The organism is Paucibacter hankyongi (genome assembly GCF_037482915.1).
Lineage (GTDB): Bacteria > Pseudomonadota > Gammaproteobacteria > Burkholderiales > Burkholderiaceae_C > Paucibacter_A > Paucibacter_A hankyongi.
The window spans coordinates 1-57,671 of record NZ_JBBHJX010000010.1; the positions used below are offsets into that span (position 1 = coordinate 1).

General features: G+C 63.6%; 44 protein-coding genes, 1 tRNA gene and 1 pseudogene (1 of these 46 running past the window's edge). 26 read left to right on the forward strand and 20 right to left on the reverse strand.

What is annotated here, in order from left to right; genetic code table 11:
* Both WG899_RS15050 and WG899_RS15055 read right to left on the reverse strand, forming a co-directional pair.
* Nucleotides 1-211: pseudogene (locus tag WG899_RS15050) on the reverse strand (helix-turn-helix domain-containing protein); the annotation flags it as partial.
* 153 nt (nucleotides 212-364) lie between these two features.
* On the reverse strand, nucleotides 365-3,064 hold the full coding sequence (locus WG899_RS15055) for an ATP-binding protein (RefSeq protein WP_339596470.1): 2,700 nt from the start codon (nucleotides 3,062-3,064) through the stop codon (nucleotides 365-367).
* Between the two features lie 130 nt (nucleotides 3,065-3,194).
* On the opposite strand from WG899_RS15055, the gene nudB reads away from it, so the two are divergent.
* Genes nudB through clsB form a run of 3 tightly spaced genes read left to right on the forward strand, consistent with a single transcriptional unit; the run spans nucleotide 3,195 to nucleotide 5,811 of the window.
* Nucleotides 3,195-3,680 carry a dihydroneopterin triphosphate diphosphatase gene (gene nudB / locus WG899_RS15060; RefSeq protein WP_339596471.1) on the forward strand — a complete coding sequence of 162 codons (486 nt, stop codon included), beginning with the start codon at nucleotides 3,195-3,197 and terminating at the stop codon, nucleotides 3,678-3,680.
* 2 nt (nucleotides 3,681-3,682) lie between these two features.
* Nucleotides 3,683-4,495: an endonuclease/exonuclease/phosphatase family protein gene (locus WG899_RS15065; RefSeq protein ID WP_339596472.1), complete on the forward strand. Its 813-nt coding sequence runs from the start codon at nucleotides 3,683-3,685 to the stop codon at nucleotides 4,493-4,495.
* A gap of 11 nt (nucleotides 4,496-4,506) precedes the next feature.
* Nucleotides 4,507-5,811, forward strand: coding sequence for a cardiolipin synthase ClsB (gene clsB, locus WG899_RS15070; protein ID WP_339596473.1), 1,305 nt, complete (start codon nucleotides 4,507-4,509; stop codon nucleotides 5,809-5,811).
* Nucleotides 5,812-5,827: 16 nt separating this feature from the next.
* On the opposite strand, the gene WG899_RS15075 is transcribed toward clsB, so the two are convergent.
* The 4 genes from WG899_RS15075 to hutU all read right to left on the reverse strand — a co-directional run bounded on the left by WG899_RS15075 (nucleotide 5,828) and on the right by hutU (nucleotide 11,072).
* A complete protein-coding gene (locus tag WG899_RS15075; protein ID WP_339596474.1) occupies nucleotides 5,828-6,934 on the reverse strand; it encodes an ABC transporter substrate-binding protein in 1,107 nt (368 codons plus the stop codon).
* A gap of 89 nt (nucleotides 6,935-7,023) precedes the next feature.
* Nucleotides 7,024-8,586, reverse strand: a complete 1,563-nt coding sequence (gene hutH, locus WG899_RS15080; RefSeq protein ID WP_339596475.1) for a histidine ammonia-lyase — start codon at nucleotides 8,584-8,586, stop codon at nucleotides 7,024-7,026.
* A complete protein-coding gene (locus WG899_RS15085; protein WP_339596476.1) occupies nucleotides 8,583-9,338 on the reverse strand; it encodes a substrate-binding periplasmic protein in 756 nt (251 codons plus the stop codon). Before WG899_RS15085 ends, hutH begins: the two co-directional genes overlap by 4 nt.
* Before the next feature lie 36 nt (nucleotides 9,339-9,374).
* The gene (hutU, locus tag WG899_RS15090) at nucleotides 9,375-11,072 is read right to left on the reverse strand and encodes a urocanate hydratase (protein WP_339596477.1); all 1,698 of its coding nucleotides are present in this window, start codon (nucleotides 11,070-11,072) and stop codon (nucleotides 9,375-9,377) included.
* 121 nt (nucleotides 11,073-11,193) lie between these two features.
* On the opposite strand from hutU, the gene hutC reads away from it, so the two are divergent.
* From hutC to WG899_RS15130, 8 genes are all read left to right on the forward strand, one after another.
* Entirely contained in the window at nucleotides 11,194-11,916 is a 723-nt protein-coding gene (gene hutC, locus WG899_RS15095; protein ID WP_339596478.1) for a histidine utilization transcriptional repressor HutC, read from the forward strand.
* Nucleotides 11,917-11,989: 73 nt separating this feature from the next.
* On the forward strand, nucleotides 11,990-12,553 hold the full coding sequence (locus WG899_RS15100; RefSeq protein WP_339596479.1) for a HutD/Ves family protein: 564 nt from the start codon (nucleotides 11,990-11,992) through the stop codon (nucleotides 12,551-12,553).
* Between the two features lie 4 nt (nucleotides 12,554-12,557).
* Nucleotides 12,558-13,769 carry an imidazolonepropionase gene (hutI, locus tag WG899_RS15105; RefSeq protein ID WP_444718858.1) on the forward strand — a complete coding sequence of 404 codons (1,212 nt, stop codon included), beginning with the start codon at nucleotides 12,558-12,560 and terminating at the stop codon, nucleotides 13,767-13,769.
* Nucleotides 13,770-13,809: 40 nt separating this feature from the next.
* On the forward strand, nucleotides 13,810-14,616 hold the full coding sequence (gene hutG, locus WG899_RS15110) for an N-formylglutamate deformylase (protein ID WP_339596480.1): 807 nt from the start codon (nucleotides 13,810-13,812) through the stop codon (nucleotides 14,614-14,616).
* Nucleotides 14,613-15,992, forward strand: coding sequence for a formimidoylglutamate deiminase (hutF, locus tag WG899_RS15115; protein WP_339596481.1), 1,380 nt, complete (start codon nucleotides 14,613-14,615; stop codon nucleotides 15,990-15,992). The genes hutG and hutF overlap by 4 nt, the downstream gene beginning before the upstream one ends.
* Nucleotides 15,993-16,134: 142 nt before the next feature.
* Nucleotides 16,135-17,688 carry a methyl-accepting chemotaxis protein gene (locus WG899_RS15120; protein WP_339596482.1) on the forward strand — a complete coding sequence of 518 codons (1,554 nt, stop codon included), beginning with the start codon at nucleotides 16,135-16,137 and terminating at the stop codon, nucleotides 17,686-17,688.
* A 55-nt stretch (nucleotides 17,689-17,743) separates the two neighbouring features.
* Entirely contained in the window at nucleotides 17,744-19,207 is a 1,464-nt protein-coding gene (locus WG899_RS15125; protein WP_339596483.1) for a sensor histidine kinase, read from the forward strand.
* Between the two features lie 28 nt (nucleotides 19,208-19,235).
* Nucleotides 19,236-20,399, forward strand: coding sequence for a DUF3369 domain-containing protein (locus WG899_RS15130; protein ID WP_339596484.1), 1,164 nt, complete (start codon nucleotides 19,236-19,238; stop codon nucleotides 20,397-20,399).
* Between the two features lie 14 nt (nucleotides 20,400-20,413).
* Here WG899_RS15130 and WG899_RS15135 read toward each other — a convergent pair whose 3' ends face one another.
* Entirely contained in the window at nucleotides 20,414-21,913 is a 1,500-nt protein-coding gene (locus WG899_RS15135; RefSeq protein ID WP_339596485.1) for a S10 family peptidase, read from the reverse strand.
* 38 nt (nucleotides 21,914-21,951) lie between these two features.
* On the opposite strand from WG899_RS15135, the gene WG899_RS15140 reads away from it, so the two are divergent.
* On the forward strand, nucleotides 21,952-22,782 hold the full coding sequence (locus tag WG899_RS15140) for a DUF429 domain-containing protein (RefSeq protein ID WP_339596486.1): 831 nt from the start codon (nucleotides 21,952-21,954) through the stop codon (nucleotides 22,780-22,782).
* A gap of 227 nt (nucleotides 22,783-23,009) precedes the next feature.
* On the opposite strand, the gene rocF is transcribed toward WG899_RS15140, so the two are convergent.
* From rocF to WG899_RS15165, 5 genes are all read right to left on the reverse strand, one after another.
* The gene (gene rocF / locus WG899_RS15145; RefSeq protein ID WP_339596487.1) at nucleotides 23,010-23,930 is read right to left on the reverse strand and encodes an arginase; all 921 of its coding nucleotides are present in this window, start codon (nucleotides 23,928-23,930) and stop codon (nucleotides 23,010-23,012) included.
* A gap of 20 nt (nucleotides 23,931-23,950) precedes the next feature.
* Nucleotides 23,951-24,838 carry an LOG family protein gene (locus WG899_RS15150; RefSeq protein WP_339596488.1) on the reverse strand — a complete coding sequence of 296 codons (888 nt, stop codon included), beginning with the start codon at nucleotides 24,836-24,838 and terminating at the stop codon, nucleotides 23,951-23,953.
* Nucleotides 24,839-24,956: 118 nt separating this feature from the next.
* On the reverse strand, nucleotides 24,957-25,721 hold the full coding sequence (locus tag WG899_RS15155; protein WP_339596489.1) for a HesA/MoeB/ThiF family protein: 765 nt from the start codon (nucleotides 25,719-25,721) through the stop codon (nucleotides 24,957-24,959).
* A gap of 98 nt (nucleotides 25,722-25,819) precedes the next feature.
* Complete coding sequence (locus WG899_RS15160) at nucleotides 25,820-27,265, reverse strand: S41 family peptidase (protein WP_339596490.1); 1,446 nt, start codon at nucleotides 27,263-27,265, stop codon at nucleotides 25,820-25,822.
* A gap of 205 nt (nucleotides 27,266-27,470) precedes the next feature.
* On the reverse strand, nucleotides 27,471-28,610 hold the full coding sequence (locus WG899_RS15165) for an ABC transporter ATP-binding protein (protein WP_339596491.1): 1,140 nt from the start codon (nucleotides 28,608-28,610) through the stop codon (nucleotides 27,471-27,473).
* A 127-nt stretch (nucleotides 28,611-28,737) separates the two neighbouring features.
* Here WG899_RS15165 and WG899_RS15170 point away from each other — a divergent pair, with 127 nt between their 5' ends.
* Entirely contained in the window at nucleotides 28,738-30,345 is a 1,608-nt protein-coding gene (locus WG899_RS15170; RefSeq protein WP_339596492.1) for an ABC transporter permease, read from the forward strand.
* Between the two features lie 77 nt (nucleotides 30,346-30,422).
* On the opposite strand, the gene WG899_RS15175 is transcribed toward WG899_RS15170, so the two are convergent.
* The 5 genes from WG899_RS15175 to WG899_RS15195 form a co-directional block, all read right to left on the reverse strand.
* Nucleotides 30,423-30,497: transfer RNA gene (locus WG899_RS15175), tRNA-Arg, on the reverse strand.
* An 82-nt stretch (nucleotides 30,498-30,579) separates the two neighbouring features.
* Nucleotides 30,580-35,127, reverse strand: a complete 4,548-nt coding sequence (locus WG899_RS15180) for a translocation/assembly module TamB domain-containing protein (RefSeq protein WP_339596493.1) — start codon at nucleotides 35,125-35,127, stop codon at nucleotides 30,580-30,582.
* Nucleotides 35,127-37,088, reverse strand: coding sequence for an autotransporter assembly complex protein TamA (locus WG899_RS15185; protein ID WP_339596494.1), 1,962 nt, complete (start codon nucleotides 37,086-37,088; stop codon nucleotides 35,127-35,129). Before WG899_RS15185 ends, WG899_RS15180 begins: the two co-directional genes overlap by 1 nt.
* Entirely contained in the window at nucleotides 37,085-38,266 is a 1,182-nt protein-coding gene (locus tag WG899_RS15190; RefSeq protein WP_339596495.1) for a vWA domain-containing protein, read from the reverse strand. Before WG899_RS15190 ends, WG899_RS15185 begins: the two co-directional genes overlap by 4 nt.
* A gap of 100 nt (nucleotides 38,267-38,366) precedes the next feature.
* Nucleotides 38,367-39,362 carry a YDG domain-containing protein gene (locus WG899_RS15195; protein WP_339596496.1) on the reverse strand — a complete coding sequence of 332 codons (996 nt, stop codon included), beginning with the start codon at nucleotides 39,360-39,362 and terminating at the stop codon, nucleotides 38,367-38,369.
* Nucleotides 39,363-39,519: 157 nt separating this feature from the next.
* On the opposite strand from WG899_RS15195, the gene WG899_RS15200 reads away from it, so the two are divergent.
* A complete protein-coding gene (locus WG899_RS15200; RefSeq protein ID WP_339596497.1) occupies nucleotides 39,520-40,800 on the forward strand; it encodes an EAL domain-containing protein in 1,281 nt (426 codons plus the stop codon).
* A 12-nt stretch (nucleotides 40,801-40,812) separates the two neighbouring features.
* Here the strand turns inward: WG899_RS15200 and WG899_RS15205 are convergent, their stop codons facing one another.
* Genes WG899_RS15205 through WG899_RS15215 form a run of 3 tightly spaced genes read right to left on the reverse strand, consistent with a single transcriptional unit; the run spans nucleotide 40,813 to nucleotide 43,971 of the window.
* Nucleotides 40,813-42,846 (reverse strand): S9 family peptidase, encoded by a 2,034-nt coding sequence (locus WG899_RS15205; RefSeq protein WP_339596498.1) that lies wholly within the window; start codon nucleotides 42,844-42,846, stop codon nucleotides 40,813-40,815.
* 46 nt (nucleotides 42,847-42,892) lie between these two features.
* Nucleotides 42,893-43,105, reverse strand: a complete 213-nt coding sequence (locus WG899_RS15210) for a hypothetical protein (RefSeq protein ID WP_339596499.1) — start codon at nucleotides 43,103-43,105, stop codon at nucleotides 42,893-42,895.
* Between the two features lie 11 nt (nucleotides 43,106-43,116).
* Entirely contained in the window at nucleotides 43,117-43,971 is an 855-nt protein-coding gene (locus WG899_RS15215; protein ID WP_339596500.1) for an AAA family ATPase, read from the reverse strand.
* An 88-nt stretch (nucleotides 43,972-44,059) separates the two neighbouring features.
* Between WG899_RS15215 and WG899_RS15220 the strand changes: the two genes are divergently transcribed.
* The 12 genes from WG899_RS15220 to WG899_RS15275 all read left to right on the forward strand — a co-directional run.
* The gene (locus WG899_RS15220) at nucleotides 44,060-44,719 is read left to right on the forward strand and encodes a c-type cytochrome (protein ID WP_339596501.1); all 660 of its coding nucleotides are present in this window, start codon (nucleotides 44,060-44,062) and stop codon (nucleotides 44,717-44,719) included.
* A 145-nt stretch (nucleotides 44,720-44,864) separates the two neighbouring features.
* Nucleotides 44,865-46,145, forward strand: coding sequence for a cyclic di-GMP phosphodiesterase (locus WG899_RS15225; RefSeq protein WP_339596502.1), 1,281 nt, complete (start codon nucleotides 44,865-44,867; stop codon nucleotides 46,143-46,145).
* Nucleotides 46,146-46,282: 137 nt separating this feature from the next.
* Nucleotides 46,283-47,518, forward strand: a complete 1,236-nt coding sequence (locus WG899_RS15230; protein WP_339596503.1) for a cyclic di-GMP phosphodiesterase — start codon at nucleotides 46,283-46,285, stop codon at nucleotides 47,516-47,518.
* Nucleotides 47,519-47,629: 111 nt separating this feature from the next.
* Nucleotides 47,630-49,225: an ABC transporter substrate-binding protein gene (locus WG899_RS15235; RefSeq protein ID WP_444718859.1), complete on the forward strand. Its 1,596-nt coding sequence runs from the start codon at nucleotides 47,630-47,632 to the stop codon at nucleotides 49,223-49,225.
* 110 nt (nucleotides 49,226-49,335) lie between these two features.
* Entirely contained in the window at nucleotides 49,336-51,297 is a 1,962-nt protein-coding gene (locus tag WG899_RS15240) for a hypothetical protein (RefSeq protein WP_339596504.1), read from the forward strand.
* Between the two features lie 155 nt (nucleotides 51,298-51,452).
* Nucleotides 51,453-52,259, forward strand: a complete 807-nt coding sequence (locus tag WG899_RS15245; protein ID WP_444718860.1) for a lectin — start codon at nucleotides 51,453-51,455, stop codon at nucleotides 52,257-52,259.
* 18 nt (nucleotides 52,260-52,277) lie between these two features.
* Nucleotides 52,278-52,895, forward strand: coding sequence for an EF-hand domain-containing protein (locus tag WG899_RS15250; RefSeq protein ID WP_339596506.1), 618 nt, complete (start codon nucleotides 52,278-52,280; stop codon nucleotides 52,893-52,895).
* An 82-nt stretch (nucleotides 52,896-52,977) separates the two neighbouring features.
* Nucleotides 52,978-53,691 (forward strand): class I SAM-dependent methyltransferase, encoded by a 714-nt coding sequence (locus WG899_RS15255; protein WP_339596507.1) that lies wholly within the window; start codon nucleotides 52,978-52,980, stop codon nucleotides 53,689-53,691.
* A gap of 118 nt (nucleotides 53,692-53,809) precedes the next feature.
* Entirely contained in the window at nucleotides 53,810-54,274 is a 465-nt protein-coding gene (locus WG899_RS15260) for a GNAT family N-acetyltransferase (RefSeq protein WP_339596508.1), read from the forward strand.
* Between the two features lie 124 nt (nucleotides 54,275-54,398).
* Nucleotides 54,399-55,793 carry an aminomethyl-transferring glycine dehydrogenase subunit GcvPA gene (gene gcvPA, locus WG899_RS15265; protein WP_339596509.1) on the forward strand — a complete coding sequence of 465 codons (1,395 nt, stop codon included), beginning with the start codon at nucleotides 54,399-54,401 and terminating at the stop codon, nucleotides 55,791-55,793.
* Nucleotides 55,794-55,831: 38 nt separating this feature from the next.
* Nucleotides 55,832-57,424 carry an aminomethyl-transferring glycine dehydrogenase subunit GcvPB gene (gene gcvPB / locus WG899_RS15270; protein WP_339596510.1) on the forward strand — a complete coding sequence of 531 codons (1,593 nt, stop codon included), beginning with the start codon at nucleotides 55,832-55,834 and terminating at the stop codon, nucleotides 57,422-57,424.
* A 1-nt stretch (nucleotide 57,425) separates the two neighbouring features.
* Nucleotides 57,426-57,671 carry the 5' portion of an ATP-NAD kinase family protein gene (locus WG899_RS15275; RefSeq protein ID WP_339596511.1) on the forward strand. The gene runs 870 nt beyond the window's last position, so 246 of the gene's 1,116 nt are visible here — the first part of the coding sequence; its start codon is at nucleotides 57,426-57,428; the stop codon falls past the right edge of the window.

Consider the following 57,671-nt stretch of genomic DNA (forward strand, 5'->3'; position numbering starts at 1 on the left):
GGTCTATCGGCATCGCCGCCAATGATGCCGCACGACCCCAACCCTGGCGACCGTGTTTGCGCATCCACGTCAACACCGTCGTGCGGCCCTGGATACCGTACTTCGCTTGCGCCTGTTTGTAGGTCAGCTCGCCCTTTTCGACCTGCTCGACGACCGACAGCTTAAAAGCCATCGTGTAGTCGCGCTGCGTTCGTTTAATGTCTATATCCATCACACACGCCCTTTCTTGAAGGCAAATGTGTCAACGCAGATCAGGACGGGTCAGGCTCAAGATGAAGGGCAGCCTAGGCTGCCCTTTTTTGCGTCTAACGTCTCTGCATTCAGGCTTGCTCAATTCGCCCATACGTCGAGTGCCTGGCCCAACTTAGGCGCTCGTGTTGTCAGGCAGCGTCTCCATCAACGGTGCTTGCAGCGGCAGCTCGATCGAAACCCGCGTGCCCTGTCCGGGCGAGCTGATGATGCTGATCTGGCCTCCCAACAAACCGGTGACCAGGTTGTAGACGATGTGCAGGCCCAGGCCAGAACCGCCTTGACCCAGCTTGGTAGTGAAGAAGGGGTCAAAGGCTCGCGTCAGGTGTTCGCTCGGCATGCCTTGCCCGTCGTCGCTCAACTCAATCAGCACGCGCTCGTGATTCAGAGCTTGCGCTTTGATCTCGATCAGCCCAGGCTTGCCGGGCTCGAAGGCATGCAGCATCGCGTTGTTGACGATGTTCATGAACACCTGGATCAATGGGCCGGGGTAGCTGTTCATCCGCTGCCCCTCCGGAACGTCCTCACGCAAGCTCACGCCGCTGCGGCGCAGGCTGGGCCCTAGGCTCAGCGCCGTCTCATGCAAAACCTCTTTCAGATCAAACTCGCGCAGCTGATAACTGGATTGATCGACGGCCACCTGCTTGAAGCTGCTGATCAGCTCGGCGGCCCTGCCGAGGCTGGCCTCCAGCACGCGGCTGGCCTCATGCAGAGCCGCCAGAAAATCCTGCAGGGATGAGCGCCGCAGGCCCTGGACCATGGCGGCCTCGAAGTCTTTTTGGCGCGCCGCCAGAGTGGTGGCCATCAGCATGGCATTGCCGATGGGGGTGTTCAATTCGTGCGCAATGCCGGCCACCAAACTGCCCAAGGAGGCCAGTTTTTCGGACCGAACCAACTCGGTTTGGGCGTGCTGCAGTATTTGCAGCGCCTCGTCCAACTCCTGGTTGCGGCGTTCCAGCTGCGCGGTGCGCTCGGTCACGCGCGCCTCCAGTTGGCTGTTCATCTCGTTCAGCTGCGCGGCGACACGCTTGCGGTCGGTCACGTCGAGATAACTGGTCAGCACCACGCGTTCACCGTGGATGTTGAGGTAGCGGCCCGACACCTCACACAGGCGCACACTGCCGTCGGCGCGGCGCAGCAAGGCCTCGCGGCTGATGGCCATGTCGTGTGCAATCAATTCGCCGACAAAGAGGCGCCGGGCTTCGTTGTCGACCCAAAAGTCAAAGGCCTTGCCGGGTTTGCCGTCGCAGCTGCCCGGCTCGTAGCCAAAAGCCTGATACCAGGCTTGGTTCCAGTAGGTGGGTGAGTCGCCGCCGGTGTGCATGGGGGTGCGCGCCATGGGCAGCGGCGCCGACTCAAACAAGGCCATCAGGCTTTGCTCACTCTGGCGCAACTGGATTTCCACCTGCTTCAAGGCCGTGATGTCGGTGGCCACGGCCAAGACCAGTTGCTCCTTGTCGAGCGTGAGCAAGCGGCTGGTGTAGATCATCCAGACCGGCTGGCCGCTGGCGTCATGGGCTTGCACCTGCACCGGCGGCAGCTTGCCGGTTTCCAGCAACTCGCGCCCCATGGCCCGCATTTCCGCCAAACTGGGCACCAAGCCGAAGTCCAGCGGCGTGCGGCCGACGGCCTCGTGGCGAGGTACGCCCAGCACCGCCGAAAAGGCCGGATTGACATCGACATAGGCCCCGTCACTGAGCCGGGCCAGGGTGATTGGATAGGGGAAGGCCTCCACGGTCAGGCGGAAGCGCTGGTCGGTGGCGGCCAAGGTCTCGGCCATTTGGTTGAAAGACTGGGCCAGCGCGCTGATTTCATCATTGCCCAGCACCGCCGCGCGGGCTTGGTGATCGCCGCTTTGCAAACGGGCATGCGCTTGGCCCAGTTCCTCGAGTGGGCGCAGCACGATGCGCCGCAACAGCGCCGCACCGAGCAGGGCCAACAGGGCGCAGGCAGCGAGGGCCAGCATGCCGCGTTCGCGCAGCCGCTCGGCACGGGCGAACAGGCTGAGTTCGGGCACGGCATAGACGATGCGCCAGTCCAGTTCCGTGGCCGCTCCCGCCTCGGCGTACCAAGCTTGGTGGGTGGTTTGAATATGAAGCAGCCCGCTTTGGCCGGTGGTCTTGGGTGCTTGGCGCAAGGCCGACAGGATCGCCAAGGTTTGCGGCTGGCTGGCGGCGGACGGGGCACTCAGGGCCTCACTGTCTTCGCCCAGTCCACCGGCGATCAGGCGGCCTTGGCCGTCCAGCACCATCAACTTGGCTTCTTCCTGGGTGGCATTGCCGACGGCAAATGACAGCAGCTGCTCCAGTTTCAAATTGCCAATCAGGACACCGACCTGACGGCCGCGCAGATCAAACACCGGGCTGGCCAGACTCAAGACCAATTCGCCCGAGTCTTCGTTGACGAAGGGGGCAGAAGAACCTTCGCGCCCATGCGCCACTTCGTCCCATAAGGCCTCGGTCTGGGCCGGCATGGCCGGGCGACCGACCGCCAGCAGCCGCTGTTCGGTATCGAGGTAGTAGAAGGCCTCGAAGCGCTTGGACATGCCGTTCCAGCGTTGCAAGGCCGCCCGCCTTTGTTCGCTGCTGCCGGTGACCAAGGGTTCGCTGCTGGCCAAGACGCGCAAGGTGTCGCGTGCATCATCCAAGCCTTGTCGCAGGTGCTCGGCATTTTGGGCCAGCACCGCCTGGGCCCTGCCGTTTTGCTCGAGCAGCAAGGAGTCTCGCATCAGGTGGCCGCCAAGGACTAGCGTGACGCTGGCCAAGGCCAGCATCGGCAAGATCACACTGACAGCGATGCGGGGCAGCAATTTCATGAGGCAATGGCGAGCGGTGTCTTTGGCGGCACTGAGCGAGCTTCCTGGGTAATTCTTTCTTGTTGTTCTTGACTATAGATGCCCCGCCGGCGTCATCACCAGAGAGCCGAGTCTCCGCTATGCTTTGTTCATGAGTGACCAAGTTCTTGCCGCCCCGATGAGCCGCCCCTACAAAATCCCCGAGTCCGTGTTGGTGGTGATCCATACGCCGGAGTTGCAGGTTTTGATGCTGGAGCGCGCCGATCAGCCGGGCTTTTGGCAGAGCGTGACCGGCTCCAAGGATGTCGAGGGTGAGGACCTGCGTGAAACCGCCCGCCGCGAGGTGCTGGAGGAAACCGGCATCGTGGCGCAAGAGGGCTGTCTGCGCGATTGGGGTTTGGCCAATCGCTACGAAATCTACCCCGTCTGGCGGCATCGCTATGCCCCGGGGGTAACGCACAACACCGAGCATGTGTTTGGCCTGCAGGTGCCGGCCGGCAGCGCCGTGCGGTTGGCGCCGCGCGAGCATCTGCAATACCGCTGGCTGCCCTGGCGTGAGGCCGCAGACCTGTGTTTTTCGCCCTCTAATGCCGAGGCCGTCTTGCATCTGCCGACGCAGTTGATGGGAGGCGCATGACGATGAATGCGGGGAATGCCTTCAGCCATTCGGTGCTGCCCACGAACAGCCAATTCAGCCGTCCGCATCTGCGTGTGGCGACCTACAACATCCACAAGGGCGTGCGCGGCATGGGGCCGCAAAAGCGCCTGGAAATTCACAACCTCGGCATGGGGGTGCAGGCCTTGAAGGCCGATCTGGTGTTCCTGCAGGAGGTTCGCCACTTTCATCACCGTGAGGCGCAGGAGTTTCAGCGCACTTGGTTCGGCTGGCCCGATCAAGGCCAGGCCGAATTCCTGGCGCCCGAGGGCTACGAGGTGGCCTATCGCACCAACGCTGTCACCAAGCATGGCGAGCATGGCAACGCCTTGTTGTCGCGCTTTCCGCTTGGCGATGTGGGCCATCATGATGTGTCAGACCATCGCTTCGAACAACGCGGGCTCTTGCATGTGCCTGTGCGCTGGCAGGGCCTAGAGGTGCACACCGTGGTGGCGCATCTGGGCCTGATGCACAGCGGTCGGGTGCGCCAGGTGCAGCGCTTGGCCGAGTTCATCGCCAAGCATGTGCCGGCCGATGCCCTGTTGCTGGTGGCCGGTGATTTCAATGACTGGGGCGAGCGGCTGGATGCGCCGATGCGGGACTGCGGCCTGTTGCGTGCGACGGCGCCGAAGGGCCCTAGCCGACATGCCACTTTTCCTTCCAGATTGCCGTTTTTCTCGCTCGACCGCATCTATATGCGCGGCCTGCGCTGCGTGTCCATGCAGGTGCCCAAGGGGCCTGCCTGGGCGCGCATGTCCGACCATTTGCCGCTGCTGGCCGAGCTGGAGCTGGCCTAGGCCTCGCGCAATTGAACTCGCAGACCGAAACCGACTCCTTATTGTCCTGGCACGCCGTGCCGCTGGCCGAGTTCGTCGGTTCGAACGAGTTGCTTTTGCTGCGCGGAGGTGATGAGTTATTTCCCGCCCAAGCGCGGGCCATTGCTGCCGCGACTCACGAGGTTTGGCTGGCCACCTATATCTTTCATTTCGACGCGGCCGGCGCGGCGCTGGCGGCGCAATTGGTGGCCGCCGCTCAGCGCGGCGTACGTGTTCGAGTGGTGGTGGACGGCTTTGGCTCCCGCGCCAGCCTGCCTTGGTTGCAGAAGCAGTTCGAGGGCACAGGGGTGGCGATGGCGGTGTTCCGGCCGATCGACCGCTGGTACAGCTGGCTGCAGCCGGGGCAATTGCGGCGCCTGCATCAGAAGCTCTGTGTCGTCGACGGCGACCACGCCTTTGTCGGCGGCATCAACATCATTGGCGACCGGGTCGACTTGAACCACGGCGACACCGAACAAGCGCGGCTTGACTTTGCCGTCGGCCTGCGCGGGCCTTTGGTGCAGTCGGTGGCGCAGGCGGCGCGGGCCGTCTGGACGCGCGCGTGGCTGGGGCGCGACTTTGGCGAAGAATTGCTGGCCTTGGTGCGCAGCAGCGAGCCCGGCGCACGCTTGCGTCGCCTGGTGCAGGGCCTGCGTCTGCCGCGACTCAGCCGTCGCTCTCGCAGGCGCCAGGACGCCGAGAGTGCGCCGGCCTTGGAACCGGTTTGCGCCGCCTTTGTGTTGCGCGACAACCTGCGCCGGCGCCGCACCATCGAGCGTGCCTACATCGAAGCGATCCGTTCGGCGCAGCAGCGCGTTGATCTGATCACGCCGTATTTCTACCCCGGACATGCCTTCCGCAAGGCCTTGCGTGACGCCTCCCGGCGCGGCGTGCAGGTGCGGCTGTTGCTGCAGGGTAAGGTGGACTACCGCATCGCCGGCATGGCCGCGCAGGCGCTCTATGCCGAGTTACTGGGCCACGGGGTGGAGATCTTTGAATACACGCCGGCCTATCTGCACGCCAAGGTTTGCGTGGTCGATGAAAGCTGGGCCACGGTCGGTAGCTCCAATATCGACCCGCTCTCGCTGCTGCTCAATCTGGAAGCGAATGTGATCGTGCAAGACGCCGAATTCGCGCGCCATGTGGCGGCCGAATTCGATGCCGCGGCACAGGTCTCTCGGCGGGTGGACATGGCCTCGCTGGGCGGCGTTGGCCTGCGCGGCGTGTTGCGCCGCGCATTGGTGGCCTGGGCTGCCTATGTCTATCTGCGTGTGGCCGGGGCCACCGGGCGTTACTGACGATTGATAGGCGACGCTACTTCAGCCAGGCATCGATGCCGAAGCTATAGCGTTTCAGCTGTGGATTCAAGTGCTTGCTGTAGGGGCGGAAGTCGAGCTTGCTCAGGTCTGGGCTCTGGCCTTGGCCGAAGCGCGACAGAAACTGGGCCGCCTGTGCCGGGCTGAACAACATGAACATCGGCCGCACTTGTTCCAGCCCTTCATCGCTGAAGTCGCGTCCGTGGGCATGGTCGTAAATCATCACCAAGGCCCAGGCCCCGGTCATGAAATGGCCGCCGGCCAGCGCGCTGAAACGGCCGTCCATGCGCGCCTGGAGCGCCTCCGTCGAAGTGTTGATCGACGACAGCAGCAAGTCCCGACCCGGCTTACGGCCTTGGGCCTCCATGGCGTCGATGGCGCCGAAAGCCATTTGGTCGCTGGCGGTCCACAGCAGTTGGGCATTGGGATGGCGCTGCGACAGCGCGTGCATCTTGTCCCTGGCCTGGTCGCGGCGCCAGTCGGCAAAGGCGGCTTGCTTCAACTCGACCTGCGGGAATTCGGCCACCGCTTGGCGCAGACCCTCGTTGCGTTGGATTGAGCCCGGTGTCGATCGGTCACCAGCAATCGCCAGCATTTGCAGGCGGCCGCCGCTCGGCAGGCGCTTTTCGGCCAGCGCCTGCTGGATCAGCGCACGCGCCGTCAGGTAACCGGCGTCGCGGCCGCGCGGCTCTAGGCTACCTATCAGCAAGGGCAGTCCCTTGCGCGGCGCCCATTGCGCGCGCTCCTGTGGCAGCAGGGCGCTATAGGCCGCAAAGGTCTTGATACCGGCCGCTCCCAGCGTCTGAGCGCTCTCAACCAAGGTGCCTTTCTCGTTCACCAAGATCACATAGTCAGGCCGTTGCCCGCTAGGCCGCTGGGCAATTTGCTGCGCGATGAGGAGAGCCCGTGCCGGCTCGCGTTCGGCGTACAAAACTTCCAGCTTGACGCCCAGGCTATCGGCGGCGGCTTGCGTGGCTTGGCTGGCGGAGACCCAAAACGCTTCATTCGAGCGCCCCGGGTTGATCAGCGCCACGTTCAAGGCGTTTGCCCACGGTGCCATGCAGGGCAGCAGCAAGAGCAGCAGGGCGGCGCGAAGCATGCGCATAGGGGAGACTCCTGAACGGCGTCGGCGGGCTGTCATTGTCAGCCCAATGTGCTGATGCCGCGCCCTTGCCACGGCATCCCCCCAAACTCTCAGGCAAGTACCACCAAGCCGCCCACGTCTTGCGTCAACTGGGTCAGCTTGCCGCTGCTGACCAAATCAAACGCATGCTCGATATCGGGCGCCAGATAGTGGTCGGTCGGCATCGCCGGGCACTGTTCGCGCACCAGGGCGTAGACCTGCTCCAGTGCAGCCGAGCTTTGCAGCGGACGCAGGAACTCGAAGCCCTGGGCGGCCGCCAGCAGCTCGATGCCGATGATGTGGGCGGTGTTGTCCAGCATATTGCCCAGTCGGCGCGCGCCGAAGGTGGCCATGGACACATGGTCCTCCTGGTTGGCGCTGGTGGGCAGGCTGTCGACGCTGGCCGGGTGGGCCAGGCTCTTGTTCTCGCTGGCCAGGGCCGCTGCGGTCACATGCGCAATCATGAAGCCCGAGTTTAGGCCGGCGTTGGCGGTCAAGAAGGCCGGCAGGCGCGACACACCGGCGTCGATCAACATGGCGATACGGCGCTCAGCAATCGCGCCCACTTCGGCAATCGCGCAGGCCAGCGCGTCGGCAGCCAGGGCCACCGGTTCGGCATGGAAGTTACCGCCGCTGACCATGGTGCTGGAGCCATCTTCATTGGCAAACACCAGCGGGTTGTCGGTGACGGCATTGGCTTCGCGCAAGAGCACGTCGCGCACATAACGCGCTTGGTCCAGGCATGCGCCCATCACCTGCGGTTGGCAGCGCAGGCAGTAGGGGTCTTGCACGCGCTCGTCGCCTTCTTGGTGGGAGGCACGGATGGCGCTGCCGGCCAGGATCTGGCGATAGGCGGCGGCAGCCTCGATCTGGCCGGGCTGGCCGCGCACCTCGTGGATGCGGGCATCGAAGGGGCCGTCGCTGCCGCGCGCCGCGTCTAGGCTGAGGGCGCCGCTGACGATGGCGGCGGCATAGACCACTTCAAAGCGCAACAGGCCTTCCAGTGCCAGGGCGGTGCTGGTCTGGGTGCCGTTGATCAAGGCCAGGCCTTCCTTGGCCTGCAGCACCAGCGGCGCAATGCCGTGCTTTTGCAACTCGGGCAGGGCGGGCACGCGCTGGCCGTCGACCAACATCTCGCCTTCGCCCAGCAGGGCCAGGGTCATGTGCGAAAGCGGGGCCAGGTCGCCCGAGGCGCCCACCGAGCCTTGCGCCGGCACATAGGGGATCAGGCCGGCGTTGAAGACCGCCAGCAGGCTGTTCACCACTTCTTCGCGCACGCCGGAGTGGCCGCGCGCCAGCGAAGCCGCCTTGGTGGCCAGCATCAGACGCACCACCGAGGGTTGCAGGGGCGCGCCGACGCCGACGCAGTGCGAGCGGATCAGGTTGAACTGCAGCGTGGCCAGGTCGGCCTTGCTGATGCGGGTGGAGGCCAGTTTGCCAAAGCCGGTGTTGACGCCGTAGACGGGGGCGTCGCCGGCAGCCGCGGCCTGCACCACGGCGGCGCTGCGGCGGATGATGTCGGTGCTGCTGGCGTGCAGGCTCAGCTGAACATTGCCGTTACGGATTTGGCGCAGTTGGTCGAGTGTGATTTGTCCTGGGGTCAGGGTCAGGGATTGTGCGGTCGATGGGGTCATTTGCTTGCGCCTGTAAAGGTTTCTAGGTCGATGTTCTGTAAGCCTGCTTCGGCCTTGGCGATGAGCTTGTCCATCTCGCCGCTGGCCTTCATCTGGGTGATGACGGCGCCGATGCGACTGGCCAAGGCCTGGTGTTTGGGGTGCAGGTAGTGGAAGAGTTCGTAACGGGCCAAGTCGGCGGAGACCTGGATGTCCGTCAAGCCCTGGCGCTTGATGACGTAGCGGCCATTGATGCCGGTGTCCAGCGCCGCGTCGAAACGGCGAGAGCTCAGCATTTTGAAGAGTAGGTCCGCGCGCTGAGTCAAGGTGGTGGCCGGGTGGCCGTCGGTCAAGTCGGAAGAGTGGGCGACGCCGCGGATGGCGCCCAAGCTGTAGTGGACCAAATCTTCGCGGCGGTGAATCTCCGCCGCACGGCTGCGCAGGCTGAAGGCGTTGCTGGTGAGTACATAAATGGCTGGCTCAACCCGATCGAGTGTTGGGTTGCTTTCACCATAGGCGCGAATGCGAGCCACCTCACCATCCTTCAGCCCTGATAGCGTTGCCTTGGTCGCCCGCGCCGGCGGCAGCGGCTCAATGATCATGGCCAGCCCGGCGCGACGATAGACTTCTTGCAGCAGTTGTGCTGCCACCCATTGTTCCGCCAGGCGCTCGTTCGCCGCCAACTGCAGCGGCGCGCTCTGGCCGAACGCACTGCCCATGCACAAAGCGAGCAAGCCGCAGCAGAGCAGCGATCTCGAGACCTGGGTGAACATGGCAACTCCTCAGTCGTGCCAGTGGACTCTATGTGCTCAGCCTTGTCGCTGCAACATCGGCATGTTCAAGCCGCGTTCGCGGGCCGTGGTCTTGGCGATCTCGTAGCCGGCATCGGCATGGCGCATCACGCCGGTGCCGGGGTCGTTGTAGAGCACGCGTGAGAGGCGCTGGGCAGCGGCGTCGGTGCCATCGGCCACGATGACCACGCCGCTGTGCTGGCTGAAGCCCATGCCCACGCCGCCGCCGTGGTGCAAGCTCACCCAGGTGGCGCCGCCGGCGGTGTTCAGCAAGGCGTTCAGCAGCGGCCAGTCGGACACTGCGTCCGAGCCGTCTTGCATGCTCTCGGTTTCGCGATTCGGGCTGGCGACGGAGCCGCTGTCCAGGTGGTCGCGGCCGATGACGATGGGGGCCTTCAGCTCACCGTTCTTCACCATCTCATTGAAGGCCAGGCCGGCGATGTGGCGCTCGCCCAGGCCCAGCCAGCAGATGCGTGCAGGCAGGCCTTGGAAGGCGATGCGTTCCTTGGCCATGTCCAGCCAGCGGTGCACATGGGCGTGGTGCGGGAACAGCTCTTTGATCTTGGCGTCGGTCTTGTAGATGTCTTCCGGGTCGCCGCTCAGCGCCACCCAGCGGAAGGGGCCGCGGCCTTCGCAGAACTGCGGGCGCACATAGGCGGGCACGAAGCCGGGGAAGTCAAAAGCGTTCTTCACGCCTTGCTCCAACGCGACCTGGCGGATGTTGTTGCCATAGTCCACGGTCGGGATGCCCATGGCTTGGAACAGCAGCATGGCCTTCACATGCTCGGCACAGCTGGCGGCGGCGGCGGCCTTCAGCTCGGCATGCTGGGTCGGGTCGGCGGCGGCCGCCTTCCATTGCTCCACGCTCCAGCCGGCCGGCAGATAGCCGTTGATCAGGTCATGGGCGCTGGTTTGGTCGGTCACCAGATCGGGCTTGACGCTGGGGTCGGTCTTGCAGCGTTCGGCCAGCGCGGGCAGGATGCGGGCCGCATTGCCCAGCAGCGCGATCGAGATGGCCTTGCCTTCAGCGGTGTACTTTTTGATGCGAGCCAGCGCGTCGTCCAAGTCGGTGGCTTGCTCATCGACATAGCGGGTCTTCAGGCGGAAGTCGATGCGCGATTGCTGGCATTCGATGTTCAGCGAGCAGGCGCCGGCAAAGGTGGCGGCCAAGGGCTGAGCGCCGCCCATGCCGCCGAGACCCGCCGTCAGCACCCACTTGCCTTGCAGCGAACCACCGTAGTGTTGGCGGCCGGCTTCGGCGAATGTCTCGTAGGTGCCCTGCACGATGCCTTGCGTGCCGATGTAGATCCAGCTGCCGGCGGTCATCTGGCCGTACATCATCAGGCCCTTGCGGTCCAACTCGTTGAAGTGCTCCCAGTTGGCCCAGTGCGGCACCAGGTTGGAGTTGGCGATCAACACGCGCGGCGCGTCGGCGTGGGTCTTGAACACGCCCACCGGCTTGCCCGACTGCACCAAGAGCGTCTCGTCGGCTTCGAGCTTCTTGAGCGATTCAAGAATGGCCTCGAAGCAGTCCCAGTTGCGCGCCGCCTTGCCGATGCCGCCGTAGACCACCAAGTCGTTCGGGTTCTCGGCGACCACCGGGTCCAGATTGTTTTGGATCATGCGGTAAGCGGCTTCGGTCAGCCAGCTCTTGCAGCTGAGTTGGGTGCCGGTGGGGGCGCGAACGACGCGAGCCTGGGCGGGAGTCTTGGACATGGGCTTCTCCAAAAACATGTGAAATGGATGTCGCAACCGGCGTTGAAAGGACCGGGGCGATGCTTTGAAAGTGCGCGAACTCTACTTGTCTATACAAGTACAGTCAAGTACGATCCGGCCCATGGTCAGAAAATCTCCCGCCGGCCCCGAGCCGCAGTACCAGAAGGTGCAAAACCATTTGCGCGAGCGCATCGCCAGCGGTCATTGGGTGGCCGGCGACCTTCTTCCCTCGGAGGCCGAACTGGTGCAGACCTTTGGCGTCAGCCGCATGACGGTGAACCGGGCGCTGCGCGAGTTGCATCAAGAGGGGCTGATCGAGCGGGTGCAGGGCGTGGGGACTTTTGTGGCGCAGCTGCACCGCATCTCCTCCACATTGACGGTGCGCGATGTGCACGACGAAATTGCCGAGCGAGGCCATCGGCATGAGGCTCAGGTGCATGAGTTGAAGCAGGTGTCGGCGAACGCCGAGCAGGCCCGGCTATTTGAAGTGGCTGAAGGCGCGCCGCTTTTCCACAGCCTGATCGTGCACCTGGAGAACGGCGTGGCCATCCAGTGCGAAGACAGACTGGTCAATCCGGCCAGCGCCCCGGACTATCTGAGCCTCGATTTCACCCACACCACGCCCACCCATTACCTGCTTGAGCTTGCGCCCTTGAGCGAAGCGCGTTACACCATCGAGTCCAAATTACCCAGCGCCCAGGAAGCCAAGCTCTTGGGCATTGACCGCCGCGACCCCTGCCTGGTGCTTTTGCGCACCACCTACAGCCGGGGCCGCACGGTGACCACGGTGCGATTGACCCACCCGGGCTCGCGCTATTTGTTGCAGGGGAGTTTTCAGGCATGAGCCCAATGCATGGCCGCCCAAAATTGGGCTCACACCCGCTTGGCGGGTCGGAACGAAGTGACGGGGTGCCCCAATGAGTTGGAGCTTGATCAGCGCGGACGATGTGGCCGCGCAGGCTTGGAAGAATGGCGGCGGCCAGACCCGCGAGTTGCTGGCTTGGCCGCATCTCAGCGATTGGATTGTTCGCATCAGCGTGGCGGACATTGAACGCGATGGCCCGTTCTCTGCCTTTGACGGTATCGAGCGCTGGTTCGCCGTGCTGCAAGGCGAGGGCGTGCGGCTTGGTGATCTGGACTTGCGCGCGGACGACGGTCTGCATCGGTTCGACGGCGCGCTGGCGCCGGCCTGCAGCCTGCTTGGCGGCCTGACCCGCGACTTCAATCTGATGCACCGGCGCAGCCGCGGCCAGATGCGGGTGACCCCCGCCACGCAAGACCTGACCCCAAGGACCGGCCAAGCCCAGTGGGTGGGTCTGTTCAGCGCCGAGGGCGGCCGCCTGATTCACGGCGGTCGGGCCATGGCGCTCAAACCGCTGAGCTTGGCTTGGTGTGAGAGCCCGGTTGCGCAGGTCTGCCATTTCGATGGCACTGGCGCGGCCTGGTGGATGGTCTGGAGCGAATCCTCTTCAGGAGCTTGAAGCGATGAGACGTACCAAACTCTGGCGTAACGCCAAACTGGTGACCCTGGCCGGCGATCAGCCCTGGGGCATGTTGGAGCAGGGCGCTTTTGCCTCGCAGGGCGAGCATCTGCAATGGGTCGGGCCTTTGGCGGACCTTCCCGAGGACTTGCGCGCCTCGGTCGTCAGCGAGGTGGACTTGGGCGGCGCGGTGGTGACGCCCGGTTTGATCGACTGCCACACCCATCTGGTCTATGGCGGCCAGCGCGCCCATGAGTTCGAGATGCGTTTGAACGGCGCCAGCTACGAGGAGATTGCGCGCGCCGGCGGCGGCATTCGCTCCACCGTGGCCGCCACCCGCAATGCCACCGAGCACCAGCTCTACGCGCAAGCGGCGCACCGGGTCTTGAAACTGCTGGCCGAGGGGGTGACGACGCTGGAAGTGAAGTCTGGCTACGGCCTGAGCCAAGCGGCCGAGACCAAGATGCTGCGCGTGGCACGGCGCCTTTCGGGTCTGGGCGTTGATGTGCGCACCACCTACCTGGGTGCACATGCCGTGCCGGCCGAGTTTGAAGGCCGGCAAGACGAGTATGTGCAGGCGGTGTGCGACTGGCTGCCGGCCTTGCGCCGCGACGGCCTGGTCGACGCAGTGGATGCTTTTTGCGAAGGCATCGGCTTCAGCCCGGCGCAGACCCGCAAGGTCTTTGAGGCGGCTCGCGCCTTGGGCCTGCCGGTCAAGCTTCATGCCGAGCAATTGAGCGACCAGGGCGGCGCGCAGTTGGCGGCCGAATTCCAGGCCCTGTCTTGCGACCATTTGGAATACCTGAGCGCTGCCGGCATCCAAGCCATGGCCGCCAGCGGTACGGTGGCGACCCTGCTACCCGGCGCCTACTACTTCCTGCGCGAAACCAAGCTGCCGCCGGTGCAGGCGCTGCGCGATGCCGGCGTGCCGATTGCGATTTCCACCGATCACAACCCGGGCACCTCGCCGACGCTGTCTTTGTTGCTGATGCTGAACATGGCCTGCACCCTGTTCCGCTTGACGCCGGAAGAAGCGCTGCGCGGCGTGACCGTCCATGCCGCCAAGGCCTTGGGTCTGGCCGACCGGGGCCAACTGCTGGCGGGCCAACGCGCCGACTTCTGCGTTTGGGACATCGAGCACCCGAACGAGCTGTCTTACTACTTTGGCCGCAATCCGCTGCGCCAGGTGGTGCGCGGCGGGGCCGAGAGAAAGTAAGTATGTTTGTCCGTCTGTCAGTAGCGATAAGCCAAGAACCATGAGCGACCATCCCGTCTTTCAACTCAGCCAGGGCCGCACGCCCTTGCTGATCAGCATGCCCCATGTGGGCACCGCCATTCCCGCCGATCAGGTTCCGCGTTATCAGCCGCGCGCCTTGGCCACCGAAGACACCGACTGGCATTTGGAGCGGCTCTACCGCCCAATCGCTGAGAGCTTGGGCGCCAGCCTGATCGTCCCGCATTACTCGCGCTTTTTGATCGACCTGAATCGCCCGCCCGAAGACACGCCGATGTATCCGGGCGCCAGCAATACCGAGCTGTGCCCCACGCGCTTCTTCAGCGGCGAGCCGCTCTACCTGCCGGGCCAGGAGCCCGACGAGGCCGAGAAACTGCGCCGTCGCCAGCTCTATTGGCTGCCCTATCACCGCGCCTTGAATGCGGAGCTGCAGCGACTGAAGAGCCTGTTTGGCTATGCGCTGCTGTTTGACGCGCACAGCATCCGCTCCGAGTTGCCCTGGTTGTTCGAGGGGCGCCTGCCCGATCTGAACCTGGGCACGGTGGAAGGGCGCTCCTGCGACCCCGCCATCACGCAAGCTTTGGGCGCGGTGCTGGCCGGGCAGAGCGACTACACGCAGGTGGTCAACGGCCGCTTCAAGGGCGGCTACATCACCCGCCATTACGGCCAACCCGAGCAGCAGCAACACGCGGTGCAGCTGGAAATGTGCTGGCGCTGCTATATGGAGGAGGCGCCACCTTACGTCTATGAAGAAGCCCATGCCGCCCAGGTGCGGCCCTTGCTGCAAACCTTGTTGACCGAGTATTTGAAGTGGAAGCCCCAGGCATGAGTGAGCGTTTTTTTTGGGCCGAACAAGCCTGGGTCGAGGGCCGTTGGCAGCGTGATGTGGCGCTCACCGTTGGGGCTAACGGTCATTGGCAGCAGATCCAAGCCGGCCGGCCATTTGCCGAGGGCATGCAGCGTTTGGCTGGCCCGGTGATCCCCAGCCTGGTCGACACCCACAGCCACGCTTTTCAACGCGCCTTTGCCGGCCTGGCCGAGCGGCGCGAGGCCGGGGACGATGATTTCTGGTCCTGGCGCGACCGCATGTACGGGCTGGCGCTGAAGCTCAGCCCCGAGCAGTTGCGCGATGTGGCGGCGCAGCTCTACCAGGAGTTGCTGGCCGGTGGCTACACCCAGGTCTGCGAGTTCCATTACCTGCAGCACGCCCCGGACGGCCAAGCCTATGCCGATGAACTGGCCATGAGCTGGGCCCTGGCCGAAGCGGCCGCCGAAGTGGGCATCGGCTTGACGATGTTGCCGGTGCTCTACGCCCGCTCAGGTTTTGGTCAGCCGGGCTTGCGTGAAGACCAGCGCCGCTTCAAGACCGACGCGGCCTGGGTCTGGGCTGCCAGCCAGCGCATCAATGCGGCCCAGCGGCCCTTGTTGAATGCCGGCGTGGCCCTGCATTCGCTGCGCGCGGCCAATAGCGACGATATTGAGGCCCTGCAGGCCTTGGTGGGCGAGGCCGACATTCCCATCCACATTCACATCAGCGAGCAGCAGCAAGAGGTGCGCGACTGCCTGGCTGCCACCGGCCAGCGGCCGATGCAATGGCTGTGCAATCAGTTCAAGCCCGACGCGCGCTGGCATCTGGTGCACGCCACCCACAGCACCCGAGACGAAATCGCCCAAGTGGCGGGCTCGGGCGCCAGCGTGGTGATCTGCCCCGGCACCGAGGGCAATTTGGGCGATGGCCTGATCGACCTGCCGGGTTGGCTGGCGGCCGGGGTGCCCATCAGCATCGGTTCGGACAGCCATGTCACCCGCAACTGGGTGGAAGAGCTGCGTTGGCTGGAGTACGGCCAGCGCCTGGGCCTGCAGCAGCGCAATGTGGCGGCCGCGCCGGGGCGCGAGCCCAGCACGGCGGCGCGTCTGTTTGAGGCGGCGCGGCAAGGCAGTGCGGCACCGGCTGGGTTCAAACAATGGGGCCTGGAGACGGGTGCGCGGGCGGACTTCTTGGTCCTGGACCCGCTGGCCAGCGGTGTGGCCGGCCTGCCGGCCGAGTCGGCGCTGGATGGCCTGGTTTTTGCGTCCCAGGGTCAGGTCTTGCGTGAAGTCTATGTGGCGGGCTGCCTGCGTTGGCAGCCGATGCAGCATTTGGCGCCAACAGCCCAGAGCGCCGTGACTGAGCGATTTATCCGCACCATGCAGGCGCTCGTCTAAGCCGGAGCAGAGCCGCGCCTCGGCTCCTGCTCCTGCTCCTGTTGCAATTTGGCAGATTTCTCCGCTGTTTATCTCTTTTGTGCGAACAGCGTATCGAATATATTGGGCGAATCATGAGGGCTTGTCGCCCTAGGAGCCGACGATGCTGAATCTGCAGGATTTCACGGTACGCGCCCGCTTGTATGCCTTGGCCGGCCTTTCGATGCTGATGTTGATATTTGTTGGCGGCATGGGCTTGTACAGCCTGAACGAGTCCGCGAATGCATTCAAGCACTTTGTCGACAACGACAATCAGTCCTTGGTCTTTGTTTCGGTGCTGCGTGCCGAAGCCGGCAATTTGCGCCGTTACGAGAAGGACATGGTCATCAATCTCGAAGACCCGGCGGCTGTTGATAAATATCGCGCCGACTGGGGCAAGGCTTTTGAGCGATTCTCCAAGGCCGAGCATGATTTTGCGAAGCTGGACATCCCGCCGGTCGAGAAGCAGCTGAACCAGGCCATCGAAGAGGGTTTGAAAAACTACAAGTCCGAGATGGACCTTTTCATGGGCAAATTGGGCGAAAAGGCCTTTGCTGACTCAGCTTCCGCGAACAAGGCCTTGGGCGCAGCGAAGAAAGCGATTCGGCCAATGGAAGAGAAACTGGCCGAGTTGGTGGCAGCCATCGACAAGGATGCCGATGAAGGCGTGCTCGAAATTGCCGCCCATGAGAAACGCATTCGGATGAGCCTGATCCTCATTTCGCTGGGCAGCTTGGCCTTGATCGGCTTCTACACGGTGTTCAATATCCGCTCCATTCTTCAGCCCTTGAGCGAGGTGCAGCAGTCGGCCGAGCGAATTGCGGGCCAAGACTTGAGCGAGGATATTCGCCCACACGGCCAGTGTGAAACCGGTGACTTGATGCGTGGCGTCAAGGCCATGCAGGATTCGCTGCGCGAGGTGGTGGGCAATGTGCGCGGGGCCACCGACAGCATCGCCACCGCAGCGGCCGAGGTGTCGGCCGGTGGGCATGACCTGAGCCACCGCACCGAGCAGGCCGCTTCCAATCTGGAAGAAACCGCTTCGGCCATGGAAGAGTTGACGGCGAGTGTCAAACATAACGCCGACTCGGCGCGGCAGGCGAATCAGCTCGCCACCGAGGCCGCCGGGGTGGCTCAGCGGGGTGGCGAAGTGGTGGGCGAGGTGGTCAGCACCATGAGCCGCATCAGCGCTTCGTCCAACAAGATCAGCGACATCATCTCCACCATCGACGGCATTGCTTTCCAGACCAATATCCTGGCGCTGAATGCCGCGGTGGAAGCCGCGCGCGCCGGTGAACAAGGCCGAGGTTTTGCGGTGGTGGCCAGCGAGGTGCGTTCCTTGGCGCAGCGCTCGGCCGAGGCCGCCAAAGAGATCAAGGGCTTGATCACCGCCAGCAGCGAAAGCGTCGAGGCCGGGGCGGCTCTGGTCGAGCGGGCCGGTGGCACCATGCAGGAGGTGATCGCCTCGATCGGCCGGGTTAGCAATATCGTGGCCGAGATCAGCCATTCGACGGCCGAGCAAAGCACCGGCATCGGGCAGATAGGCCAGGCCATCAGCCAACTCGACACCATGACGCAACAAAACGCCGCCCTGGTGGAACAGTCGGCGGCGGCCGCGCAAAGTCTGCAAACCCAGGCCGATGAACTGGCCAAATCGGTCGCCGTGTTCAAACTTTGAGGCCTGGCCTTCGGGGTCATATTCCCCGGCGGCCTGAGCCGAATGAGGCCCGGCGATGAGCCAAGCCGCTAAACAGATCTTTCGGAACCTGTTGCTGATCGCCGCGCTGGCCTTCGGCCTGATTGCGGGCGCCACCTTGTATGGTGGCCTCGGGCTGTGGACGGCGCTGGAGCGCTTCAGCCTGGAGGCCTTGCCGGATCATGACCGTGCCGAGCGGGCCTTGGATGTGGCCATTGAGTTCAAGTGGCAGGTGCAGGAGTGGAAGAACCTGCTCTTGCGCAGCGGCGATGCCGCCAGTTCGGCCGAACATTGGCAGGCCGTGTTGGCGCGTGAGCAAGCGGTGCAGTCTGGCTTGCGGGCGCTGCGCGCGGCCGCCGCGGAAGAGGATCGCAGTACCATCGATGCGGCGATCCAATCGCATCTGGCCTTGAGCCAGGTGTACGCCCAAGCCCGCGCGCGCTTTGAGGCCGATGGCTTTCGCCCACAGAGGACTGACGCCTCGATTCGCGGCGCCGACCGACCCTTGTTGGCGGCGTTGGATGTCATTTCCGACCGTGCCGCCGAGCGCGCCAAACGCACCGACGCCGAAGCCGAGGCCAGCGCGAAGCGCGCCATCACGCTGGCCTTGCTCGGTCTGGCCGCGGGTTTGCTGGGCGGCATGACGACGTTTTTTGTGATGATTCGTCGCGCCGTGCTGCGCCCCACCGAAAAGGTCTTCACACAGTTGGCGGCAACGTCTGAACTGCTGGTGCAGTCCGAGCGCATGGCCAGCCTGGGCGGCATGGTGGCCGGCGTGGCGCATGAGATCAACACACCGGTAGGCATCAGCCTGACCTGTGCGACCACGCTGCAGCAAGCCACCCAAGACGTCAGCAACCAGATGGCGGCGGGGACGATCAAAAAACAGGCCTTGCAGGACTATCTGAAGTTGGCGGGTGAATGCACCGACTTGCTGGCCTCGAATGCAAACCGGGTGGCCAAGCTGGTGCGCAGCTTCAAGCAGGTGGCGGTGGACCAGAGCAGCGAAGCGCGCCGCAAGTTCCGTTTGCGGGCCTATGTTCTTGAGGTGATTCAAAGCCTGCAAGGCGAGCTCAAGCGCAGCGCCATGCACATCGAGGTGCGCTGCCCAGATGGCATTGAAATGGACAGTTATCCCGGCGCCTTGGCCCAGGTTTTGACCAATCTATTGCTGAACGCACAGCGCCATGCCTTTGAGGAAGGCGCGGCGGGCTCGGTTTCGATCGAAATCTCGCAGGTCGGCGAGCAACTGGAGTTGGTGTTTGCCGACACCGGCCGGGGCATTGCGCCCGAGCATCTGGACAAGGTCTTCGACCCCTTCTTCACCACCCAGCGTCATGCCGGGGGCAGCGGCCTGGGGCTGAATATCGTCTACAACCTGGTGAGCAACACGCTGGCGGGTCAGGTGCGCTTGCGTAGCCAACTCGGCCAGGGCACGCAGTTTTTGATCAGCCTGCCGCGCGTGACGCCCCAGGCACCCAAGCGCACCCCAGGCGAGTGACTCGTCGTCTTTTTGAACTCACACCACCATGACCACAACGCCTACCGCCACATCCGCCGACGAGGCCTGGTTGCTGGATGACGATCCGTCTCCGGCGGGAGGGCAGGCGCTGGATCTGGCGCCGTGGCGGGTGCTGATTGTTGATGATGAGCCCGATATCCACGCGGCGACCCGGCTGGCCCTGAGCCAGGTGATGTACAAGGGCCGCGGCCTGCAGATGCTTTCGGCTTACTCGGCGCGTGAGGGCGTGATGACCATGCGGCGCGAAGCGGATATCGCGCTGGTGCTGCTGGATGTGGTGATGGAAACCGATGACGCCGGCCTGCGCATGGCGCGCCAGATCCGCGATGAGTTGGGCAACGCCTTGTCGCGCATCGTGCTGCGCACCGGCCAGCCGGGTCAGGCACCCGAGGCCGATGTGATCGTGCAATACGACATCAATGACTACAAGTGCAAGACCGATCTGAGCCAGCAAAAGCTCTTCACTACCGTCATCGCTTCACTGCGTACTTATGAGAGCTTGGTGATGATCGAGCGCAACCGGCGCGGCTTGGAGCGCATTCTGGATGCCTCCACCGATCTGTATCACGTGCGCTCTTTGCGCGAGTTCGCCTCCGGCGTGTTGAACCAGGTCAGCGCGATTTTGGATGTGGGGGCGGACGGGGTGCTCTGCCTGCGACGCGGCAGCACGGCGGACGAACCCGCCATTGTGGTGATGGCCTCGACCGGCAGCTACGCGGCCCTGGGCAGCATGGACGAGGTGGCGGTGAACGTGCCCTTGGATGCGGCCATCCAGCGAGCCTTCAAGGAGCGCAGCAGCCGCTTTGAGCACCCGCTGGACGTGCTCTATGTGGGCACGCCCGAGGGCCATGACTTTGTGGTCTTGGTGTCGCCGCCCTGGCCCTTGGCCGAGCCACAGCGCCGCTTGCTGGAATTGTTTTGCAGCAAGATCGCCTGGGCCTTTGACAATCTGCAGCACTTTGAGTCGGTGCAGCAGGCGCAACTCGCATTCACCCGCGCCGTCTTGGAACTGTTCGACGCCCTGCAGGCGCGCAACAGTTCCGCAGTGGCCGCGCCCTTGAGCCGGGTGCTGCCGCATCTGTCGGCGCAAAGCGGCCGCTCCTTTGACACGGCCGCCTTGACCCAGGCCTTGCAGCAAGGCGCGGATCGGGGCGGCACCAAGCCAGTCTGAGAACCTCGCGTCCCTTAGAGCGGGCTGGCGCGCACAAAGTCGCGCAGCTCGGCTGCCATGCGGACCAGCGAAGGCGGGTGGATGTACATCATGTGGCCGGCCTCGAAGTAGCTGACGCTGATATTGCCGGCCAGGCTGTCGCGCAGGCCCAGGTGGCTGAGCGTGTAGTCGCCGGCCGCATGCGGTGTGGCCAGGTCGTAATAGCCGCTGGCCACATAGATGCGCATGCTGGGGTTGGCGTGCATGGCACGGCGCAGGCTGTCGCCGACGTTCACATACTTGTTCTCAAAGCCCTTCCAGCTCCAGGTGTTCCAGAGCGGCGCCATCACCAGATAGGGCGCGTCGCTGTCGAACTTCAGGGTCTCGTGCAGCAGGCGATTGATGCCGACCGCATAGGCGCCCACCAAATTGTTCATGCCGGCGTCTTCCTCTGGGTGCTCGCCGGCGTCATCGCGGTCCAGGCCGAGGAAGCGGCTGTCCAGTCGGCCCACCGTCTGGCCGCGCTCTCGCAGCAATTCCTTGAAGAAGCGGAACTCGGTCGGGCGCAGATCGCTGCGCAGCAGGTAGGCCGTGCTCAGGCCGCTGTACAGCGAGAGCTTTTCGGCGATTTTTTGACGCTGCTCGGCGCTCAGGCGCGAGCCCTGCATCAGCGCCACCCAGTAGTCGCCATTGGCAAAGGCCTCGGCCTCAGCCACCACTTCGGCGACAGGCTTCTTCTGCAGCGCCGGCTTCAAGGCCTTGTGATACCAGGCGGTGGCAGCATAGGTGGGCAGGTAGAGCGGGTAGGGCAATTCGTTGCCATGGTCGAAGCTCAGGGTCTGGAAGTCCACCGCCATCGACACCAGCATCAGGCCGTTCAGATGGATGTTGTGCTTCTCTTGCAGATGGCGCGATAGGCCGGCCGCGCGGGTGGTGCCGTAGCTTTCGCCGATCAGGTATTTGGGCGATGACCAGCGGCCATGGCGGCTCAGGTAGAGGCGTATGAACTCACCCACGGCGTCGAGGTCGCGCTGGTACTCGTGGTACTCGGCCACTTTCTCGCCCTCGGCCACGCGCGAATGGCCTGTGCCCACCGGGTCGATGAAGACCAGATCCGACTCGGTCAGCAGCGTGAACTCGTTGTCGGTCAGGGCATAGGGGGGCTGACCGCACTGGCCCATCTCATCGGTGGGCACGCGCTGCGGACCCAACAGGCCCAGATGCAGCCAGACGCTGCTGGAGCCCGGGCCACCGTTGAAGCTGAAGGTCAGCGGCCGGCGTTCGTTCTTCTTGCTTGACTTCAAGGTGTAGGCGATGAAGAACACCGAGGCGCGCGTCTTCTTGCCCTTGTGTTCGCCGTCCTTGGCATCAACCTCGCGCAACAACAGCGTGCCGCAGGTGGCGGTGTAGGCCAGCGTCTTCTTGCCGATCTGGATCTTGTGCTCGGTGCTGACCAGGCGCTCGACGGGGATGGCGGGGCTTGGCGCTTCGCTGCGGCCCTTGTCCGGTTCGCTGGGGCTGGTTTCGTCTGCCATGGTCTGTCTCCGGTTTGATCAACGCTACATTGGCGAGCATGCACTCTAGCGCGACAAAACACAGCACGCCCCTATTGGGGGTAGATTTCAGCAGCGCCCCGACGCGGCACAAACCCATCACCCTGGCCGAAGGCATTCGCCAGGGTCAAGTCTTGCGCCTGGAGGGCCTGAAGGTCTTTGACAGTTTGGACGGCCTGGCGACTTTCTTGGCCCAGCCGGCCGATTGGCTGGGCGGCTTTGACTTTCCTTTCGGCCTGCCACGCGAACTGGTGCTGGCGCTGGACTGGCCTCAAAACTGGCCGGACTTGATCGCGCATTACAGCCGCCTGAGTCGCGCCGAGATCCGCAGTCTCTTTGCCGGCTTTTGCGCGGCCCGCCCGGTGGGGGCCAAGTTCGCCCACCGGGCTTGTGATGGTCCGGCAGGCTCGTCTCCGAGCATGAAATGGGTCAACCCGCCGGTGGCTTGGATGCTGCACGCGGGCGTGCCGCTGCTGCTGCAAGCCGGGGTCCATCTGCCGGGCTTGCATGCGGGCGATAGCCGACGCATTGCCCTGGAGGCCTACCCCGGCCTATTGGCCCGCGAAATCCTCGGGCGACGCAGCTACAAGAGTGACGACAAGGCCAAGCAGACGCCTGAGCGCCTGATCGCCCGCAAGGATCTGATCGATGCGCTGGAGCAGGGGCGCACCCGACTCGCGTTGCGCCTGAAGCTCAGCCATGCGCAGCGCGATGCCTTGATTGATGATGGGCGTGGCGACCGCTTGGATGCGGTGTTATGCCTGATACAGGCCGCTTGGGCCAGCAGTCGGCCGAATTACGGCCTACCTGCTGAAATTGATCCACTGGAGGGGTGGATCGTCAGTGCTTGAGTTGCTGTCTGCTGAAGGCAGGGCTTGAACAGTTGGGGACAGAACTCGACAAGTATGGCTCGGTCTGTCCCGCAAAGTCATAAGCTTCTCATCAATGTGCTCTTGCCGTCTGTCGCAGGCAGGGCAAGCTTACTTTCTCATCAAGGTGCTCTTGCCCTCTGCCATAGGCAGGGCAAGCTCATTTCCTCATCAAGGTTGATTTGCCCTCTGCCTTAGGCAGGGCAAACTTACTTTCTCATCAAGGTTGATTTGCCAAACAAGGACTCAATCAAATCCACCGCCACCTTGGCCGTCTTGTTCTGCAAGTCCAGCGCCGGGTTCAGTTCCATCACGTCGAGGGACGCCAGATAGCCGGTGTCGGCAATCATCTCCATGCACAGCTGGGCTTCGCGGTAGGTGGGGCCGCCGGGCACGGTGGTGCCCACGCCGGGGGCGATGTCGGGGTCGAGGAAGTCGACGTCGAAGCTGACGTGAAGATGGGTGTTGGCGTCCAGCGTCGCCAGAGCTAACTCCATGGTGTGACGCATGCCCATCTCGTCGATGTAGCGCATGTCAAAGACTTCCAGCTCCTGCTCATTGACGAAGCGCTTTTCGCCCGCGTCAACGCTGCGGATGCCAATCTGGCGCACCCACTTGGGGCTGATGGCGGGTACCTTGCCGCCGATCTCAATCAGTTGCTGCGGGCCAAAGCCGCACAGGCAGGCGACCGGCATGCCGTGGATATTGCCGCTGGGGGTGAGGGCGCTGGTGTTGAAGTCGGCATGGGCATCCAGCCAGAGCACGCGCAGCTTTTTGCCGGTGTCCCGGCAATGACGGGCCACGGCGCTGATCGATCCCAGGCCCAGGCAATGGTCGCCACCCAACAAGATGGGCATGCGGCCGGTCTTCAGCTCGGCGTAAACCGCGTCATGCACCGACTGATTCCAGGCGGTGACCTCGTTCAGATGGCGGTAGCCATCGACCGGCGGCAGCCAGGGGTTGGAGGGGCCGCTCAGATTGCCTCGGTCCAGCACATCCACGCCATGGCCTTGCAGGGCGGCCGCCAGGTCGGCGACCCGCAGCGCTTCGGGGCCCATGCTGGCGCCGCGCGCGCCGGCGCCAATGTCGGTGGGCGCGCCGATCAGGGAAACTTGTCTCAATGCGGTCATGGTGGTTTTCCTTTTGCTTCTTATTCGGCGTTGTTGGCGCCGGGGTTCATGTCGTATTCGGATTCGAGCAGGGCCCAGGCTTCTTCGGCCGTGTCGACGAAATGGAACAACTTCTCATCGCCGGGGCTGATCATGCCGGTCTCGACCAGCAGCTCGAAATTGACCAGACGGGTCCAGAAGTCGCGGCCGAACATCAGGATCGGCCGACGCCGGCATTTGCCGGTCTGAATCAGCGTCATGGTTTCAAACAGTTCATCCAGGGTGCCGAAGCCGCCCGGGAAGCACACCAGTGCCACCGAGCGCATCAGGAAATGCATCTTGCGCAGCGCAAAGTAGTGGAAGCGGAAGCACAGCTCCGGTGTGATGTAGGGGTTGGGGTGCTGCTCAAAGGGCAGCACGATGTTCAGGCCTATGCTCTTGCCGCCGACCTCATAAGCGCCGCGGTTGCCGGCTTCCATGATGCCGGGGCCGCCGCCGGTGACCACATAGATCGGGTTTTTGCGCTCGCTGGAGACGCGCGTGACGATGGCGGCAAAGCGCCGTGCCTCTTCGTAGAAGTGACTCATCGTCAATTGCATCTCGGCGCGCTTGAGTGCCTCGGCATCCCCGCCTAGCCGGGCCTGCTCGACCAGGGCCTGGGCCTGCTCCTGCGCGAGGATGCGGGCGCTGCCAAACATCACGATGGTGGAGGTGATGCCTTGTTCCTGCTGCATCAACTCGGGCTTGAGCAGTTCCAGCTGCATGCGCACCGGGCGTAGCTCCTCGCGCAGCAGGAACTCGCTGTCATCAAAGGCCAGCCGGTAGGCGCTGCCGGGCTGGTCATAGTTCGGTTGCGGGGCCAGCGCCTTGGTTTCTTCCTTGGCACTGGGGAAGTTGCGTGCGGTCAGCTGTTTGCGCTTGTGGCTCATGGTGTGTCGTCAGTGCTTGAATCCCTGCGGATGGCAGCTGTGCAAAAAAGGTCGGCGGGGCGCAGCTTACGGGAGCCTGCGAAGGATTCTGTTCGGTTTTTAGCGGCAATACAAAATTTCATTCGGGGCTGGGTCCCGGTGTTTGGCAGACGCAGCAATGCGGATCGCGCTGTACGCCGATCTCGCTCCATTCCATCCGGCGGGCATCCAGCATTTGCAGGCGACCGGCCAAGCTCGTCGGCAAGCCCATCAGCAGCTTCAGCGCCTCGGCCGCCTGCATGCAGCCAATGATGCCGACCAGCGGCGCGAACACGCCCATCGTGGCGCAGCGCACCTCTTCCATCTGGCTGTCGGGCGGAAACAAGCAGGCATAGCAGGGGGCTTCGGCCCGGCGGCTGTCGTAGACGCTGATCTGCCCGTCGAAGCCGATCGCCGCCCCCGCCACCAGCGGCTTGGCGTGCGCCACGCAGGCGCGGTTGATGGCGTGCCGGGTGCTGAAGTTGTCGCTGCAGTCCAGCACTACATCGGCCTCGCCGACCAGCCGGTCCAGCAGCGCAGCGTCGGCCCGGGCCTGCACACAGCGCAGGGTCAATTCGGGGTTGATGGCCCGCATCGCCTGCGCCGCCGATTCGACCTTGGGGCTGCCGACACGCGCCTCGGTGTGGGCGATCTGACGCTGCAGATTGGTCAGGTCCACCGTGTCGTCGTCGACCAAGGTGATGTGGCCGACGCCGGCGGTGCCGAGGTAGAGGGCCGCCGGGGAACCGAGGCCGCCGGCGCCGATGATCAGCGCCTTCGATTGCAGCAGCCGCTGCTGGCCTTCGATGCCAATGTCATCCAACAAGATATGGCGCGAGTAGCGCAACAACTGCATGTCATTCATGGTCGGCAGCATAGCGCGGCGCGCAAGCAAAACAGCCCGCCGGAGAGGGCGGGCTGCTGTGTGGGAGGCGGCACAAGAACTCTTGCGCGCCTGGAGGCTTACTCGGTCTTGGCCTCGGCCTTGCGTTCGACCGCGGTCTTGGACACCAGCACCGGCTTGCCCTTCAACTGATTCAGCGCTTGGGTCAGCTGGAAGTCTTCGCCACTGCCAAATTCAGGCAGGGGCTTGGGCGGCTCATTGCGCTTGGCGAATTCGGCCTCGAGCTTCTGGCGCGCATCTTCGCGAGCCTTTTCGCGCGCCTTTTCTGCGGCCTCGTCCTTGACCTCGTCCTTGCCGCCCAGATGCTTCTCCAGATCGGCCTCGCGGGTGCGCAGGGCAGCGAAGACATTGCCCTCGGCGGTCTCGTCCAACATGATGTCGGGCAAGATGCCGGTGGCCTGGATGGAGCGGCCGCTTGGTGTGTAGTAGCGCGCCGTGGTGATCTTCAGCGCGGTTTCTGGGCTCAGCTGACGCACCGTCTGCACGGAGCCTTTGCCAAAGGTCTGCGCACCCATGATGGTGGCGCGTTTGTGATCCTGCAGTGCGCCGGCCACGATTTCGCTGGCCGAGGCCGAGCCTTCGTTGACCAACACAATCATCGGCACCTTCTTCAGCGCGGCCGGCAGTTTCTTCAGCGGGTCGCTGCCGCCGCGGCGCAGGTAGTAGTCGGGGCTGGCCTTGAAGCTGGCCTTGGAGTCGGCGATCTGACCGTTGGTGCTGACCACCTCCAGATCCTTGGGCAAGAAGGCCGCCGAGATGGCCACGGAGGCCTCGAGCAGGCCGCCCGGGTCGTTGCGCAGGTCCAGCACCAAGCCCTTCAAATTGGGCTCTTGCTTGTAGATCTCTTCCAGCTTTTTGGCGAAGTCTTCGACCGTGCTGTCTTGGAACTGGCTGACACGCAGCCAAGCGTAGCCGGGCTCCACCACCTTGCCGCGCACGCTGCGGTTGTGGATTTCCTCGCGCACGATGGTGACCGGGAAGGTGCGGTTCTCGGTCTTGCGGTAGATGGTCAGCTGAACCTTGGTGTTCAGCTCGCCGCGCATGCGCTTGACGGCCTGGTCGAGGCCAAGGCCGCGCACCAGCGTGTCGTCGATCTTGCTGATCAGGTCGCCGCTCTTCAGACCGGCGCGGAAGGCCGGTGAACCTTCGATCGGCGAGACGATCTTGACCAGCCCGTCTTCCATGCCGATTTCGATGCCGACGCCGACGAATTTGCCGGTCGTGCCTTCGCGGAATTCCTTGAAGTTCTTCTTGTCGAAGAATTGCGAGTGCGGGTCCAGACCCGACACCATGCCGGCGATCGCGTCATTGATCAGCTTCTTTTCGTCCACCGGCTCGACATAGTCAGACTTGACCATGCCAAAGACGGCGGCGAGTTGCTGCAGTTCCTCGAGCGGCAGCGGCGACAAGCTGCTGCGCGCGTTCGCCTGCAATTGCATCGTGGTCAGTGCTCCGGCCACGGCGCCCAAAGCGAGCCAGCCTGCAACTTTCAATTTGGCACTCATGATGCTTGCCTGTCCTATCCGTCGGTCGAAGAAATCTGCTGTCTCCAGCATTCATGCGCCTCCCAGCCCGTTTTGAGGGTGGAAAACCGCCTTCTCAGTATATGCGTGGCGGCCGCGCCCTTGCTGAGTAGACACCCCCATTTGGCGGTCCAAATCTATGGATTCAAGTGCACAAACAGACGAAACCGCCGCCTTTACAGAGGCTTTACGTTTCGCTGCCCTGCGATGCGGCCTCGTTTTGGAGTCGCGGGAAGGTCACCACATGGTCCACATGGGCGCGTATACCGATCCACTCGCCGATGTGGTGGTCGTGGTGCGAGGGCACATGGGCCATGATGCGCTCACCCGAAGCGAGCCGCAGCGTGTAGAGAAAGTCGGCGCCGCGAAACACCTTGCGCTCGATCTGCGCCTTCACCGGCGCCAGATCGTCATGGATGATGTCGTCGGCGCGCAAAAGCACATCGCAGCGCCCGCCGGGATAGGCGCTGGCCAGCGCGCAGGCCTCGGCATCCATCAGGCTGCCCACCGGCGTTTCCACCTCGGGGCCGCTCGCGGCTTGCACAATCCGGCCGGCGGTGAAGACGCCGTGGCCAATGAAGTCGGCCACAAAGCGCGTTGCGGGGCGGTGATAGACGGTGTAAGCCGCGTCCCATTGCTCCAGCCGGCCCTGGTGCATCACGCCGACCACATCACCGATCGCGAAGGCCTCGGCTTGGTCGTGGGTGACGAACAGGGCGGTGGTGCCGCTGTCTTTCAAAATGGCGCGAAGCTCTTGCGACAAATGTTCGCGCAGATCGACGTCCAGGCTGGAGAACGGCTCGTCCAGCAAGAGCAAGCGCGGTGCTGGCGCCAAGGCGCGGGCCAGGGCCACGCGTTGCTGCTGGCCGCCTGACAACTGATGCGGCGCACGCTTGGCGGCGTGGGCCAAGCCGACCAGATTCAGCACCTCGGTGATGCGCGACTCGCGCGCCTGACGGCCCAGGTGGCGTAGACCAAAGCCAACGTTGTCGGCCACCGACAGGTGGGGGAACAGGGCGTAGTCCTGAAACACCATGCCGATGCGGCGCGCCTCGGGGCTGATGTGCAGGTTCTGGCTGGCATCGGCCAGCGCTTCGCCGGCGATGCTGATGCGGCCGCTTTGCAAGCGTTCCAAGCCGGCGATGCAGCGCAGCAGCGAGGTCTTGCCGCAGCCGGACGGGCCGATCAAGACGCCGATTTGGCCGCGCGAGAGGCTCAGGGTGACATGGTCAACCGCGCCGTGGCGCTTGTTGGGGCCGGACCCCTGGGCGTTTGGCGCCGCGCTGCCGGGATAGCGCAGCCCGATCTGGTCGAGTGCAAGAAACATGGCTCGTATGATAGCGAGTTGGCCCTGGCGGCCCCTTGTGCACAGCGATGCTCAGCGGCGCTGAATGCCCTCGCGGCGCCCTGTGGGTCACGTCTTGTCACTTCTTTCGACCTGTTTTTCTTCTCGCATGCTGCGTTTGATCACCGTTGTTTGCCTGCTATTGGCCGTGCCGGTGCTCGGCGTGCTGGGCTCTTGGTTGACCTTGGACGCTCAGTCCCTGGCGCTGCTGCAGCATCAATTGGCGACTGTGTTGCCAGAGTACGCCTGGAGTTCGCTGCTGTTGTCGATCAGCGTGGCGCTGGGCGTGGCCTTGCTGGGCGGTGCCACCGCGGCGGCGGTCAGTCTGTTTGAGTTTCCCGGTCGGCGCTGGTTTGAATGGGCCTTGCTCTTGCCCATGGCGATGCCGGCTTATGTGGCGGCCTATGCCTATACCGACGCCTTGCAATACAGCGGTGCGCTGCAAACCTGGCTGCGCGGCCTGACCGGCGCGTCCGGCCCGTTGTGGTCGGATGTGCGCAGCCTGCCGGGCGCGGTGTTGCTGTTCATTCTTTGCCTGTATCCCTACGTCTATTTATTGACCCGCACGGCCCTGCTGGAGCGCGGCGTGACCTTGATGGAGACCGCCCGCATCCTGGGCGCCGGCACCTTGCGGCGGGTGCGTGAAGTGGCGATGCCACTGGCGCGGCCGGCCTTGGCGGCCGGCGTGGCGCTGGCGCTGATGGAGACGCTGGCGGACTATGGGGTCGGGGCCTATTTTGGTTTGTCCACCTTGACCACCGGCATCTACAAGGCTTGGCTGGTGATGAATGACCGCTTGGCTGCTGCGCAACTGGCCTCGGTCTTGCTGGTGGCCGTGGCCGGTTTGCTGTGGTTGGAGCGGCGAGCCCAGGCCAAGCTGCGCTTCGCCAGCAGCCGCGCCGGCGCCCTGCATGCGGCGGACGCTCGCTCCATGCGCTTGCAAGGCTGGCCGGCATTGGCGGCGGTGCTCTTGTGCGCGCTGCCGGTCGTGTTGGGTTTCGTATTGCCGGTGGTGGCCTTGCTCAAGCTGATGGTGGCAGAAGCTCGCTATGGCGAATTTGGCCTGCCGCTGGCGCGCTTTGCCGAATGGGCCTGGACCAGCCTGCAGTTGGCCGGCATCTCCGCCGCCTTGGCGGTGGCCCTGGCCCTGGCCCTGGCATACGCGGCCCGCATCGGCAGCGGCGGGCTGCTGCTGAAGTCGGCCCTGCGCGTGGTGTCCTTGGGTTATGCGGTGCCGGGTGCGGTGATTGCCGTGGGCATTTTGCTGCCCCTTGGCTGGCTGCAAACGCATGCGCCGCAACTCGGCCTGACGCCCATCATCACCGGCACCATCACCGGGCTGGTCTATGCCTATCTGGTGCGTTTCTCCGGCGTGGCCCTGCAGTCGGTCGAAGCGGGTTATGCGCGTATCTCGCCCACCGTTGATGAAACCGCGCGCTTGCTTGGTGCCTCGCGGGGGCGCTTATTCCGCGTGTTGCATGCGCCACTGCTGGCGCGCTCGGCGCTGGCGGCTGCGCTGTTGGTGTTTGTCGATGTGATGAAGGAGCTGCCGGCCACTCTGGTGCTGCGGCCCTTCAACAGCGACACCTTGGCGGTGGTGGCCTATCAGTTGGCGCGTGATGAGCGACTCGGCGAGGCGGCTTTGCCCTCGCTGGCCATTGTCTTGGTCGGTCTGGTACCGGTGCTGATGCTGTCTCGCGCGATGCGGCAGCGCTGAGCCGGGTGTAGCCAAATGGCGAACCTCGGCATTCGCCAATGATGGGCCTGAAGCCCGCCGGGCTTGGTCGCCCTCATTGGTCCCTCCGACAGGAATCGAACCTGTATTTGCCGCTTAGGAGGCGGCCGTTCTATCCATTGAACTACGGAGAGACTGGACTCAGGCGCGCGGCCTTTGACCGGCGCGCATTCTCGCATGAAAGCCTGTGACAGCCCTTGAGGCCAGAGCTGCGGCTTACTCCCACTTCCACTGCCAGATCAGGTCCAGCGCATTGTCATCGCCGGACTGCGCGCGCAGCGTGAAGCGTTGCGCCAGGCGGTAGATCAGCTGCCAACTGCCGGCGGTGGCGTTGAGGCCGCGTTCATAGCCGACATACAAGCGCTTCGACAACTGCTTGCCCAGGCGCACCACCGTGCCCTGTGCTTCGACGCCGCTGTCGCTGAACGACAACTCGTCCAGACCCACCGACTTGATCAGCTTGGCCGTCTTGCTTTCCCCCTGGCCGTTCAGCAGGGCCAATGCGGCGCTGCTGAGCAGGGCGCTGTCTTGCGAGCCCAACTCGCTCGGTGCGCGGCCCAGCAGCAACCAGGACAAGGTGCTGCGCTCATCCAGCGCCGGTTCGGAGTAGAGCTTGACGCGTGGCTTTTGGGCTGTGCCGGTGATGCTGACACCCACCCGTTGGTCCTCCTGGCTGGGCCGCAAGGCCAACACGTCCAGGCGCGGGTTGTCGACAACGCCGTTGAAGCTGATTTGGCCTTTTTCGATTTCAAGCTTTTGGCCGTAGGCATCGAAGGTGCCGCTTTCGGTGCTGATGCGGCCGTGCAGGGCGGGGCCGCTGGCGGTCTGGGTCAGTTGCAGATTGCCGGCCAGCAAGGTGTCCAGTCCGTAGCCCTTGACGCGCAGCTTCTTGCCCAGGTCGATGTCGATCTTGACCTTGATGCGGCGTTTGCTGGTCGAGGCAGCTTTGGCGCCGGCATCGTTGGCTGCCGCGTCTGGCCGATGCACCGTCACGTCATCGCCCAGCTCGGGCGCATTGCCGCGCGAAAAATCGAACAGACCGTCATGCACATCCAGCTGCCCCTGCACGTCCAGCAAGTCAGCGTCGAGCGCCAGATCGACGCGTCCATTGACCGCCAGCCTTTGGTCTACGCGGCGCAAGACGCCAAATTTGTCGGCCAGCAGATGCAGGTCCACCCGCGGCTTCGCGCCGAACAAAACCTCGCCATGGGCCGACAGTTCGCCCTCACCGGCGTAGGCCTTGAACTGCTCCAGCTTGGCCTGCCCGCCATCCAGGCTGAGTGCAAACTCACCGCGCTGCAGGTCCACGCCCAATAAAGGGTTGCGCAGCACCAAGGCCGAGCCGCCGGCACGTCCCTTGAACTCGGGTGCCTTCAGGCGACCAGCGAAACTGGCGTTCGCAAACACATTGCCGCCCATGCGCCAGCCGGTCGGTACCCAGGCACCCCAGGTGCTGAGATTGGCCACCCGAGCCTCCAACACGCCTTCGAGTTTGGACTGAGCATTGGGCCACCACTTTGTCGGGTCTTCATTGCGAGCGGTTGCCGCGGCGCCCAACACGCCCACATTGCGCCCCGCCAGCGCCTGGGTCACATGCCAAACACCGGGGCTGCCGACGACGCCGAGGCGCATCTCGCTGAGTTCGAGTTTTTGCACCCCACTGTCGTCGCTCACGATCAGGTCACCGGCGCTGCGCTCCAGCGCCATATCGACGCTGAATTGCGGTGAGCTGTGCACACGTGCGTGGCCGACCACGACCAGATCGCCGCTCCAGCCGAAGTCGGGCTGCAAGTGCGCCAGCAATGGCGCCACCGACAGCGGCTCAAGCCGGAGATCAAGATTGAAGGCGTCCTCCAGCGGTTGGGCCAGTCGAGCCTCGGGGTTGGCCGCCGTCCATTGCGCTTGCTGCCAACTTAGGCCTGCGCCCAGCAGCTCGATCCGGCCGGGCTCCAGCTGCAGCTGTTGCAGCCGCGCTTGCGGCCCCAGGCCCAAATTCAGTTGCAGGTTCTGCGCCTTCAGCCAGGGGCCTTTGATCAACTCTTTGGCCGGTTCTCTGTTCGGACCTTGCGGCAGCGGCGTAGTTTGAGGCTGTGCAAACAGCTTGATCTCGCTGGCTGACCACTTGGCGCCGTCGCGCCAGGCTTGGTTGGGCGCCGCACTCAGGCTGCCGGTCATGCTCATGCTCAACGGGCCGCGCAGCGTGACATCGCCTTGCTTGTTGGTGGCTTGGCCGGGGGCGATCAAGGCCGCCGGCAGCTTGCCTTCGGCCAATGCTTGCAACTCGAAGCGGTGCTTGGCCCAGCTGCCTTGCAAGCTGGCGCTGGCGTTGGGTAGGGTCCAGCCGCTGCCGCTGAGTTGCTCCATTTTGGCGCTCAGGGCCAGAGGGGCGTCCTGCGCGCTGTCGAGATCCCATTGCAGGTCGGCAGCGTTCAATTGCAGGGCGGCCCGATTGGGCAAGCCGCTGAGTCGCAAGCCACGCGCCTGCATCTCGGCCTGGCTATGCCAAGTCCATGGGGCTGGCATTTGCCCGGGCTTCACCGGGCCCGCTTGGGCAACGGTCGTCTGCAGCTTCAGCTTGCCTTGCAGGCTGCCTAGCAATTGCGCCGGTGCCGCCGGCTTGGCAGGCGCTGTGGTGCGCAGCGCCGGGGCTGTTCCGCTCGTTTTCGCCGTTTGGACTGAATTGGATGCTGCAGCTGCTGGGGCCCGGAACGCCGTCAGCAGCGGCTGCAGCGAGGCAAGTTCCGCGAATTGCAGCTCCGCTTCGGCCTGCATGGCGCCCGCCTGATTCAGCTCACCCTGGGCTTGCAGTCGGTTGTTGGCGCCGGCGTTCAGTTCGGCCTTGAGCTGGGGGGGGAGGTGGCGCTCGAGATGGGTGTACCCAATGTCTGCGCTGAAGGGCACGCCGGCCAACTGGGTCGGCAGCACTTGCAGGCGAGCAGAGCCGCTGGGGGCGTAGGCATACAGGCCCGGCGATTGGGTCTTGCCCCCCTCGGGCCTGGGGCCAGCCTGCAGATTGGCCTCGAACTGAGCCGACAAGGCCTGTACCGTTTGGCGCCAGCTGCTGCCTTCTTCGCCACGCCAGAAGCGGCGCAGATCCGGCGCTTGCGCTTGCACCTTGGCCTGGGCTTGCCACCCCTGTGCCATGCTGGCGGCCTGCTTCAGTTTGAGCTGGCCGCTGGCCTCGACTTCGGCATCCTCGAAGCGCAGCTTGAAGGACTGCAGATTCAGATCGGTGCTGGAGACTTGCGCCTGCGCGCGCAAACTCAAGGGTGCATGGGTCGTGCCGGCGGCTCCCGTGCTCACCGGCGATGGGGTCTTGCCACCGGCGAGTTTGCCGTTGTTCAGCAGCCGACCTTCGAGCTTGGCGATGATCTCCAGCTGCGCGGGCGCCTCACCCGGTGTGCCGATTTGGTTGACCGGCTGGCGGGTGCTGAGCTCGATCTCGCCGGCCAACTGCAGGGCGGCCGCACGCGCGTCGAGGGCCTCGCTGTCCAGGTCCTGAATGGCAACGGTCAAGGCGCTGCCCTTGTCCTTGCTGCTCTGGCCCTTGGCGTGCACCCGACCTGCCGGCTGCCGGGCGCTGCCGAGCAGCAACTCCAATTGCTTGATGCTCAGCGCGGCCGGGTCACCCGGAGCGAAGGCCAGATCCAGGTTCAGGCTGCGAATCGGCAGCCCTTGTTCATTCCAGCGTCCGGCCAGGCTGTTGCTCAACTGGCTCTTGAGTACCAGGCTTGGGCCGGCGCTGGTGGAGGCCCCACCGGGTGGCTGGGTTTGTGAGCTTGGCTGTGCGAGCAACTCGGCTTGACCGTTCAGGCTGGTGCGTGGCAGCCCCGAGACCAGGGCCGAGAGGTCCAGCTGATGGGTGTCCAATTTGGCGTGCGACAGCGGCCAAGCCGCAAACGGCTGGACTTGCGCCTGAGCCTGCAATTGTTGAGACTCGGCCTGCAAATGGGCGCTCAGGGTCAGGTCTTGCAGTGGGCCCTTGGCTTGCAACTGGGCCTGCCAGGCCGGCAGGTTCTCGGCGTCATCGGCCTTGGAGCGCAGCTCCAGGCTGCTTTGCAGGGCCATGCTGCCGCCGGCCTGAATGCTGGCCGTGCCGCTCATCTGCAACAGGTCCCAGTGCAGTGAGTCAAGTTTGAGCTGGTGTTCGGTGCCGCCCTTGGCCCCGAGCTGCAGGCTGGCTTGCAGCGCGCTGAGCGGTTTGTCGCTGACGCTGGGCAGCAGCATCTCGGCCACCTGCAGACGAGCCACTTGCACGCCAATCGGCAAATTCAAATCACTCGGGGCGCTGCTCGGCTCTTGGCTGGGTTGCAGGTGCAGCTGCAGTCTTTGCGCCTGCAGGTGCTCGATCTGCAGGTCGGCCCAGAGCCGGGGCGAGCGATTCCAGCGCAGCGACAGGCCGCGCCAGCGCAAGTCCTCCAGTTCCAGCTTGTCTTGGCTGCCGGGCAGCACATAGCTGAGCCGCTTGGCCGAGAAGTCCCCGATCAGGCTGCCTTCGGGCTCGCTCACCTGTAGACCTGGTACTTGTTGCAAGAGCCAATTCGTGCCCGGCTGGGTGGCGACGCCCCACCACAGCGCGCAGCCGATGGTGCCGGCCAGCACCGGCAAGGCCAGCAGGCCGGGCAGCAAGCCGGGGCCGCGACGCCAGAGCGCGGGCTGGGGTTTCGCCACCGGGGCGCTTTCGGCAATCACTTGGGCGCCGCTGTCCGGGCTTGCTTGGCCTGCCGCCGGGGCTTGCTGGCTTGGGTCTGGTTGCTGACTCATCACAAGGCAATGCCCACGCTGAAATGCAGGCGCCAGCGTTGCAGCGCGGTGGCGCGTGCATAGTCAAGGCGCAGGGTGCCCAGCGGGCTGCGATAACGCAAGCCCAGGCCCAGGCTGGTGGTGGGCTTCAATTCGCCCCAGGTCCGGGCCGTCTGACCGGCGTCGGCAAACACCGCGCCCAATAGATCGGGCAGGCTGGGCATGAAGGCGTGGGCCAGCTCGACACTGCCGTTCCAGAGCACCCGGCCTCCGGTGGCCGTGCCGAGTGCATCAACCGGCCCCAGGTCCTCAAAGCCATAGCCGCGCACCGACTCATCGCCGCCGGTGCGAAAGCGCAGCTTCTCCGGTAGGCCGACGCTGGCCGGCGCAAATATCTGGCCCCATTCGGTGCGTGCCGAGCTGTACCAGCCGCCCGGCAGCGGGTAGTAACCATAGAGCTTGAGCTGGCTGCGGCCGAAGTAACCGTTGTCTTCGGTGGAGCTGTCGGCATAGCCGGCGCCCAACAGCAGCGAGCCGGTATAGCCCTTGGTCGGGCGTAGCGTGCTGTCAACCCGGCGAAGCGTCCACTGCACATTGGCCGAGACGGCGCCGGCATGGGTGTCCTTGCCGGGTTTGTTTTCGAAGGCGCGCAGCGCTTCTAGGTAATAGGTGCGATCTTCGCGTTCGGTCTCGCGGATGCGGCCAAGGCGGGCGCGCAGATTGATGGTGGCGGTGTCCTCATGCTTGAGGCGCTCGACAAACAAGGCGCCCAGATTGCGCTGCATATCGCTCAAGGGATGGGAGCTCAGTTCCAGGTCGGCCGAGCTTTCCTTGCTGCCCAGCTTGAGTTTGGTGCGGGCGCGCATGTCCAGGCCAAAAGGGTGGCGGTTGGTGTAGTCAGCGCCGATGCGCGGGCCGGAGGCGGTGTCAAAACCCAAGCTCAGCGTCACCTGTTGCCGCGGTGCTTCCTTGACCTGCACATAGACGGTGCTGCTGGCCGCATGGTCGGGGCTTTCGCCCTCCGGCCGGATGTCGACATTGGCGGTGTCGAACAAGGTGGTCTTGAGCAGGCGCTCCTGAAAGTCCAGCATCTTGCGCTCGGAGTAGGGCTCGCCCGGCACGAAGCCGGCCAAGCGCTCCACCACGCTGGCTGGTTGGTGGTTCAGCCCGGTGATCTGGATTTCACCGAGGCGGAACAGCGGCCCGCTTTCTAGCGTCAGCGCCAGCTCAACGCTATTGCTCTCGGCGTCGACGCGCGCCGCCGTCTCGCTCCAGCGTGCCAGTGGGTAGCCTTGGGTGCGCACCCGACCGAGCAGCGATGATTTGGCACTGCTCCAGGCGTCTTGGCTGAAGGGTGCGTCGAGGCCTAAATCCCAGTCTCGACGCAAGCGTTCACGTTGCCGGGTCTTTTGGGCGAGCAGCGCCGCGCTGGGGCTCCTGTCTGCCGCATGCTCGGGCGCCGGCTCCAGCAACTCACCGGCAAAGTTCAATTCCAGCGCACTGATCTTGGCTTGTGGGCCGGGCTGCACCTTGACGGTGATGGTGGGGGGCTCGCTGCTGCGACCCTCGGGGCGACCGAGCACATCGCTGCGCTCTACCGTCACGTCTGCGTTGAAGTAGCCTTCGGTCTCTAGCAAGGCGCGCGCCTGTTGCGGCGCCGCTGCGCTCAAACGGCCCAGTTCCTGCGGGCTCAGGCGCTGGTCCTCAGGGGCGCGACGAAAGCGCGCCAGGTCCAGGTGTTCTTCCAGCAAGTCCTTCAACTTGGTGGGCGCCTGCACCTGCAGCGTGTACTCGGCCACCAAGCGGCGGCCGCTGGCATTGGCCTCACGGTCGGCTTTGGCCGCTGCCGTCGGATCGAGGGCTTGGCCCAAGTTCTGCAAGCTGCTGCACGCCGGCAGCACCAAACTGGCGGCACACAGCAGCAGCCAAGTCGCCGGCCTGCAGCGCGCCCAAATGTGCGTGAACAACAAGTCAGACTTCATTTGCTCAGCAATCGCATGGCACCTTCCAAGCCTGCGAGCGAGAGCGGGAACATGCGTTGATGCATGATCTGCTGAATCAGAGCGACGCTTTGGCGGTACTGCCAGACGCCCTGGGGTTCGGGGTTGATCCAGGCGTACTTGGGGAAGGCGTTGGCCAACCGTTGCAGCCATTCGGCGCCGGCCTCTTCGTTGTTGTATTCGACGCTGCCGCCGGGCTGCAAAATTTCGTAGGGGCTCATGGTGGCGTCACCGACCAAGATCAGCTTGTAGTCGCGGTTGTATTTGCGAATGATGTCCCAGGTAGCGGTTTTCTCGGCGAAGCGACGGCGATTGTTCTTCCACACAAAGTCATAGACGCAGTTGTGGAAGTAGTAGAACTCCATGTGCTTGAACTCGCTCTTGGCGGCCGAGAATAACTCCTCAACCCGATGCACATGCTCGTCCATGGTGCCGCCCACATCCATCAGCAGCAGCACCTTGACCTTGTTGTGGCGCTCCGGTTGCATGCGAATGTCTAGCAAGCCGGCGTTGGCGGCGGTCTTGTGGATGGTGTCGTCCAGATCCAGTTCGAGCTCCGAGCCCTCGCGGGCGAAGCGGCGCAGGCGGCGCAACGCCACCTTGATATTGCGCGTGCCGAGTTCCAACTGGTCGTCGTAATCCTTGTAGGCACGCTGCTCCCAGACTTTGACGGCACTTTTGTTCTTGCTGGCGCCGCCGATGCGAATACCTTGCGGGTTGTAGCCGCTATTGCCAAAGGGGCTGGTGCCGCCGGTGCCTATCCACTTATTGCCACCTTCGTGCCGTTCTTTCTGTTCCTCGAAACGCTTTTTCAGCGTTTCCATCAGCTCGTTCCAGCCCATCTTCTCGACGGCCGCCTTTTGCTCGGGCGTCAGTTCCAACTCCAGATGTTTGCGCAGCCACTCGAGCGGCACATCCTGCGTGAAGTCGGTCAGCAGTTCAACGCGCTTGAAATAGGCCGCGAAGGCGCGGTCGAACTTGTCGAAATGAGCCTCGTCCTTGACCAGGCTGGTACGGGCCAGGTAGTAGAAATCATCGATTGAGGGCGGCCCATCGGCCCCGATCACGCCGGCCTTCAGCCCTTCCAACAGGGTCAAAAACTCCCGCACGGAAACCGGTAGCTTGGCGGCGCGCAGGGTGTAGAAGAACTTGATCAGCATGGCAGCCCGGTCGGGGAGAAAGCGGCGAAAAAGGCCAGTGGAATGATTATCCACTGGCCTTTGATCAGCGTCGCTGCTTGCCTCGAGCCTGGCGCCGGCCTCAGTCCTGCCGTTCGGCGATCACAACCACAGTGCGTTGACCGTTGATGGTGATCACGGCCTGGTAGGGCAGGGCGCCGTCAGGCACCGCGCTGGCGATAAAGCTGTACGTCGCCGCATCAAAGCGCAGCCAACTCGGCAATGCCTCGCCTTTGAGGGTACTGGCCCTTGCGGTGGCGCCGCTGGCTTCGATTGATTTCTGCAAAGGCTCTGGCAGGGCAAAGCTGAAGCCCGATCCCGCCGTCGCGGTGTTGCGCGGCACACTCACGCTGATAAGACCTTGCTCCGCATTGCTCGGCGCTTGTGTCAGCGCCACATTGATTCCCGCCGTCAACGCTGTGCTTGCGGGGCTGCTCGTACGTGCCACCTCGGCAGGGGCGGCGACAGGCTGTTCGCTGACCTTTACTGCCGCGGGTGCCGGTGGTGGCGCTACCGGCGGTGTCGGTGGCAGGGGCTTGGCGGTGATGTCTGCCACGCTGGTGCTGCTGGTTTGTAGCAGTTGGTAGTTCAATGCGTCCGTGCCCCCGAGGGTGATGTTCTGGATGCTCACCGGCTTTTGCAGGCCTGGCATGGCACTATCGAACTGCGCCGCAGCGGAGCTCACGTTCAACTGGTCGTCGCCAATTCGACCTACGAGCACCGCCTGGTCCAGCTTCACTTGAGCAACCGCTGTGCCGTCTTCAAGCTTGCTGAGGGCGTTAATGCCGGTCACGGCGCTGATTGGCGCGCGCGTGATATCGGCTTTGGCACTCGCGGTGTTGCTGTCCAGCACATAGTTGCCGGCATCGGTGCCGCCCAGGCTCAGGCCGGTGATAGCCACCGTCTTGCCATTCGCCGCCGTCTTGTCGGCAAAGACGCCGTTGGCGGTGGCCACGCTCAGGGAGTCGCCTGTGACCTTGCCGGTGAAGGCCGCGCCGCTGCTGTTCAGCGTGGCGGCAGTCGTGCCGTCATAGACCTTGTTGGCGGCGACGATGCCGCGTTCAGCCCGCACCTTCACTTTTGCTAGCTAGATATATTGCGCCAAGCCGATGTCGTGAAGTCGCGGGAAAAGAAGCCTGATTCTTGGTGTTACTTTTTGACTTTGGAGCGCGGTTCGCTTGGTATCGCGTCGCGCCTTGTGCCAGACTGGACGTGGTGCAAACGAGGGGCAGTGCATGAATCCCGAAGTCGAACAAATGCTGGCGGCGCTTTACGCCTCGATCGACGAAGACCCCGAGCGGTCTGGCCGGTGGCTGGCGCGGCATGGCGGCCACTTCTTGCGCAGCCATTTCCAGCCGATTTACAGCTTCCCGCACCGACGCCCGGTGGGCTATGAGGCCCTGATTCGGGTCAGCGATGCACAGGGCCAGGTCTTGTCACCGCTGCACGCCTTTGAGCGGGTGGGCAGTTTTGAAGAGCAGGTGCACTTGGACCGCTTGTGCCGCCTGCTGCATGTGCATAACTTCGTGGAGCAGCGCTCGCAGGACTGCTGGTTGTTTCTCAATATCCACCCGGCCGTGTTTGTGCATGCCAGTCGACACGCCGAGATGCTGGCGCAGGCGATTGAAGTGGTGCAGCAACTGGGACTGCCTATGAGTCGCCTGGTCCTTGAGGTGACCGAGGACGTGATGGCGCAGGATGAAAAGTTTGAGCACGCGGTGGCGGCGGCTCGGCGCACCGGCTGCCTGCTGGCGCTGGACGACTTTGGGGCCGGGCATTCAAACTTTGACCGCATCTGGCGCATCAAGCCCGAGATCGTCAAATTGGATCGAGGCCTGCTGCAGCAAGCCACGGCGTCGCCGCGCATGGCGCGGGTGCTGACGCAGATGGTGTCGCTATTGCATGAGTGCGGTGCCTTGGTGCTGCTGGAGGGCGTTGAGACGCGCGATGAGGCGCAGCTGGCGCTGGATGCCGATATCGACCTGGTGCAGGGCTACGCCTTTGGCAGGCCGCAGGCCGAACTGCTGACGGCCGGGGCGGTGTCACCGGTGATCGAGGACGTCTGGGATCTGTTTGACGCCTCTCATTCGCAGGGGCGCCAGCGCTATGACGAACGTGTGGCGCCTTACCGCACGGCGATGGCCTTGGCGCTCTTGCCCCTGCAGCAGGGGCGTGGCCTGCGCCAGGCTTGTGAGGCGTTCTTGCGCCTGGAGGGGGCGCAGCTGTGCTACTTGCTGGACGAGCATGGCCGCGAGTTGGGTGAGCGCGAAATGCCCGCCGCGGCGGTGCTCGAGACCGATCAGCGCTTCGCCCCGCTGGAGCGCGCCGGGGATGCCCGCTGGGCGCGCCGGCCCTACTTTCGCCGTGCGCTGGCCAGCATCGGCGAAGTGCAGGTGACGCGGCCGTATCTGAGCCTGCATGGCGCCCGTTTGTGCATCACCGTCTCGGTAGCTTTTTGGCAAGAGGGGCGCCTGCGTGTGCTCTGCGGCGACGCCGATTGGGGCCAGGCCGAGTAGCCCGGCCGCTCTTTAACTTTTTTTGGCCTTGCTCGGTTTTGCGGGCTCGTATTTCTTCAGCCAGGCCATGAATTCGGCATACCAAAGCCGGCTGTTCTGTGGCTTCAGGATCCAGTGGTTTTCATCCGGGAACCAGAGCAGGCGAGCGTCGACATCCCTGGCCTTGAGGGTGTTGTAGTAGGCCAGACCTTGGGCGTCCGGCACGCGGTAGTCCATGGCACCGTGGATCACCAGGGTTGGGGTCTGCATGTGCTGGGCGAAGGAGTGCGGGCTTTGCGCGGCGATCTTGGCGGGGTCGTTCCAGTAATAGGCGCCCAGTTCCTTGACATGCCAGCTGTAGCAGTCGTCAGCGAACATGGCTTGCCAGTCGAAACAGCCGGCGTGGCAGACATAGGCCTGGTAGCGGCCCGGCTTGATGTGACCATTCATCCAGGCCACCATGAAGCCGCCATAGCTACCGCCGGTGGCGAAGATGCGGCTCTTGTCGGCCCAGGGCTGTTTCAGCAGCCAGTCGGTGCCGGCCTCGATGTCTTGCAACTCCAGCTCACCCCAGCGGTGCGTGATGGAGTCGAGAAAGGCGTAGCCGAAGCTTGATGAGCCGTGGTAATTGACGCTCGCCACCACATAGCCCTCGGCGGCAAATAACTGGGTATTCCAGCGCCAATGCCAAGCGTCGCCCGCGCAGGTGTGCGGGCCGCCGTGAATCAGGTGCATCACCGGGTACTTCTTCTTGGGGTTGAAACCGGGCGGGTAGCTCAACCACATCTGGACACGTTCGCCTTGCGCGCCGCTGTAGAACACTTCTTCGGTAGCGGGCAGGGTGTGGCTGTTCAATAGGTCCTGATTGAAAGACTCGATGCGGTGCGGGGCTTTGTCCTCGTCCAGCACCGACAGGCGCGAGGGGAAATGGGCGCTGTCGTGGTTGACGACGATGACGCCGGATGCGGCCGCAAAGCTGGCCGCATGGCCGCCCTTGAATTCGATGCGGGCCTGCGCCTCGGGCAGATCGAAACGCCACAGGTGGCGGCGACCTTCTTGCTCGGCGCAAAACAGCAGCGACAAATCATCCTCTGCCCAGACCAGCGGCGCGGCCACTTCATGGTCCCAGTCGGCCGACACGACGGCCCATTGGCCGCGTGTGTCGAGCACCGCCAGCTGCGCAGGCATGGTGTGTTTGAGGCCTTGATGACTGGCCAAAAAGGCCAGATGCTGGCCGGCATGGCTGTAGCGCGGCGCCTGAAAATCCCAGGCCGGGTCCTGCAAGAGGGTGCGGAATTCGCCGCTCTTGATCTCCAACTCGGCCAGCGCAAAACAATGGCCGACCTTTTTCTCGGGCGCTGGGTCGAAGGCGAAAACAATGCGGCGGCCATCGGGCGAGATGTCAAACACATTCGCGTCGGGGTCGGAGCGGCCGAGCTCGAAGTTGCTGCCCTCGAAGAGGTCGCGGACCTTGCCCGTGCGGGTGTCGACCAGCAGCAGGTGGGCCACGCGGCCCATCGGGATGTGATGGTCCCAGTAGCGGTAGAAGGTCTCGCTGGTGACGTAGCCGGTCTCTTTGCGGGCCTTGAAGTCCTTCAAGGCTTGCGCTTGCGCTTTCTGGCCTTTCAATTTCGGCCAGACCCAGGAGATGGCGGCGATATGGCGGCCATCCGGCAGCCATTTGAAGGCTTCGACACCGGTAGCGATCTCGCAAACGCGGCGCGCCTCGCCGCCGTCGGGGGCGATCACATAGAGCTGAGCCTCTTCGTCCTTGCTGCCTTCTTGCTCGCGCTTGGCAACGAAGGCGATCTGCTCGCCGCTGGGGCTCCATTGCGGCGCGCCGTCCTTGTCGCCGGCGCTGGTCAGACGGCGCGGTTCGCCGCCCAGCGTGGACAAGAGATAGAGGCTGGACTGGCTCTTGTTGCTCTCCATCGAATATTGGGTGACCCCGGCCACCGCCTGCGCGCCGTCGGGCGAGAGGCTGGGCGCACCGACGCGCGCCATCTGCCAGAGCGCTTCGACATCAAAGAGTTTCTCGTGCTTCTTCTTCGGCTTGCTTGGCGTCATGGGCAGTCTCGGCTCGGTGGAAGGGGTGTCGATGGGTTTGGGTGGCTCAGGCCAGCAGGCGGCGGAACAGCCAGCGACCGGCGCCGCAGCCGGCCACGATCAGCACCAGGCCGATCAGTTGTGGCGCGGCCCAGCCGGGCGTGTTGATGCAGTCGTAGCCTAAGGCTGCGCCGAGTTGCCAGCCGCCCAGGGCGCCCAGCACAAAACCGGCTGCGTCGGCCAGCCCTTCGCGGGCGGCTTTTTTGATGTCGGTGCTCATGGTGCGAGGCTTCAGCGGTTGTGGCGCTGCATCTGCACCAGCTTCTCAAACAGGGTCAGGTCTTGCTCATTCTTCAGCAAGGCGCCCACCAGCGGTGGAATCGAGACCTTGTCATCGCGGCCTTGCAGCGATTCGGTGGGGATGTCTTCGGCCACCAAGAGCTTCAGCCAGTCGAGCAATTCCGAGGTCGAGGGCTTCTTCTTCAGGCCGGGCAGATTGCGCACCTCGAAGAAGGTCTTCAGCGCAGCGCTGAGCAATTCCTGCTTCAGCCCGGGGAAGTGCACATCGACGATGGCCTGCATCGTCTGCGCTTCCGGGAACTTGATGTAGTGGAAGAAACAACGGCGCAAAAACGCGTCAGGCAGTTCTTTTTCATTGTTCGAGGTGATGAAGACCAGCGGGCGATGGCGGGCCTTGATCAGCTGGCGGGTCTCGTAGACATAGAACTCCATGCGGTCGATCTCGCGCAGCAGATCGTTGGGGAATTCGATGTCGGCCTTGTCGATCTCGTCGATCAAGAGCACCACAGGGCGGTCGGCCTCGAAGGCTTGCCAGAGCACACCCTTGACGATGTAGTTCTCAATATTGCGGACCTTCTCAGATCCTTCGATGCCGGACAACTGGCTGTCGCGCAGGCGGCTCACCGCGTCATATTCATACAGGCCTTGCTGGGCCTTGGTGGTCGATTTGATATGCCATTGCAACAGCGGCATACCCAGCGCCTGCGCCACTTCCTCGGCCAACATGGTCTTGCCAGTACCGGGCTCGCCCTTGATCAGCAGCGGCCTTTGTAGCGTGGCTGCGGCGTTGACGGCCAGCATCAGGTCGGGTGTGGCGACGTATTGTTCCGAGCCTTCAAATTTCATGGTTTAGATCAAACTTCAAAAGGTGATGATTCAGTATAAGTGGCCCCCTATAATGCCCGTCGGTACAAGATCAAGACCCCCCGGGACCATGAAAAAACTGCTGCAGATCTCGCTCGCCTTGGCCACGCTGTTGGGCGCCGCCGCTACCGTTCAAGCCAAGGAGGCTGCTTCGGCCGCTCCTGCGGTGCAAACCAAGATTGCCATGTGCATTGGTTGCCATGGCATCCCGGGCTACCAGGCCAGCTTCCCAGAAGTGCACAAGGTGCCGATGATTGCTGGCCAAAACGCCAAGTACATCGCCTCGGCACTGACCGCCTATGCCAAGGGCGAGCGCAAGCACCCCACCATGCGTGGCATTGCGCTGAGCCTGACCGAGCAAGACATCACCGACATTTCTGCCTTCTACGAAACTCAAGCCGGCGTGCCGCCTGTGGCTGAGACCGTGCCGGCACCTTCGGCTCAAGTCGCCGAGTTGTTGACCAAGGGCGCTTGCGTGTCCTGCCACGGCGCCAACTTCAGCAAGCCGATCGACGGCGCTTACCCCAAGATCGCCGGCCAACATGCCGACTATCTGAATGTGGCTTTGAAGTCTTATCAAACCGAAGGCCAAGCGGTCGTCGGCCGCAGCAATGCCATCATGGCCGGGCAGGTCAAGCAATTCAGCGCTGCTGAATTGAAGGCGCTGGCCAAGTATCTGGCTTCGCTGCCGAGCGAGTTGCGCACGGTGCCGCAAAGCAAGCTCCGTTGATCGTGGTGGGGCAAGTCCCCGACACGCAACAAAGCAGATAAAACCGCCCCAGGGCGGTTTTTTTGTGCATTTCTGAGCCAAGGACCGGCTTCGCTCGGGTGATACTTGGGCGGTGCGTTGTTGATCAGACTATTTTTGGCGACCGATGCTCAAGAGAATTCCCACCGAACAGGTTGAGTTGGGCATGTACCTCCAGTCGATGGAGGGCTCGTGGCTGTCGCATCCATTCTGGAAGACCAAATTCGTCTTGCGAGAGCCGGCTGATTTGGCGGCGCTGAAGAAGAGCGGCGTGCCGGCCGTGTGGATCGACGTCAGCAAGGGCGGCGATGTGGCCTCTTCCGAAGCGCCGGTTATCGCACCCGAGAGGGCCGCTGAGCCCGAGGCTCAAGCGCCAGTCCCGGCCCCGGTGGTCCAGGCGGTGGAGCCCGAGCCCCCCAAGCCACCCGTGGCCGCGCCTCCGCTGCTTCGACCCAAGGCTCAAGAGCGTGTCAGTCTGAGCGCCGAGATGGAGCATGCCACCCAGTTGATGCATCGCTCGCGCGATCAGGTGATGGCCTTGTTTGGCGAAGCGCGCATGGGTAAATCGGTCAGCGCCGATCAATGCCTGCCGCTGGTGGAAGAGATCGCCAATTCGGTATCGCGCAATCCCTCGGCTCTGATCAGCTTGGCGCGACTCAAGACCAAGGACGATTACACCTATATGCACTCGGTGGCCGTTTGTGCCTTGATGGTGTCGCTGGGGCGGCAACTTGGCATGGACGAAGACCAGATGCGCGAGGCCGGCATGGCCGGCTTGTTGCACGACATCGGCAAGATGGCCATGCCGCTGGATATTTTGAATAAGGCGGGGCAGTTGACCGATGCCGAGTTCAATGTGATCCGCTCGCATCCGGTGCGGGGTTATCAAATTTTGAAGGACAGCGGCGGGGTGCCTGATGCGGCGCTGGATGTCTGCCTGCACCACCACGAAAAGGTCGACGGTACGGGCTACCCCAAGCGGCTGAAGGGCGACCAGATCAGCCTGTTGGCGCGTATGGGTGCCGTCTGTGATGTCTACGACGCCATCACCTCGACGCGGCCCTACAAAGCTGCATGGGACCCGGCCGGATCGATCCAGCGCATGGCCCAGTGGACCGGGCAATTTGACCCGGTGGTGTTCAAGGCCTTTGTAATGTGCGTGGGCATCTATCCGGTCGGCAGCTTGGTCAAGCTGGAGTCCGGCCGATTGGCGGTGGTGGTGGATCTGAATCAACACAATCTGGCCGCACCGGTGGTGCGGGTGTTCTATTCCACACGGTCCAAGCTGCCGATTTCGGTGCAGACGCTGGATTTGTCCGAGCCCAATGTCGGCGACCGGGTCATCTCGCGTGAGTCGCCGCAGGACTGGGGCTTCACCCATCTGGACGAGATTTGGCGAAAGGCCTGATTGCGTCAAGCTTATCGGTCAGACCTTTCGGTGGAATAGCCTGCGCAAGGGGCAGTTGATCGGCTGTTCGGCGCGATTAGGGTGAGACATACTGCTCGCCTCAAGCTCTGTTCGCGCGCACTTCCTTCCGACTTTTCATGCTCAAGAAGATAGCCACCCAACAAGTCCAGTTGGGCATGTTTATCCAGTCACTGGAAGGCTCGTGGCTGTCGCATCCCTTTTGGAAGACCAAGTTCTTGCTGCAGGATCAGGCCGATTTGGAGGCCTTGCTGACCAGCGGTGTGGCGATGGTTTGGATCGATTGCAGCAAGGGCGACGACGTGGCCCCGCAAGCGCCGGCACCCTTGCCGTTTGAATTGCCGGCGACCGCTACGCCAGCGCCGCCAGTGCCACCTGCCCCCGCAGCCGTGCCAGCACCGATGCCTCCGGCGCGCGTCAGCCTCGGGGCCGAGATTGAGCGTGCGGGCCAGGTGGTGAACCGTTCGCGTCAGGCGGTGTTGTCGTTGTTTGGTGAGGCGCGCATGGGCCGCGCGGTGGATACCGAGCAATGCCTGCCCATCGTCGAAGAGGTGGCCGATTCGGTGGCCCGCAATCCTTCGGCCCTGATCAGCTTGGCGCGCCTGAAGACCAAGGACAACTACACCTATATGCACTCGGTGGCGGTGTGCGCCTTGATGGTGTCTTTGGGGCGCCGGCTTGGGCTGGATGAGGCTCAAACCCGGGAGGCTGGCTTGGCCGGGCTCTTGCACGATATCGGCAAGATGGCCATGCCGCAGGACGTGCTGAACAAGCCGGGTCAATTGAGCGAGGCCGAGTTCAACGTCATTCGCACCCACCCGGAGCGTGGTTTCGAGATGCTCAAACAAGGCGCGGACGTGCCTGAGGCGGCGCTGGAGGTGTGCCTGCATCACCACGAGAAGATCGACGGCAGCGGCTACCCGCACAAGCTCCAGGGCGAGCAAATCAGCTTGCTGGCGCGCATGGGCGCGGTCTGTGATGTCTATGACGCTATCACCTCGACCCGGCCCTATAAGGCGGCCTGGGATCCGGCCGGGTCGATCCAACGCATGGCCGGCTGGCGTGGGCACTTTGATCCGGTGATCTTCAAGGCCTTTGTGACCAGCGTGGGGATCTACCCGGTTGGCAGCCTCGTCAAACTGGAGTCCGGGCGTTTGGCCGTGGTGACCGATATGAATGCCCACAATCTGGCCGCGCCGGTGGTGCGGGTGTTCTATTCGACCCGCTCCAAAATGCCTATCCCGGTGCAAACGCTCGACCTGTCGGCCAATGCCGCCAAAGACCGTGTGCTGGGCCGCGAGTCGCCACAGGATTGGGGCTTTCCTCATCTTGAGGACATCTGGCAGCAGGCTTGATGCTGCCGCGCCTCGGCGTGGGCAGGGTCCCTCGCTGAGGTTAACCCCAGGGCTTGCGGCCGAGCAGGGTGCCTAAACTGGGCGCAGAACTATTTCCTGGGAGTCCTGCAAATGATGAAGCGGCATGTCGGTTGGGCTCTGGTCGCTGCTGCGCTGCTTGGCGGCGCCGTAGTGGCGCAGGCGCAAACCCTGCGGTGGGCCAGCCAGGGCGATCCGCAGACGATGGATCCGCACTCGCAAAACGAGAGCATGACCAATATGGTCAACGGCCAGATCTACGAGCGCCTGACCCGCCGCGACCGGCAACTGAATATCGTGCCCGGCCTGGCCAGCGAATGGACCCAGGTGTCGCCGCTGCTGTGGCGCTTCAAGCTGCGCCCGGGCGTCAAGTTCCATGATGGCCAGCCCTTCACGGCCGACGATGTGTTGTTCTCAATCCAGCGGGCCGCCGCGCCGACCTCGCAGGTCGCGGTCTACGCCAATGCGGTGGGCACGCCGCGCAAGATCGATGAGCTGACGGTCGAGTTTCAGCTGAGCAGCCATAACCCCATTTTTCTGCAGCATCTGGACACGCTCTGGATGATGAGCAAGTCCTGGTCCGAGAAGCACCGGGTCACACGGCCCTTGGACTACAAAAACAAAGAAGAGAGCTTCACCAGCATGAATGCCAATGGCACCGGCCCCTATATGCTGGTGACGCGGCAGCCGGGGGTGAAGACCAGCTTCAAGCGCAATCCGGCGTGGTGGAACAAGTTTGAAGGCAATGTGCAGGAGGTGGTGTTCACCCCGATCGGCAATGACGCCACGCGCCTGGCCGCGCTGGTCTCCGGCGAAATCGACTTTGTGCTCGACCCGGCACCGCGCGACATTGCCCGCCTGCGCAATACCAGCGGGGTCAAGGTGATCGACGGGCCAGAGAATCGGATCATCTTCATCGGCATGGATCAGGCGCGTGACAAACTGCTTTACGCCCAAGTGCCCGCACCACATGCCGACAAAAACCCCTTCAAGGATTTGCGTGTGCGGCGCGCCTTGTACCAGGCGGTGGATGTGGAGGCCTTGCGCCTCAAGCTGATGAACGGTCTCAGCCTGCCGACCGGTAGCCCTACGCCATCGCCGATCGCCAGCTACAACGATGCCGCGCTGGAAGCGCGTTATCCCTTTGACATCGGCGCTGCCCGTAAGCTGATGCAGGAGGCGGGCTATGCCGATGGCTTTGAGGTCACGCTTGACTGCCCGAATAACCGCTACATCAATGATGAGGAAATCTGCCAGGCTCTGGCCGCCATGTGGGCGCAACTGAAGGTCAAGGTGCGGGTCTCGGCAATGCCGCGGGTGACCTTCTTCCCCAAGCTGGAAAAATTAGACACCAGCTTGTTTCTCTATGGCTGGGGCGGCGCGATCACCGATGCCGAGTCCATCATGACGCCGGTGTTCCGCAATCGCGGCGAGAAAGGCGTCGGCGCCTACAACTACGGTGGCGTGCGCAATGACAAGTTTGATGCGCTGGCGGCGCAGTCATCGGTGGAGCCCGACGCCAAGAAGCGTGAACAGCTGATCAAGGCGGCCTTGACCGAATACAAAGAGCAATTCCACATCTTGCCGTTGCACCGGCAGATGATTCCCTGGGCGGCGCGCAACAATGTCAGCGCCGTCAACCGGGCCGACAACTGGCTCGAGTATTCCTGGGTGAACTTGGGCAAATAGCCGTAAGGCTTGCTGTTTTTGGGGTTTGGGCCGAAGGCTAGGGCCCATAACATGGCGTGGCTTATTACCGTTTTCGAGCCGCCATGTACCTGCTTACGTCATCATCTTTCTTGCCTCGATCCATTCGCGCCGGCTGTATCGGGCTGATCGGCAGTCTGTTATTGAGCGGCTGCGGTGGCGGAGGGGGCGGCAGCGGTGGAGATTCATCCACTGGCGCCAGCGGCAGTGCGGTCGTGTTTACCAACTCCCCCACACTCACCGGCGTGGCGGCCGTGGCGGCTCCGCTGACGGGCGCCCAAGTCAAGGTGCTGGATGCCACTGGCACTGCCGTTGGCAGCGCCACCACCCATGCCAGCGATGGTTCCTATTCGCTGACCCTGAGCAGCAAGACCTTGACGGCTCCCTTGCTGGTGCAAGTGCGAGGTTTGGATGCGACCGGTGCGCCGCAGGTGCTGCACTCGGCCGTGCCGGTGATGAGCGCCGCCAGTGCGGCCATGGTGGCCAATGTCACGCCGCTCAGCGATGCCATCGTGGCTTTGTCGATGGGCGGCGACCCGCGGCCTGTGTTTGCCGCCGCCGATCAGAACAAAGCGCTCATCGTGCAGGTGGCCACGGCCGCCAGTGCGGCCGGAGAGTTTGTCAAAACTTTGATCAAGACCCAGCTCACCGATCTGAAGATCACCGACCCCAAGACACTGGACCTGCTCAGCGACCCCACTTTTGTTGCCAATAAGGGCGCGCAAGACCTTCTGTTGGAGTCGCTGCGGGTCGACTTGGCCAAGAGCAGCAAGGGCACCGCCCAGCTGCAGCTGTCGAACAAATTGATGGTGGGTAGCTCGGCCGAGGTCGTGGTGGAGTTGCCTCAGGCCCAGGCTGAACTGTTGAAGCCGGCCGATGGTGTGCCAGCCAACGCCATCAGTTCTGTGTTGAAAGCCAGCACCAGTCCCACGGCCACTCTGGCGAATATGGGCTCCTTGGATGAGTTCAGCGCGGCCTTGAATCAAATGATGGTGCAGGCCTTGAGTGCCACCACGATTGCAGCGCATCCTTTGCTGGCTAGCTATGTTCAGCACAACGGGCGCCAGAAGGCGGACCTTGCCGCATTGCTGGCGGCTTATGCGGCGCGGGGCCTGCAAATCGGCCGTGTGCAGGCGATGGGTTGTGCCGATGACAGCGTGACCGGAGGCCTGTGCTTGAAGGTCTTGATCTCCGCCTTGGTCAGCGACTCTGCCGGTACGGTGCAGGCTGTTTTTAGCGACGCACTCAGCTTCAACAAGACATCGACCACCGGCAGCAAATGGAATTTGATTGGGAATGGCAAGAAGCTGGAGTTGGGCATATATCCGATGGCTTTGCTGGCACTCGATAGCACCGGCGCCTTGAATAGCACGCAAACCCCCAACCCCAGCCTGGGCCTGCAGTTCGAGATACAGGCGCAAAAGCCAGGCGTTGGCGACGCGCTGCCGACCAAACTGATGGACAGCGCCACGGTGCAAACTCCGGGAGGTTTCAGCTTGGGTTTTGCTTACTGTCGCCGCGCCTTGCTGTGTTTTGCCAAGACGCCGGGCGCAGTTCTTCAAGACCCGACGGGCGACATTGCTGACACCGCCGTGCAAATCGCCAATGTGGCTTGGATTGGCCCCGCCGATCGTATGCGCGGGGGCAAGTATCAGGTCAGCTACAGCATTGCGGGTGCGAGTGAAACGCGGCCGGTATTTCTGCGCGCCGATCTATTGCCTGAAGTGGCGCAGGCACGCTTTCCCGTGTTGGATGGTGTCAGCGCTGGCAAGCCCTTGAGCTTTGCGGACTTGAAGTTGGATCTCACCTTGAACTGGAGTGCCTGGGCGGCGGCGAACCCCGATCTGCGTTTGATCAACGTCCGCACCGTGGTGAACGGCGGCGTGGTGCCCTGGATAGTCGACAGCGCCCCCCCCGTGGCGAACAAAACCAGCATGGTGCTGACGGCCTTGCCGTTGCCTGGGAATTTCACCCCCCAGCGCGCCGAGATTTGGCTGACGGCGCAAGACACCGCCGGTCGGCGCTTCTACACCCGATACAGCCTCGCGCTCTGAGTCTGTCCTGGCGGCAGGGGCCGTTCGGCTGCTCAAGCCCATACGCGAGTACCGCGGTGGGCAGGGTTTGCGGCATTGAAAAGCTGCTAATCTATGCCCGCCTAACGTTCAATCAAGGGTGAGCAGTGAAAGACCTCTTCAAACGAAGCAATTGGGTGTGTGGCTTGACGGCTGCAGCAGTCACCCTGGGGGCGGCGCCGGTGCGCGCCGCAGAACAGAGCCTGGAATTGCGTTCGCGCGGTGGTTACGAGTCCACGCGCCTGCCTAAAGGCACGACCGAAGTCGAGCTTGAGCAACAGTTGTCCGGTACCTGCCGCTTCAACCGCAGCTGGGGTTATGACCTCAGCAATATGGAGCTGTGGGTCAACGGCGGCTGTGCCGCTCGCTTCAAGGTCAGCACGCCCGGTGAAACGCCGGAGGCCTCGAGCGGCTCCAACACCGGCGCCGCAGTGGCCGCTGTGGCCGCTATTGCCGGCCTGGCGCTGATCGCCAGCCATGCCAACAAGGACCGCGACCAGTCGGACAACAACTATTACCCCGACAACAATTACCCGCAGCGACCATACCCGAATCGCCCGAATGGCAATGGCTGGGGGAACCAGATCCGCGGCATGAACAATCTTTGCCTGGATATCGAAGGCGGCTTGCGCCAAGGCAATGGCTTGATCGTCTACCGCTGCGCGGGGGGCGACAACCAACGCTTCTCCTTCACCCGTAACGGCGAAATACGGGTCGGCAATATGTGTCTGGACATTGATGGCGGCAATCAAAACGATGGCGCACGGGTGTTGGCTTGGCAGTGCAGTGGTGGGCCGAATCAGCGCTGGGTTCGCAATGGCAATCAGATTCGCAGCCAGATGAATGGCAAATGCCTGGATATCCGCGATGGCAATGCCCGCCCGGGTCAGCAGGTGCTGATGTGGCGCTGCAGCGGCGGCCCGAATCAACGTTGGTGGTGGTAAGGCGAGGAAACATCAGAGATGACTACCCACTTCAAATCGACCCGCGCCGCGTTTGCCGTGGCGGTGTTTCTTGCTTGCAATGCTGCAGTTCCGCTGGCCTTGGCTGAAACTAGCGACAAGCCTGTGGCTCAGCGGGCTTCGCCTGCTCAGAAAAAGGCCGCAGACAAGGATGCGAGCAAAGCCATGAATAAGGTCCTGGGCGCCTCATCCCCCAGCGCAGCGCGGCAAGCCTTTGCCGCTGCGGATCAGAACAACGATGGCGTTGTCAGCCTGGACGAGTTCCACAAGGACATTGTCAAGTCCTGGCATGTGCTGGATCTGGACCATAACGGCGAAATCACGCTGGCCGAGTTGCAAGCCATCCCCGATCGCGCGAGCGTGCAAGCCATGCTGCGCTTGCTCAAGCGCAGTGACAGTGATGGCGACATGAAGCTCAGCTTCAAAGAGTTGGTCGCTGCCCGCATGGCCTTTTTCGATGAGGCCGATGCCGATCATGATGACCGTTTGACCCTGGCCGAGGCGCTGGCGTTCGAGGCCAAGCATCATCCTCAACCCAGCAAGACTGATAAGCCCAACAAGGCTGCCAAGTCGGACAAGTCGGACAAAGCCGGGACTGCGTCTCCCGCGGGCAAATAGACCGCCCCTGGCTTGGCGCCCGACCGTAAAGCCTGGCTTTTCGGTGGGCGTTTGTTTGACGGCGGTGAGCAGGTGGCCTCAGATGCAGCAATCACAGTTCGAGTTGGCGAGCGCTGAGGAGTTGTCTCAACTGGATGCCCAGTTTGCCAATCGGCAGAGTGATTGGTGGAATGGCTTTTATGCCGATCGGGCCAAGCCGGTGCCCTTCTTCGGCCTGGCGCCTGACGAGTGCCTGGCGCAGTGGCTTCAAGAGCGCCGCTTCGCTCCGCCGGGCCGGGCCTTGGATTTGGGCTGCGGCAACGGGCGCAATGCAATTCACCTGACTGAAGCTGGCTTCAGCGTTGACGCGGTGGATTACTCTGCCGCAGCGATCGAGTGGGCGGAGCGCAATCGAGCCGAGGCTCAGGTCGAGTTTGGGCTGCACTGTCGTAACGTCTTTGAGCTGAGCTTCGCGCCCTCGACCTTCGATGTGGTCTACGACTCCGGCTGCTTTCACCACCTCGCGCCGCATCGGCGGCTCGGCTATGTCAAGCAAGTGGCAAGCTGGCTCAAGCCGGGTGGCTGTTTTGGCATGGTGTGTTTCCGGCCCGAGGGCGGCAGTGGCCTGAGCGACGAGCAGGTCTATGCCCGCGGCACGCTGGGTGGCGGCCTGGGTTATTCGGAGGCGCAGTTGCGCGCGATATGGGCCCCTGAATTTAAGCTGCTTGAGTTGCGCCAGATGCAGCCTCACGATCAGGCCGAAAGTGGCTTGTTTGGCGCCTCATTTTTGTGGGCGATGTTGGCGCAGCGGGTTTGAAAAGGCGGGCGAGAAGAGGCGCCGGCTCGCGCGGCCTTGTGTTTGCGCGCGTGCTGCACCGCTCCCCTTTCTGACTGACCTTTTTTTCACCGATTCCACGACCGAGATCGCTCACATCATGTCCACGCCGCTTCAAATTCGAGATGCAGTCGAGGCCGATTTGCCCGCCTTGCTGCAATTGTTTCAAACCAGCGGATTGGATACGGCGGGCCATGGCGATCTGGTTGCCGTGCGGGAAGCGTGGTGGCAACTCAGCCATTGGCCCGGCGCACGGGTCCGCGTGGCTGAAAGCGGCGGGCGCATCATCGGCTCGCTGACCCTCTTCATCCTGCCTATGCTCTCGCACCAGGCCACGCCTTGCGCCGTGGTGGAAAGCGTCGGTGTGGATGCCGCCTTGCAGGGCCAGGGCGCCGGCCGCGCCTTGATGGAAGACGCCATGCGTCTGGCCGCTCAAGCCGGCTGCTACAAGCTGGCGCTGTCGTCCAATTTGCGACGCAGCGATGCCCATGCCTTCTACCAACACCTGGGCTTCGATCAGCATGGCCTGAGTTTCAAGGTGGCGCTGCCCGAAGCGGCCAGCTAAGTCGGGATATGGATTAGCTCAGCTAATCCATGCGCATCGATTTCTCGTTTGTCAGCCGCGCGCATGCGGCGTGAAATGCAGGCCTTGCCTAGCCCGTCACAGACCCGAGAAACGAAGCGCCGCGATGAAAGCCAAGCCACAGATCGTCTACCCCTACATCCCCAATTCGGTGCCGGCCGTCAAGGCCGCCATGTTGGCCGCCACCGGCGCCGCCTCGGTGGAAGAGTTCTATGCCGATGTGCCGGCCGACTTGCGTCTGGACCGGCCAATGAACTTGCCCGAGCCCATCCTGTCCGAGGCGCGGCTGAAGCGCCATGTGCAAGGCATCTTGGCGCAGAACCAGCATTGCGGCGAGGCGCTGAGCTTTTTGGGCGGTGGTTGCTACCAGCACCATGTGCCCTCGATCTGCGATGAGATCAATGGCCGCAGCGAATTCCTGACGGCTTATGCCGGCGAGCCCTATGACGACCACGGGCGCTTTCAGGCCCTGTGGGAATACTGCTCGATGATGGGCGAGCTGCTCAATCTGGAAGTGGTCAGCGTGCCCACTTATGACGGCATGCAGGCGGCGGCCACCGCCTGCTGCATGGCCGCGCGATACACCGGTCGGCCTCGGGTGCTGCTGGCCGGCAACACCAGTGCCGACAAGCGATCACACATTCAGACCTATGGCCGCAGCGAGATCGAGTTCATCGAGGTCGGCTTCGACCCGGTGAGCGGCCTGCTGGACCGCGCCGATCTGCGTGCCAAGTTGAGCGATCAGGTGGCGGCCCTGTATCTGGATGTGCCCAATTACTTCGGCGGCATTGAAGAGGGCGGGGCCATCGCGGCCTTGGTCAAGTCGGTGGGTGCAATGCTGGTGGTCGGCGTGGACCCGCTGTCGCTGGGTGTGCTGACCCCGCCGGCCGACTATGGTGCCGACATCGTCTGCGGCGACATTCAGCCCCTGGGCATGCATATGAGCTTTGGCGGCGGCCACGGCGGCTTTATTGCCAGCCGCGACGAGGAGGCCTTGGTGCTGCAATACCCTTCGCGCCTTTTTGGTCTGGCGCCGACTTCGGTGCCGGGGCAATACGGCTTTGGCGATGTGGCCTACCACCGCACCTCTTTTGACAAGCGCGAGCAGGGCAATGAGTTTGTCGGCACCGCCGCCGCGCTGTGGGGCATCACGGCCGGTGTCTTCCTGGCCTGCCAAGGGCCGCAAGGCATGCAGGAGTTGGGCGAGGGCATCATGAAGCGGGTGGCTTATGCGCGCCAGCAGTTGGCTGCTGTGCCGGGCCTGCGCTTGATGCATGCGAAGACGGTGCACTTCAAAGAGTTTGTGCTCGACTTTTCGCTCAGCGGCAAGACAGTGGCCGAGATCAATGTGGCGCTGCGCGAGCGCGGCATCTTCGGTGGCCACGATCTGTCGGGTGCGTTCCCGGCTCTGGGCCAAGCGGCGCTCTATGCCTTCACCGAAGTCCATGCCCAAGCGGACATTGACACCTTGGTGGCCGCCCTGCGCGAGGTCTTGTCCTAATGAATGCCCACAGCCCTAACTCTTCAAAGCCCCGCACGATGGAAAACATCTCTGCCCACCGCTTCACAAAAGGTCAGCCCAATCTGCGCCGCTACCAGCAGGCGCGCTGGGATGAGCCGGTGATTTTTGAGCTCAGCCAGCCCGGCGAGCGTGCCTTGCTGACGCCCGAAGTCGAACCGGCGATTGGGGCCGCCGCTCACGATGTCTTGTTCACCCTGCCGCCCGGCATGCGCCGCGGCAAGCCGCCGGCCTTGCCCGAGCTGAGCCAGAACCGCGTGCTGCGCCACTATCTGCGCCTTTCGCAAGAGAACCTGGGCGCGGACTTCAATGTGGACGTCGGCCAAGGCACTTGCACCATGAAGTACAACCCCAAGGTCAACGAGCATCTGGCCCGCGATGCGCGCATGAGCGAACTGCACCCGCTGCAAGACGAGAGCACGGTGCAAGGAATTTTGCGGGTGATGCATGAGATGGAGGGCGTGCTCAAGGAAGTCTCGGGCATGGATGCGGTGAGCCTGCAGCCGCGCTCGGGTTCGCAGGCGATCTACGCCAATATCGCGATGATCCGCGCCTGGTTTGAGTCGCGCGGCGAGGCCGGTGAGCGTGACGAAATCATTACCACCATCTTCAGCCACCCTTCGGACGCGGCTTGCGCCAAGGTGCTGGGCTACAAGGTCATCACCCTGTATCCCGATGCCCAGGGCTACCCCGATCTGGCGGCGATGCAAGCCGCCGTGGGCCCGCGAACGGCGGCCCTCATCATCACCAATCCCGAAGACACCGGCATCTTCAACGCCAAGATCCGCGAGTTCGTCGCCGCAGCGCATTCGGTGGGTGCGCTGGCCTGCTATGACCAGGCCAATGCCAATGGGCTCTTGGGCATCACCCGGGCGCGCGAGGCGGGTTTTGATCTGTGCCACTTCAATCTGCACAAGACCTTCTCGACCCCGCATGCCTGCGGCGGCCCAGCGGTTGGGGCTTGTGCGGTGACGCAGGCGTTGGCGCCGTTCTTGCCTCGGCCGCGAGTGGTCAAGGAGGCCGATGGCCGCTACCGCATCGACCAAGGCGATGCTCAGTCCATCGGCAAGGTGGCAGCCTTTATGGGCACGGCCGGCATCGTGCTGCGCGCCTATGCCTGGGTGATGAATCTGGGCGCGGCGGGTCTGCGTGAGGTGGCGGAAGTTGCGGTGCTCAACAACAACTACATGATGAGCCAGCTGCTGAAAATTCGCGGCCTGTCGGCGCCCTATGCGCCGGGCAAGCGTCGCATCGAGCAGGTGCGCTACAGCTGGGCCGAGCTTTGCGCCGAGACCGGCGTGCACTCCGGCGATATCGGCTTGCGAGCTGCCGACTACGGCGTGCACTACTGGACCAGCCACCATCCCTATGTGGTGCCCGAGCCGGCCACCGTCGAGCCGACCGAGTCCTACTCGCGCGCCGATCTGGATGAGTTCGCGCAGATCATGAGCCGGGTAGCCGATGAAGCGCGCTGCGATCCAGAGCTGGTTCGCAGCGCGCCGCATAACTGTCCGACCCGCCGGGTGGACGAGTCGTATTTGGAAGACCCCAAGCGCTGGGCCATCACCTGGCGCGCCTGGCAGCGCAAGTTGGCCGAGCACGGAGCGGACTGAGATGCCAGGGCTGCGCGTCGGCTTGATCATCAACCCCATGGCGGGCGCCGGCGGCGTGCTGGCCCGGCATGGCAGCGATGGTCTGGCCTTGGCCTCGACTTGGTCGGCCGAGCGGGCCTTGGTGGCGCTGGGCTGCTTGCGGGAAGGCCAGACCTTGCAATGGGTCTGCGGGCCGGGGGCCATGGGTGAGGAGGTCTTGCGTTCGAAAGGGCTGCAGCCCCAGGTGCTGGAGCTGGCGACTGCGGGC

What these genes read in the sequence shown, in the direction of transcription:
- WG899_RS15055 (WP_339596470.1), bottom strand. Translation starts at nt 3,064, where the DNA reads ATGAAATTGCTGCCCCGCATCGCTGTCAGTGTGATCTTGCCGATGCTG.
- nudB (WP_339596471.1), top strand. Translation starts at nt 3,195, where the DNA reads ATGAGTGACCAAGTTCTTGCCGCCCCGATGAGCCGCCCCTACAAAATC.
- WG899_RS15065 (WP_339596472.1), top strand. Translation starts at nt 3,683, where the DNA reads ATGAATGCGGGGAATGCCTTCAGCCATTCGGTGCTGCCCACGAACAGC.
- WG899_RS15075 (WP_339596474.1), bottom strand. Translation starts at nt 6,934, where the DNA reads ATGCGCATGCTTCGCGCCGCCCTGCTGCTCTTGCTGCTGCCCTGCATG.
- hutH (WP_339596475.1), bottom strand. Translation starts at nt 8,586, where the DNA reads ATGACCCCATCGACCGCACAATCCCTGACCCTGACCCCAGGACAAATC.
- WG899_RS15085 (WP_339596476.1), bottom strand. Translation starts at nt 9,338, where the DNA reads ATGTTCACCCAGGTCTCGAGATCGCTGCTCTGCTGCGGCTTGCTCGCT.
- hutU (WP_339596477.1), bottom strand. Translation starts at nt 11,072, where the DNA reads ATGTCCAAGACTCCCGCCCAGGCTCGCGTCGTTCGCGCCCCCACCGGC.
- hutC (WP_339596478.1), top strand. Translation starts at nt 11,194, where the DNA reads ATGGTCAGAAAATCTCCCGCCGGCCCCGAGCCGCAGTACCAGAAGGTG.
- WG899_RS15100 (WP_339596479.1), top strand. Translation starts at nt 11,990, where the DNA reads ATGAGTTGGAGCTTGATCAGCGCGGACGATGTGGCCGCGCAGGCTTGG.
- hutI (WP_444718858.1), top strand. Translation starts at nt 12,558, where the DNA reads ATGAGACGTACCAAACTCTGGCGTAACGCCAAACTGGTGACCCTGGCC.
- hutG (WP_339596480.1), top strand. Translation starts at nt 13,810, where the DNA reads ATGAGCGACCATCCCGTCTTTCAACTCAGCCAGGGCCGCACGCCCTTG.
- hutF (WP_339596481.1), top strand. Translation starts at nt 14,613, where the DNA reads ATGAGTGAGCGTTTTTTTTGGGCCGAACAAGCCTGGGTCGAGGGCCGT.
- WG899_RS15120 (WP_339596482.1), top strand. Translation starts at nt 16,135, where the DNA reads ATGCTGAATCTGCAGGATTTCACGGTACGCGCCCGCTTGTATGCCTTG.
- WG899_RS15125 (WP_339596483.1), top strand. Translation starts at nt 17,744, where the DNA reads ATGAGCCAAGCCGCTAAACAGATCTTTCGGAACCTGTTGCTGATCGCC.
- WG899_RS15130 (WP_339596484.1), top strand. Translation starts at nt 19,236, where the DNA reads ATGACCACAACGCCTACCGCCACATCCGCCGACGAGGCCTGGTTGCTG.
- WG899_RS15135 (WP_339596485.1), bottom strand. Translation starts at nt 21,913, where the DNA reads ATGGCAGACGAAACCAGCCCCAGCGAACCGGACAAGGGCCGCAGCGAA.
- WG899_RS15140 (WP_339596486.1), top strand. Translation starts at nt 21,952, where the DNA reads ATGCACTCTAGCGCGACAAAACACAGCACGCCCCTATTGGGGGTAGAT.
- rocF (WP_339596487.1), bottom strand. Translation starts at nt 23,930, where the DNA reads ATGACCGCATTGAGACAAGTTTCCCTGATCGGCGCGCCCACCGACATT.
- WG899_RS15150 (WP_339596488.1), bottom strand. Translation starts at nt 24,838, where the DNA reads ATGAGCCACAAGCGCAAACAGCTGACCGCACGCAACTTCCCCAGTGCC.
- WG899_RS15155 (WP_339596489.1), bottom strand. Translation starts at nt 25,721, where the DNA reads ATGAATGACATGCAGTTGTTGCGCTACTCGCGCCATATCTTGTTGGAT.
- WG899_RS15160 (WP_339596490.1), bottom strand. Translation starts at nt 27,265, where the DNA reads ATGAGTGCCAAATTGAAAGTTGCAGGCTGGCTCGCTTTGGGCGCCGTG.
- WG899_RS15165 (WP_339596491.1), bottom strand. Translation starts at nt 28,610, where the DNA reads ATGTTTCTTGCACTCGACCAGATCGGGCTGCGCTATCCCGGCAGCGCG.
- WG899_RS15170 (WP_339596492.1), top strand. Translation starts at nt 28,738, where the DNA reads ATGCTGCGTTTGATCACCGTTGTTTGCCTGCTATTGGCCGTGCCGGTG.
- WG899_RS15180 (WP_339596493.1), bottom strand. Translation starts at nt 35,127, where the DNA reads ATGAGTCAGCAACCAGACCCAAGCCAGCAAGCCCCGGCGGCAGGCCAA.
- WG899_RS15185 (WP_339596494.1), bottom strand. Translation starts at nt 37,088, where the DNA reads ATGAAGTCTGACTTGTTGTTCACGCACATTTGGGCGCGCTGCAGGCCG.
- WG899_RS15190 (WP_339596495.1), bottom strand. Translation starts at nt 38,266, where the DNA reads ATGCTGATCAAGTTCTTCTACACCCTGCGCGCCGCCAAGCTACCGGTT.
- WG899_RS15200 (WP_339596497.1), top strand. Translation starts at nt 39,520, where the DNA reads ATGAATCCCGAAGTCGAACAAATGCTGGCGGCGCTTTACGCCTCGATC.
- WG899_RS15205 (WP_339596498.1), bottom strand. Translation starts at nt 42,846, where the DNA reads ATGACGCCAAGCAAGCCGAAGAAGAAGCACGAGAAACTCTTTGATGTC.
- WG899_RS15210 (WP_339596499.1), bottom strand. Translation starts at nt 43,105, where the DNA reads ATGAGCACCGACATCAAAAAAGCCGCCCGCGAAGGGCTGGCCGACGCA.
- WG899_RS15215 (WP_339596500.1), bottom strand. Translation starts at nt 43,971, where the DNA reads ATGAAATTTGAAGGCTCGGAACAATACGTCGCCACACCCGACCTGATG.
- WG899_RS15220 (WP_339596501.1), top strand. Translation starts at nt 44,060, where the DNA reads ATGAAAAAACTGCTGCAGATCTCGCTCGCCTTGGCCACGCTGTTGGGC.
- WG899_RS15225 (WP_339596502.1), top strand. Translation starts at nt 44,865, where the DNA reads ATGCTCAAGAGAATTCCCACCGAACAGGTTGAGTTGGGCATGTACCTC.
- WG899_RS15230 (WP_339596503.1), top strand. Translation starts at nt 46,283, where the DNA reads ATGCTCAAGAAGATAGCCACCCAACAAGTCCAGTTGGGCATGTTTATC.
- WG899_RS15235 (WP_444718859.1), top strand. Translation starts at nt 47,630, where the DNA reads ATGATGAAGCGGCATGTCGGTTGGGCTCTGGTCGCTGCTGCGCTGCTT.
- WG899_RS15250 (WP_339596506.1), top strand. Translation starts at nt 52,278, where the DNA reads ATGACTACCCACTTCAAATCGACCCGCGCCGCGTTTGCCGTGGCGGTG.
- WG899_RS15255 (WP_339596507.1), top strand. Translation starts at nt 52,978, where the DNA reads ATGCAGCAATCACAGTTCGAGTTGGCGAGCGCTGAGGAGTTGTCTCAA.
- WG899_RS15260 (WP_339596508.1), top strand. Translation starts at nt 53,810, where the DNA reads ATGTCCACGCCGCTTCAAATTCGAGATGCAGTCGAGGCCGATTTGCCC.
- gcvPA (WP_339596509.1), top strand. Translation starts at nt 54,399, where the DNA reads ATGAAAGCCAAGCCACAGATCGTCTACCCCTACATCCCCAATTCGGTG.
- gcvPB (WP_339596510.1), top strand. Translation starts at nt 55,832, where the DNA reads ATGGAAAACATCTCTGCCCACCGCTTCACAAAAGGTCAGCCCAATCTG.